This window comes from Psychrobacter sp. Choline-02u-9, from assembly GCF_002836505.1.
Taxonomy (GTDB): Bacteria; Pseudomonadota; Gammaproteobacteria; order Pseudomonadales; family Moraxellaceae; genus Psychrobacter.
Map to the genome: position 1 here is coordinate 1 of NZ_PJBF01000041.1, position 57,671 is coordinate 57,671.

Here is a 57,671-nt window from a genome sequence, read left to right on the forward strand (position 1 = left end):
GCATCTAGTAGAAAACGCTTTCGCTAAGCTAAAACAGTATAGGGCGGTTGCCACTAGATTTGATAAGCTCAAGCAGAGTTATGAAAATACGGTCGCTCTTGCTTGTGCTTATATCTGGCTCAAATTATGAATGTTCAACACGCCCTAGTCATATTAAATATGGCTAGCTTTTTTATTGTGTTAAAGAGAACTGGTCTAAGGTTCTATTTACTTCCAGAATTTTTATTTTAGGACCTTTAAACCCGCTTTATTATCGCGCTTTGGTTTAGGTGCTTTAGCAGGACTGTTGTTAGACATTGGTGCTGAGTCGTCTTCTGGCTGATAGTTGTCATACTCTTTTGGATCAAAGAACATCCCTTGCGAGTTCTCTTTAGCATAAATCCCCATCACCGCAGTAAGTGGTACCCAGATTTCTTGTGATACACCACCGAAGCGCGCACTAAAATGAATATAGTCATTTTCCATACTCATGTTACCAGTAGCACGGCTGGCGATATTCAATACAATACGACCGTCTTGCACATGTTCGGTTGGTATTTGCACATTGTCAGCGGTAGCATCAACCATCAAGTATGGTGTCAGAGCGTTGTCTTCTATCCATTGATATAGTGCACGTACCATATAAGGGCGGGTAGGTGTAATAGAGGTGGTTTCGCTCATTTAATGATTTCCTATACTAATAATTTTTAATAATGAAAAATATCTCGTTCAGCAACTTATCAAATGACAGATGCTAATTAACATCTATCTTATTTATACTTTATTTTAGGACAGCTTTCGATACTTGTCTAATCAACGCACGCTTTTTTGGAAGCTACTACGCTCAAACACTCTTGTTTGGTATTCAAACAATGGACGGCTAATGGCACGTGGCAGCTCAATACCCATCTCATCTAATCGCCATAATAGTGGCGCTAATAACACGTCACACCAACCAAACTCATCAGCCATAAAATAAGGCTTATGAGCGAACAGCGGTGACAGAGTAATCAACGAATCACTAAGCTGTTTTTTGGCAACGGCAGCCTGTGCTTTATTAAAGCTATCTGGATGCGTCAGCAGACGCTTGCCAAGTACTAACCAATCACGTTGAATGCGCCAAGCCAGTTGGCGAAACTGTGCACGCTCTTGCGGTGTCTCAGGGAGCAGTTTGTTTGTGTGATAACGCTCTTCAAGGTACTCAAAAATGACGTTAATCTCATAAAGCGCAATCTCACGCTGCTGCAATACAGGCAAGGTATGATAGGGGTTTAGCTCAGTCAAATCTTCAGGGCGCTCAGAATGTAAGCGAGACAAATAGTAAGCGAGCTTTTTTTCTTCAAGTAATAGGCGTACCACATGACTGTCGTAGCCGTCATCAGCATACAAAATTAGCTGACTACTTGGAATGTCATTCGCATCAATCATGAAAGCCTAATGTTAATAGTGAAGGTTGTCATCGTAAACAAACTCGCAACGTTTATCAAGGTAGTGTGCGTAAACATTAGCGCTGAGCGACTTATTTTCCGGCTTATCTAGTATTTATGCTCTATATCAAGGCACAAAAAAGCACTACCGAAGTAGTGCCTTTTTTAATTCGAAGAACTATCTGCTGACTATGACTTATTTAACATCTTTCCAGAACTCTTTATTTAATAAGTAAACTGGTATGAGCAGTACTAATAAGAATAGAATGACGAAGAAACCAATTACTTGACGGTCGTGACGAGCAGGTTCACCCATCCACGCCATAAAGTTAACCAAGTCACCAACTTCAGATTCAAACTCTTCTTGGCTCAACTCTTCTTGCATATTATGCAATACGTGAGGCATCGCTGCATTGGCCAGTACTAAGTTGTTTGCACCCCAAGGACGGCTTGGATCTTCATAGAACGATAGTAGGTAAGTATATACCCAGTCGTCGCCACGTAGACGTGTCTCAAGTGATAGATCAGGCGGCGCTGCGCCAAACCAAGATGCTTGAATCTCAGGATCTATCTCAGCAGTAATGTGGTCACCGATTTGATCGGTAGTAACCATCAAATACTTTTCAACCAACTCAGGCGGTATCTCTAAATCTTTAGCAATGCGCGAATGACGAACGTACTTGGCTGAGTGACACCCAGCACAGTAGTTCATAAAGATCTTCGCGCCGTTTTGTAGTGAGCCCTTATTGGTAAAATCAATAGGAGCTGTACTACAAGCCAGGTGTTCATCAACGCCATCTGCATTGGTGAATGTACCGCAGCCACTGCCTGAAGCCATTGCCGTACCAGCAGTCAAGGTTAATGCCGCGCCTAAGCCTAGACCAGCTAGGGATTTAATTAGCGTGTTCATTAGTGACCTCCGGTAACGCGTTCTGGTGGCTGTTTACACTTCTCAATCGCAGTGTAGAAAGGCATCAGTAAGAAGAACAAGAAATATAGAATCGTGAATACACGAGCCATGATGGTTGCCGTTGGTGTAGCAGGCGTCGCACCCAAGTAGCCCAATACAACAAAGCTAATAGCAAAGACGGTCAGCGCAATCTTAGATAATATACCTTTGTAACGTATAGAGCGCACAGGAGACCTATCAAGCCATGGGATCAAGAACAGTACGGCAATCGCACCACCCATCGCAATCACGCCACCAAGCTTGTCAGGAACCGCACGTAAAATAGCGTAGAACGGCGTGTAGTACCATACTGGTGCAATATGTGCTGGTGTTTTCAGTGAGTTCGCTGTCTCAAAGTTTGGTGGTTCAAGGAAGAAACCGCCGCCTTCTGGGAAGAAGAATACCACTGCAAAGAAACAGATAAAGAACACTACGATACCAACCATGTCATGCACAGTGTAGTACGGATGGAATTCGATACCGTCTAATGGCACACCATTTTTATCTTTTAGCTTCTTAATATCGATGCCATCAGGGTTGTTCGAGCCCACATGATGCAATGCTACAATATGCATGAATACTAAGCCTACCAGTACTAATGGAATAGCAACAACGTGTAGCGCAAAGAAACGGTTTAGAGTAATACCAGAGATGATATAGTCACCACGTACCCATTCAGCAAGGCCATCACCAATAACAGGTAGAGCTGCAGGTAAGTTCAAGATAACCTGAGCACCCCAGAATGACATGTTGCCCCAAGGTAGTAGGTAACCGAAGAAACCTTCTGCCATAAGTGCTAGGTAGATACCCATACCGATGAGCCAGATAAGCTCACGAGGTTTTTGGTATGAACCATATAGCAAGGCTCTAAACATATGCAGGTATACAACGACGAAAAACGCAGATGCGCCGGTTGAGTGCATATAGCGAATGAGCCAACCACCTTTTACGTCACGCATGATGTATTCAACAGACGCAAATGCCCCTTCGGCACTTGGGTTGTACATCATCGTAAGCCATATACCAGTCACCAATTGGTTGACCAGTACGATCATTGATAGCACGCCAAAGAAGTACCAAAAGTTAAAGTTCTTTGGTGCGTAGTACTTTGACATATGGTATTCATAGGTTTCGGTCGCTGGAAAACGCGCGTCCACCCAATGCATTAACTTTTTACCCATACTCATATCAAGCCTCCCCAACCGTCAAGATGGTACCATCCATACCATATTCTGGAACGGGTAAATTAAGTGGTGCAGGAACGCCGCTATATACGCGACCTGCTAAGTCATATTTTGACCCGTGACACGGACAGAAAAATCCGCCGTACCAATCATTACCACCTAAATCCACCGCGCCCACATCAGGACGGTAGTTTGGTGCACAGCCCAAATGTGTGCAAACGCCTTCGACCACCAATACGGTTGGATCTAAAGAGCGAGTAGGATTTTTGCAATATTCAGGTTGTAGAGACGCATCAGACTCAGGATCAGATAATAGAGGTTTGACTGACTCTAGTCCTGCAACCATGTCTTCGGTGCGCTTAACCACATAAATAGGTTTACCACGGTATTTGACGACGATCATTTGTCCATCTTCGATAGAACCAATATCTTGGGTCACTGCAGCCCCTGCAGCCTCAGCTTTAGCGCTTGGGTACCAAGAACGGACAAAAGGTGTCGCCACGGCAGCTACCCCAGCTGCACCAATCGCGGCAGTTGAGGCAATAAGAACTCTACGGCGTTGTACATTAACGCCTTCGGCTTGGCTCATTAATACTTCCTCCAGGTGAATGAAATGGGATTATCCCACACTGGGTTTGTGGCTTAGAAAATATACAATATCAAGCCACTTTAGCTGTGCCTAATTTTGCTAATTGTTGCTATTCTAAGCTATTTCGGTGATAAAATAAATTATTGCGTTAAAAATAAAGCAACCTCAATAGGACATATTAGAAGGTTGAATATGATAATCAAACCAAAACAGTTGGATTATCAACGCTTAACGCTAACTTTGCTTTAACAAGGATTATGATGTGATGACCTTATAAATAATAAGGATTTTCAGCAATAGCGAATGATACTTGAAATTAAGGTAATGTTCACTAACTTTCACCATCTAACTACTTTGTAAGTTGCTGTAAAACAAATATCACCACTCTATATAATAAAGTGGTGATGCCTTCACAATGATTAATAATGTTTTGTCAGACTATCAGAAACTTGTTTATCGAAATAAGCAATGCAAAATACACATGCGATATTCCAATAAACTCAGCTAGAGAGTTGCCAATACTAGCCTTCAAGCTCGCTCCAGCGTTCAAGCTTGTGCATCATCTCATCTTCAATGGTTAAGAGACGCTCACTAGCAGCTGTCGCCGCATCAAAGTCGGTATTGAACCAAGAGCCATCGGCCAGCTTTTCTTGCAGTTGAGCCTGTTCGGCTTCGAGTGCAGCGATTTCTTTTGGCAAGTTATCCAGTTCGCGTTGATCATTATAATTTAGCTTTTTGGCTGCCTTATTTGGTTTCGCTGCCGCGCCAGACTTATTTGTCGCTTTATTACTAGCCGCATTGTTGGCAGGTGCTTTGGCAGCACGTGATGCTTCTTCACGGTTCTTTTGTACGAGGTACTCTTGATAACCACCTACATACTCATTGACCACTCCTTTGCCGTCTTCATCTTCGCCAAACACCCACGTAGAGGTAACGACATTGTCCATGAATGAACGATCATGACTGATCAGCAAAATCGTACCACCAAAGCTGGCGACTGATTCTTCTAACAACTCAAGTGTTGCCATGTCCAAATCGTTGGTCGGCTCATCGAGTACCAAAATATTGGCAGGTTTCAATAACTGCTTGGCCAGTAGTACTCGGTTACGCTCACCACCAGACAGTGCTTTGACAGGTGTACGTGCGCGCTCTGGTGCAAATAAGAAATCTTGCAAGTAGCTCATGATATGTGTTTTGCGACCGCCAACTTCTACAAAGTCAGAACCTTCCGAAACGTTTTGTGCAACGCTTGCTTCAAGATCCAACTGGTCACGCAGCTGGTCGAAGAATGCGATTTTCAGGTTAGTACCTAATTCGACACTACCAGACTTGGTAACTTCGTCATCAGACATATCGAGTAAGGCTTTAATAAGCGTGGTTTTACCCGCACCGTTAGGCCCAACAATACCAATCTTATCGCCACGCATAATAGTGGTCGTAAAATCATCTACCAAGACGTTGCCGTCATATTCAAGATGTAAGTTTTTAACTTTACAGACAAGCTTACCGCTTTTCTCGCCTTGACCCATTGTGATGTTTACATTGCCCACTTGCTCACGGCGATCGCTGCGCTCTTCACGTAAGGCTTTTAGTTCACGTACACGGCCCTCATTGCGAGTGCGACGTGCTTTGATACCTTGGCGAATCCAAACTTCTTCTTGTGCCAGTTTTTTATCAAAGTTGGCATTGTTCTTTTCTTCAGCCTGTAACTGTAGCTCTTTTAGCTCTTGATAGCGCGCGTAACCACCTTCACCTTGTGTTACGTCATAACTGGTCAATTGGCCACGGTCAAGCTCAATAATGCGAGTCGATAGTTTATTGACGAATGCTCTATCATGAGTCACGAACAACAACGTCAGGCCTTGCCAATCGAGCAAAAAGCGCTCTAACCATTCGATACTTTCAACATCCAAATGGTTGGTTGGCTCATCTAGTAGTAGCACATCAGGCTTAGTGACTAGCGCACGAGCGAGTAACACGCGGCGTTTACGACCACCAGATAGGGATGATAAGTCGTCTTCTGGATTAAGGCCCATGGTCGTAATCAGACGCATGGCATCGCGTTCTAAGTCCCAGCCATGTACCGCATCGATATCATGTTGTAGGGTCGCCATGTGCTCACAGGCATCCATATCGCCATTCGCACACATATCGACTTGCTTATTATAGTTAATGAGCAAATCAGCCGTGCGACGACTACCGCCCATAACGATGTCTAATATGCGACCGCTAGTCTCAGGAACGTCTTGCTCTAGCATCGCTACACGCATACTACTGTTGGTAATAATCTCGCCACTGTCAGGCTGCAATGAGCCATTGATCAGTTTAAACAAAGTAGATTTACCTTCGCCGTTGCGGCCAATCAAGCACACACGCTCGCCTGTATTGATAGAAAAATCAATACCATCAAGAACAGGCGCGACGCCAAAGGCTAAGTGAATGTCTTTTAAATGAATCAGTGCCATAGAGTATCTTAAGCTTATATAATAGTGAGGTAGGGGTTGTTGCAAAATTGCCTGCAGTATAACATGCCACCGCATCACTGTAGTGGGAGTAAATAGTTTTATCAGTACTATTTATTGCTTTTACTAATGGATGCTATTTAACGACTATTATTATAGATTTATCTCTAATCTACAGTACTCCTTGAACCCCTTAATAATCCATTCTTTCACTTTAATACTTACTATGATCTAGAGAAAAATATGAACCAATCTAAAACTACAACCGATACTTCTACAGTGCAAGATGATCTGCAAGCCCAAGTAATCGATTTGCAAATGAGCCTCGCGCACCTTGAAGTTACCGTCGAACGACTGGATGACGTAATCACGCGACAAGACAAAGATATTCATACGCTGCAACGTCAACTACAACTGATTTATAAGCAAATAGAAAATCAAGACCCAGAGAGTGGTATTGCCCCATTTGATGTGATGGCGGATAGACCACCACACTATTAGTAAGTTAGAATTAGAAAGAAAAGCTTTCAATGACAAAAGATATATACGTATTTTTATATATAGATACTGTATGATGACTATGTGGTCATAACATAGAAATAATGTGTTTTTGTAGTTGTTTTAGTGTTAAAAAATCTTTACTATCTTCCACCTCGGATGCTGATTGCCTATTAAAACTAGGTAAAACAGTAAAACAATGCGGATGTTTGGAGATATAAAATGCGCCACACCTTTCATTTAAAAACTCTTGCAGTAGCTGTTGCTACTTTTTCTGTTGCTAGCGTCGCTAGTGCTGCTGGCCTTGATCGCTCAGGCCAAGATATCACCGCATTCCTACAAGACGGCACTTATGCAGAAGCTGTCTACACTTATATCGATGCTGACGTTACTGGTAAAGATACATCAGGTAATAAAATCGATGACATCGCAGAGTCTTATGACTTTTTCCGTTATGGCGTAAAAACAGATATCAACGATACATTCAGTGTTGGTATCTTATATGATGAGCCTTTTGGTGCAGCAGCCGATTACACTGGAAATAATAACTTTGTAGGCGCACCAACTGATGCTGTTAATAATATTATTGCATCGCGTCTAGGTGGATTAGGCGTTAATAATGTAGAAGAGTTGAAAGGTTTAGTTGAAGGTACTCAAAACCAGTTAACTGCTGCTGAAACTCGTTTAAATGCAGTTAGAGAGCAAGTAAGACAAGCCCAAGCAGCTGTTAATCAAAACCCAGCACTTGAGCCTGCACTGCGTCCACAGATTAATGCTGGTTTAGCAGGTATCGCCGCTGGCGAAACGCAGCTAGCAGAAGGTCAAGCACAGTTAAATCAACTTGAGCAATTAGAAGGCTTTGCGGATGGTCGCCTTGCGAATGATGAAGGCACAAATGTTGAAGTCCGTAGCGAAAGCATCACAGGTATCCTAGGTGCTAAGTTTGGTCAAAACAAAGAATTCCAAGTGTACGGTGGTCCTGTTGTTCAGCGTATCAAAGCTGATGTAAGTCTTCGTGGTAGTGCCTATAGTGCTGCTACAGGCTATACCGCTCATATTAGTCCTGATACCGACTATGGCTATATCGCTGGTATATCTTATAGTAAACCTGAAATTGCTCTAAAGGCGGCTTTGACCTATCGTTCTGAAATTGACCACAGCTCGAATATCGATGAGATATATCCAGTAGTAGCAGCTTTAGGTGGTGAAGCGAATCAAGGTAATACGCTAGATATTACTACCCCTAAATCAGTTAACTTCGATTTCCAAACTGGTATTAACCCTACAACCTTAGCGACTGCCAAAGTACGCTGGGTACCATGGAGTGATTTTGCAATCGTTCCACCACTTTATAATGAAGTAAGCAAGCAAGCAACTAATGATGATAAAGGTTTATCTTTAGTCAGCTATGACGATGACCAATGGCAAGTAGAGCTAGGGTTGGCCAAGCGTGTCGCGCCAGCACTTGCTGTCAGTGGTACTGTTGGTTGGGACAGTGGTGCAGGCAACCCTGTCACTTCGTTAGGTCCTATCGAAGGCTATTATAGCGCTGGTCTTGGTGCGAAATATAATGTGACCGAGAACTGGGCAGTATCTGCTGGTGGTAAATACTTATGGTTCGGTGATGCCAAAGGTCAAATCCCAACTAAGACGATCGTTAGTGATTTCGAAAGTAACGATGGTTTTGTATTAGGTGTAAAGGTATCTTACCAAGCTCAGTAAATTACAAATAAATTATGTGATGCTGTTTGTTATTAATATTAAAAGCGATCCTTTAAGGGTCGCTTTTTTATTATGTGTTTTTAAAAATTACATTTAACAGACTATAGGTAAAAATATTTATTTTATGACTATAGACCTCACTGTAAAAATCACACTAAGGATAAAAAGTAAACCACAGCATTTTATTTATATCTTATATGTACTGTTCAGTCATAATTGAGAAATAAAGCACTTTAAATGTTGTTTTAGTGTCAAAAAGCTATTAGTATTCAACTTAGGACACGACTTTGATACTTTCAATGTTAAGCGCAGCAATGCTATATATTGATTATCAAGGTAGTAATACAACAAGGACCGTTGGAGATACACAATGCGCACTACCTTTCATTTGAAAACCCTTGCAGTAGCTATTGCTACTCTCTCTGTTGCTAGCGTAACCAACGCTGCTGGTCTTGATCGTTCAGGTCAAGATGTCACTGCTTTTTTTCAAGATGGCACTTACGCTGAAGCGGTCTATACTTATATTGACGCTGATGTAAGCGGCTACGATAGTTCGAATGTCAACCCTGGCCAAAATGACTATGAGCGCGGCGACAAAACAGGTGATATTGCTGAATCTTATGACTTCTTCCGCTATGGCGTGAAGACTGATATCAACGACACGTTCAGTGTGGGTGTGCTATATGATGAGCCTTTTGGTGCTGCTGCTGAATACACGCAAAGTAATTTTGTGGCAAGCAATAATCCTCAAGCTTCAGGAGGCGAATTGGTAGGTGATGGTGTAGACCCACAGACTGCAGGTGCCATAGCACTAGCCGAAGCAAGTACTGCAGGTGAAAATACCAATGTAGAAGTTCGTAGCCAAAGCCTAACGGGTATCCTTGGTATGAAGTTCGGCGCGAATAAAAACTTCCAAATTTATGGTGGTCCAGTTGCTCAGCGTATCCAATCTGAAACCAAGCTGCGTGGCTTAGCTTATGGGCCTGCTAGTGGTTATACCTCAAACAGCAATCCTGATATGGATTACGGTTATATAGCAGGTATTGCCTATAGCAAGCCTGAAATTGCTCTAAAAGCAGCGTTGACTTATCGTTCTGAGATTGACCATGATATAGGTATCTCTGAGAATTATCCTATAGCAGGTATTTTGGCTCAAGGAGCTGCTTTGCAGCAAGGAGCGACTCCAGCACAGGCAGCAGCTATAGGGGCTGCGGCTGCTAACCGGAACAGTAATTATGAGATTACAACCCCTAAATCAGTCAACTTTGATTTCCAAACAGGTATCAATCCGACTACTTTAGCAACGGCAAAAGTCCGTTGGGTACCATGGAGCGATTTTGCCATCACACCACCATTATATAATGACGTTAGTAAACGTAATTACGGCCCTGATGGTTTGGACTTGGTTGAATACGAAGATGACCAATGGCAAGTGGAACTCGGTCTTGCCAAGCGTGTCGCGCCTGCACTTGCTATAAGTGGTACGGTTGGTTGGGATAGTGGTGCCGGTGATCCAACAACGTCGTTAGGTCCTGTCGATGGCTATTACAGCGTCGGTCTTGGTGCCAAATACAACGTGACGGAAAACTGGGCCGTGTCTGCTGGTGGTAAATACTTATGGTTCGGTGATGCAAAAGGTCGTCTACCTAGTGGAAAGATCGTTGGTGATTTCCAAGATAATGATGGTTATATTGCTGGTTTAAAGCTTTCTTATCAGGGTGAATAGCCTCTTTATATAACTGATGAATAATAAAAAAGCGACCTATGACGGGTCGCTTTTCTTATGGGCTTTCTATTAAATATTTGATTGTTAATGCTCAAATATAGATAGAATAGCAAATATAATCTTTATAGTATTAATTCATATAGCACGACTACATTTTATTTGCCTAGTTTAGCTTAGTGTCCATATACAGCAAATACCCTTGCATTTAAGAACCTATACGCACTCGTACCTTACCGAATGAGTTGTTAATAACGTAGCATACTTGAGGTACACAAGGAAAAGATCTAAATAGATAATCAAATGTGATATTAAGAAAAGAAGTATTGTTGATAAAGGCTTACTTCGTAGAAGTGAGCAGCAGTTGAACTGCCAAATGGGCTAGGACAATCTGGCTTAGTATATCCATCACAGAGCTATCCATACTACTGTCTCATTGATCATAAGTTCTCTTTGTTTAATACTGTAGTAGGTTAAATATACTAAATCGTTACTCATAAAAAAACCTCGCCAATAATGACGAGGTTTTTTTATAACAATAAGCTTAAGATATTACGTAAACTTATTTGTTTAAGTTTAACTCCATCTCTTTGTACTTAGCAGAAACTGAAGGTCTTGGGCCACCAGTCATGATACTAACGGCAAAGATAGCGATAGTACTTAAGATAAAGCCTGGAACGATAGCATATAACCAGCTATTTAGTGCCATACCATCTACTTGGAAAGGACCATAAATCCATAGGATAACAGTCAACGCACCAACAACCATACCGGCAACAGCACCATTACGGTTCATACCACGCCATGTAAGGCTGAAGATAACCAATGGACCAAACGCAGCACCAAATCCTGCCCATGCATTAGAAACTAGGTTCAATACTGAGCTATCTGGGTTAGACGCTAGCATAATGGCAACGATAGCAACGATGATCACTGAGATACGACCAACCAATACCTGGCGAGCTTCTGGTGCGTCTTTATCAAAGAATAGTTTGTATACATCTTTGGTTAGAGAGCTTGATACAACCAATAGCTGTGATGAGATAGTACTCATAATTGCTGCTAAAATAGCTGCTAATAGGAAACCTGAAACCAATGGATGGAACAAGAACTGAGTGAATACTAAGAAGATAGTCTCAGGATCATCCAGCGTCATCGCAGTTTTTTGTACGTAGGCACGACCAGCAAAACCAGTCATTAGTGAACCAACCAGACTCACAACCATCCAGCTCATACCGATATTACGTGCGGTTGGCACATCTCTCACTGAACGAATCGCCATAAAACGTACGATAATATGCGGTTGGCCAAAGTAACCTAAGCCCCATGCCATGAGTGAGATAATACCGATAACACTCATACCGCTAGTAACGTCTAAAAGGGTTGGGTCGATGTTTCTAACCGCTTCTGTAGTGGCTGAAATACCACCAAGATCAGTAAAGGCAACGACAGGTACGATTACCATGGCAAACAGCATGATGACGCCCTGTACGAAATCGGTCATAGATACCGCTAAGAAACCACCGAATAGCGTATAAGCCACAACCACACCAGCAGTAACCCATAGGCCAGTACTATACGATAGATTTAGTGAGCTTTCGAAGAGTTTACCACCACCTACAAGACTTGCAGCGGTATAGACGGTAAAGAATAGAATGATGACCACGGCTGAGATGACGCGTAGCATGTGCGACTTGTCTTCAAAGCGGTTGGCGAAATAATCGGGTAGGGTGATAGCGTTGTCAGCCACTTCGGTATAAACACGAAGGCGAGGTGCTACGATGAGATAGTTTAGTAATGCACCTAATGTCAAACCAAGCGCGATCCAAATACTGACCACACCATCGGCAAACATATAACCAGGTAAGCCAAGTAGTAACCAACCTGACATATCTGATGCACCTGCAGAAAGTGCGGTTACTGCTGGGCCTAAGTTACGACCCCCTAACATATAGCCTTCAGTATCATTGGCTTGCTTAAAATAAGCGTAAACACCAATCCCAATCATCACTAAGAAATAGGCGCCGAGTGATATCAGCACGCCACTAGAAACTCCGTTCATATAAATTGTCCTTAACCAACATGGTTGGCTGTAATTATTTTTAACTATAAAAGTTTTGTCCTACAAGGCGATGTCCAAAACAATATTTAAAGACAAAAAAAGCCATTAATTGAGACATAATGGCTTTTTTTAGTATCTTCTGTAGTTTTATATGATTGATGTTGTTCTATGGCTAGCACTCATATAGAGATAGAGAACAACGGGAACATCGCATTCCACTTATCTATCGTTATTGCTCGCATCTGCTATTTATATATGAGTATTAGCAACCTACATCATCAATCTAAACCATTAAACCTACTGTTAACCATCATATCTTACTAGAAGTATTCAATATATGACTATCAGTGTCCTTGTGGTAAATTTTTGTTATAAAAACAACGTCAAGCGTATTATAACGCATGAGAGTCACAAATGCGAATAGCTTAATGGTTAGACTGTTATAGCGAGCTCTTTTTATTCAATAGGCGCAAGTAAGTCTAGTAGGGCGGTCACGCTGCTAGATTGAGTTAATTTTGGATTGATGACCACACCTAAATAGCGTTGTAATTCAATATTGTCAGCCATATCGATACGTTCCAAATCTTGACTAACCATCGTTTGTGGTAGTACTGACCAACCAAGACCGACAGACACCAACATACGAATAGATTCAAGCGGGTTGGTGCTCATCGTGGCATAAGGTTTCAGATTATGCTTGGCAAATTCGGCCAAAGTAATCTGACTGGTAAAGGTATTGGCAGAAGGCAAAATGGCAGGATAGCGCGCTAACTGCTCCAACGTCACATTAGATTTAGTAGCCAAAGGTGATAGCGTACCCGTCATAAAATAAAGAGGGTCTGACCAGAGCGTGTGATAAGTTAAGCGCTTATCGTAGACAGGTGGAAGCGTAACAAAGGCTAAAGACAAATCACCATCTAGTACTGCTTTATGAGCTTTTTCAGAATCTACGAAGTGTACTTCTAACTGAACAGCTGGATAAGCTTGAATAAAGTGTTTAAGGACAGGTGCTAAATGATGTAGGCCAATATGATGGCTAGTACCAATGACTAATTTGCCAGAAACGATATGCTGAGAATGCTGCAAGTTGATTTTAAAATTCTCATAATCTTCCAGCCAACGCTTGGCATGAGGTAGCATTTCACTGGCAGCTTGAGTAGGTACAATTCCACGTCCTACCGTATCAAACAAGGTAATGTTAAACTCGTCTTCTAAGTTTTTGATACGTTTACTGACAGCAGGCTGCGTGATAAACAGCTTTTCTGCGGCGCCTGAGATACTGCCAGTGTGCATAACGGTAACGAATGTCGTCAAGTTTGTGGTGTTCAAACGAATGTCCTTAGCTACTTTACGAGCTATAAATAAAAGTTGGCTGACCCAATCACAACGTATTAGAAAAAAAAGTTTGCGTCTGGTTAAAAATCATCAATTATTATTATAGGATTTGCCTGCTATAATCACAAGACATCGAGGCATATTGTGACATATTTATTCTAAAAAATTGGCTATTTGCTATTTAAAACGTATTTTAAGCGTTAATTTTAGTCATATTTAGAGTCTCATAAAGAAATAATATTTAAATCTTAGATACGATAGTAATTATTAAACATTATAGATAGACATAGCATTTACGTAGAATCTTAGCTTGGCAATGTGCAAGTAAGTAAAAATTAAGTAATTAGTAACCTATAAAGGATAGCAACATGGCTGGTCAAACGTTATATGACAAACTTTGGAACGCTCACGAAGTCACCAAGCGCGACGATGGTTCGAGCCTGATTTATATCGACCGCCACCTGTTGCACGAAGTGACGAGTCCACAAGCATTTGAAGGGTTGGAGTTGGCAAACAGAGCGCCATGGCGTCTATCGGCTAACATTGCCAGTCCAGATCATAATGTACCGACCGTCACTAAAGAGCGTCTAGAAGGGGTGCCTGGGATTAAAGACAAGGTATCACGCTTGCAGGTTGTCACGTTGGACGATAACTGCACCAAGTTTGATATTGCTGAATTTACTATCAATGATGCGCGTCAAGGAATTTTGCACGTGGTCGGTCCAGAGCAAGGTTTGGTCTTGCCAGGTATGACGGTTGTTTGCGGTGACTCGCATACAGCGACCCATGGAGCACTTGGCTGTTTGGCTCATGGTATCGGAACCTCCGAAGTTGAGCATGTATTGGCAACGCAGTGTTTGATTCAAAAGAAATCAAAAAATATGCAAATCCGTGTCACTGGTCAACTTGGTGCTGGCGTCACTTCAAAAGATGTGGTGTTAGCTATTATTGCAAAGATTGGTACGGCAGGTGGTACAGGACACGCGATTGAATTTGCAGGTCAAGTGTTCGAAGACATGAGTATGGAAGGTCGTATGACCGTCTGTAACATGGCGATTGAGGCAGGTGCACGTGTCGGTATGGTTGCGGTCGATGACACGACGATTGACTATGTCAAAGGTCGTCCATATGCGCCAAGCGAAGCACAATGGGAACAAGCGGAAGCCTATTGGCGTACATTATATTCAGACGATGACGCGGTATTTGATACTGTGGTAGAAATCGACGGTAGTCAGATCGCACCGCAAGTATCTTGGGGTACATCGCCTGAGATGGTTGTAGATATCACGCAATCTGTACCGACACCAGATCAAGCCATTGATGAAGCTCAAGAAGAAGGCTGGTTACGCGCTTATACTTATATGGGGCTAGAAGCTGGTCAGAAAATTACGGATATCCAACTTGATCGTATATTTATCGGTTCATGTACCAATTCACGAATCGAAGATTTACGTGATGCGGCAGCGGTAATCAAAGGTCGCAAAGTTGCTGATAACGTAAAAGAAGCGATCGTTGTTGCAGGTTCTGGACAGGTGAAGTTGCAAGCAGAGGCTGAAGGCTTGGATACGTTATTTACCGAAGCTGGTTTTGAATGGCGTGAGCCGGGCTGCTCAATGTGTCTTGCGATGAATGCGGATAAACTTGAGCCACAAGAGCACTGCGCCTCAACGTCTAATCGTAATTTTGAAGGTCGTCAGGGTAATGGTGGCCGTACGCATTTAGTAAGCCCAGCAATGGCAGCTGCCGCCGCGTTGGCAGGTCATTTTGTAGACGTTCGTACGTTTTAAATCTGATAATAAGTACTGACATCATGCTTGTATGAACAATAAATATATGAGCATGCTGTCAAAGATGGTAAAAACTTATTTACTATTTAACATGCTTATCAAGATCATCAGCCAGCAAAAATATAATTGATAGGAAATTTTATGCAAGCTTATAACACCCAAACAGGTATCGTTTGCCCGTTAGATCGCGCAAACGTCGATACCGACCAAATTATCGCAAAACAGTTTTTAAAGTCTATTAAACGTACAGGTTTTGGCGTGAATCTATTTGACGATTGGCGCTATCTTGACGAAGGCTATCCTGGTCAAGACAACAGTACACGAGTCATCAATCCAGACTTTGTATTGAATAAACCGCGTTATCAAGGTGCTACTATCTTACTAGCACGTAGAAACTTTGGTTGTGGCTCTAGTCGTGAGCATGCGCCTTGGGCGTTATCAGAGTATGGTTTCCGTACGGTAATTGCGCCTAGTTTTGCAGATATTTTCTATAATAACTGTTTCAAAAATGGCATGTTGCCGATTGTGTTGGATGAAGCGATTGTAGATACGTTAATGAAAGCGACTTTTGATAACGAAGGCTATGAGTTGACCGCGGATCTTGAACGTCAGGTCGTTATCACACCAACTGGTGAAGAGTATGCCTTTGAAGTAGATGCCTTTCGCAAACATTGCTTGTTAAACGGACTGGATGATATTGGTCTAACCTTGCAGCAAAGTGATGCTATCAAAGATTATGAGCAACAAATGATGCAAAAAACACCGTGGATATTTAACGACGTAAGAGCGTAGAGGGTCATTCTATAATCTACTGCTAATAAAATATGAGTAGTCGCAACGCAGCGTTGAGTTATGGCGGTGAACTGTCTAAAATGAAGAATAGTTTTTCACTACATTTTATTATCTCTCTTGAATAGTAGCCGCCATTATGAATACAAAACGTTATGCTCTATGGACAAGTACAATTGTTGCTGCAAGCTTATTATTGTCAGGCTGTCAGCTATTGACGGGCTATCAAAAAATAAATGAGGCAGAGAGTGCTGAAGCATGGGTAGGTAAAATTAAACCTATTGCTGGTGAAGTAAATATTGCATGTGTGGGTACATATCATTGCGAAATTGTGCAGATAGATAAAACACTCATTATCGCGCCCAACAGTCACGAGCCAATCAATCCTCAGATTATGACAGCCTTACCACGTCAAGAAGGTATGGCAAAAACATCGATAAATATGGATATGACACCACTCGTCAATAAAAATGCCATAAAAGTTGTGCCGTTAGCGCCTTCGAGTATGCCTGGATTGACCAACTACTATGCACGGGTCATGCCTGCCAAACACGAGGTACATGTTAATTTTTATCCAGAAAATAACATGGGCTATGTTGAGCGTTTTGCGATGATTCATGATTTCACTGAAGCAGGTACTTATCAGCTGCGCGCTTATCAAAAAAAGAACAGCGAAAAATCAGGCAGTCTATTGGACACAGCATCACCTGAGCCTTTATGTATTGAGCTATTGCAAGGCACTCAAGTACAGCGCCGATTCTGCAAGCAACTAGACGCTGAGCATCAAGGCGAGTTTGTAGAGACTGGCATGACCAAAGCAGTAACATCAGCACCCAAAGCCAAAAAAATGGCAGCATAAAATATGAGTGTAAAAAGCTCAAAAATATAACCAACCAATAAAAACATTCCAAAAGGATCAGTATGGCAACGATTTTAACATTAGCGGGTGATGGTATTGGCCCTGAAATCATGACCCAAGCCGTTGACGTGCTTAAGGCTGTCAATGATAAGTTTTCACTTGATTTAACGCTTGAGTCTGGATTAATTGGCGGTGTGGCTATTGATGCAACTGGTGAGCCTTTGCCAGATGAGACATTGGCCCGTGCTCGCGCCGCAGATGCCGTATTGCTAGGTGCAGTTGGTGGTCCTAAATGGGATGCGATCGAGCGTAGTAAACGCCCTGAGCGCGGTCTATTGAAAATCCGCGGCGAGCTTGGTTTATTTGCCAATCTACGCGTAGCCAAGCTCTATCCACAGTTGGCTAATGCCTCAAGTATCAAACCTCAAATTATCTCAGGTTTAGATCTATTGATCGTTCGTGAGCTAACAGGCGGTATCTATTTTGGTGAGCCTCGTGGTATCCGCACACTAGAAAACGGTGAGCAGCAAGGCTATAACACGATGGTGTATAGCACAAGTGAGATTCAGCGCATTGGTAAAGTTGCTTTTGAGTTAGCAAAAACGCGTGCGCAAGCAGCAGGCACAGCAGCTAAGGTATGTTCAGTTGATAAGGCCAATGTATTAGAAGTCACCGAGCTGTGGAAACAGACGATGATCGAGATGCAGCAGGCTGACTATAGCGATGTGGCGTTATCACATATGTATGCTGACAACGCTTGCATGCAGTTGATTAAAGATCCTAAGCAGTTCGATGTCATGGTAACGGGAAATATGTTTGGCGATATCCTATCTGATGAAGCTGCGATGTTGACAGGCTCTATCGGTATGTTGCCATCAGCGAGCTTAGATGAGTCAGGTAAGGGCATGTATGAGCCGTGTCATGGTTCAGCGCCTGATATCGCAGGACAAGATAAAGCCAACCCATTAGCGACTATCTTATCTGTTGCTATGATGCTGCGTTATACCTTTAAGCAAGAAGATGCAGCACAAGCAATTGAGCAGGCAGTTAGCGATGTGCTTGATGACGGTCTACGTACGCTAGATATTTTAGATAGCAGTGAAGCTGGACTTAAGCAAGTAGGCTGTAAAGAAATGGGTCAAGCGGTCTTGGCCAAACTGATATAAGTTAATTTGCGTTTAAAGGCTATTCCTATATAGCATTTTCCACAGTCTCAGTTTGCGTGTTATATACCCATAAGCTACCAAGTGGCTTATGGGTTTTTTATTGTTTATCTGTTAGCAAAGCTTATTTATAAGCGCCTTATTAACAGAGACGCTGTACAACAAAGCTTCTTTTAACACAAAGCTGTTATATGCTCACAAGGTAATATGACAACATTAATAGCTTATAAAGGAGCTAAAATATTTTGCTTTTAGCAGAAATATAAGAGTAAGCACAAGATTAACAAAAGCAGATTATATAGAATTTAAAAACTGAAAATAAAAAATAGAATTTTTTAAATGAGGAGTGTTACATGTATCAATTAACAAGAATCAGTAAGGCATTGACAGTGGTTAGTCTTTCTAGCTTACTATTCATGGGGCAAAGCATCGCAGCAGAGACAACGGATAGTGTGAGCTCAAGTAATAGCGTCAAAGCTCCGGCAGAAGTCAGTCCAGTGACTAATGGCGTAAGTCAAAAGTTAACAGGAGATAGTAAAGCTGCGACTTCATTGAATAAGCTACTGCCTATTATTAAATACACAACTGAGAACCTATCTGACAATGCGAAAAAGATAAACAATGTCACTTGGACGGCAGATGCAGATATTGATCGTAATATAGGAACAAAGCTGCAGGCTCTATTAAACTGGCATCACAATGGAGTAGGGCCTGTCGATGGCTACTGGGGCAAAAATACTCGCAAAGCCATGCAAGCGTTTCAAAAAGCAAATGGTTTAGACGTAACTGATACGTTGAACGCTGAGACGTGGCAAGCACTGACCAAGAATGAGAAGCTCACGACTCAACCAGTATTAGTCAGTTATCAGCTTACTGAAGCAGATGTGAATGTTAAAACCACAACCATACCTGCTGATTCTGTTGCCAAATCCAAGCTTGAGGGGATGTACTACGAAAGTCTTACTGAGGCGTTGGCAGAGAAGTTTCATATTAGTGAAAAATATTTAAAGTCGCTTAATCCTAATGCCAGTTTTACTGCTGGTGAAATTATCACGGTATATAACCCTGGTAATCCTAATACCAAGCCAGTGCACCGCGTTGTCGCTGATAAAGCCACTGAGACACTCTACGCTTATGATGAGAACAACAATTTGATCGCTAGCTATCCGACGACAGTGGGTAGTACAGCGACACCATCACCAACAGGTACGCATACTGTTAAGGTAAAGGTACACGAGCCCAACTATACTTATACGGCCAATGACGGTAGCAAGTCTATCATTCCACCAGGTCCCAACAATCCAGTAGGCTCGGTATGGATTGGGCTTAGTAAACCAACTTATGGCATTCATGGATCACCAGATCCTGCTCGTATCAGTCGTCAAGCATCAGCAGGTTGTGTGCGTTTGACCAATTGGGATGCGCTTAGTCTGCTTGGAGTCATAAAAAACGGCGCGACTGTCGAATTTAGTTAAATGCGATAGTACTAAGCCATAAAAAATGGACAAAAAAATACCGCTAAAATCTAGCGGTATTTTTTGTGGTAAGTAGAAACAGTCAATACTAAATAACTAAAATATTGATAGGCAATAATGAGCAGATTAGCATTTTCATTATTATTATCAGTTACACTACCCAAGCGTCATATCAGCTATCAGCGATAACGTAGCTATTCGGCTATTGACTGTATCTTACCAATGCTAATACTTTCATAACCATATTGGTCAGTCAGTATTTAGTTTTTACCACGGTAGGTGATACGGCCTTTAGATAGGTCATAAGGTGTCATTTCAACTTTAACCTTATCACCTGTCAAGATACGAATATAATGCTTACGCATCTTACCAGAGATATGCGCGATGATTTCGTGCCCGTTTTCTAAACGAACTTTGAACAAAGTATTAGGAAGGGTATCAATGACTTCGCCTTCAAATTCAATAATATCGTCTTTTGCCATAATTTGTATCAATCAATTAAAAAATAAGCTCATATTATACGTAAGTTAGCGGATTAAAGCAATACGAACCTGCTTTTGACTTGACAGCATGTGAGTGATATGTATGCCAAATGATATTGATTTAATCAGGTAGATTTAACCAGACAGGCGTTAACGGTGCATTTGGCAATAAGCTCTGAAAACGTTCAGGATAATAGGCGTTGATAAAATACAATCCATCACCTGAAGCGGTTGGCGGTGCAATCGTTCGATCTTTTTTCTGCAAAATATTCAAAAAATCTGCTGGCTCTAGCTCGTGTCTACCAATGGCATACAATGTGCCCATCAAATTGCGAACCATATGATGTAAAAACCCATCTGCTTGTATATCAAACACGATAAATTGACCATGAGCAAAAAGGTTTGCATGGCTAATCGTACGCACTGGCTGATTGGATTGACAGGCCGCAGCACGGTAACTGCTAAAATCGTGTGTACCGACGATATCAGCCGCTGCTTGTTGCATGGCTTTCAAATCAAGTGGCTCATAGATATGAGTAACTTGATTATTTAGTATGGCAGGGCGCTGTGCTTGGTTGAGCGTAATATAACGATAGCGACGAGCAATGGCACCAAAACGCGCATGAAAATCAGCTGGCATGGGTTGTATCCAGCGTAGAGCAATATCATCGGGAAGTAGGCTATTTACACCGCGCAACCAGTTATGAGTAGGGCGATACGCATGAGTCGTAAAATGAGCAATCATATTGCTCGCATGGACGCTAGCATCAGTACGCCCAGCTGCGATGACTTCTACAGGCTCGTTAGCCACTTTGCCGATAGCTGTCTCTAAGGCCTCTTGTACACCCAAAACCTCTCGTTGCCGTTGCCAGCCATGATAATGAGTTCCTAAGAACTCAATAGCAATCGCTAAAGTGTAGGTTGGTTCAGTTTCGATAATTTCAGTCTCAGACATTAGGGTTTCTAAACTTATAAAATTGGAATTAATCAAAAGTCGCTTATCGCTTTTTGATGCTAGTGCCAGTTTGGTTGACATTATTCAACCAACGCTGTCTGCGTCTTGCAGGACTATCATAGCGAAGTAGCAACCATAGTAATCGGGCATAAATAGCAGGTATGGTCAAACGTCCACCAGCAATGACATGATGCTCGTACTGCCAACTGCCTGCCGCATAGCTATCGCTGACGCCACCAAATGGACATTGACTGGCTGATATCACCATATGTCCACGTTCATGAGCAAGGGGCAGTGTCTCTGCTAATGCAGCTGAATAAGGAATGTTACCGGCGCCAAATCCTAATAGAATAATGCCACATGGTGGCTGCGACAATAAAGCTTGTAGCTGGTTGTTTATCATCGAAACATCGTTAGGTAGGCAATATAGCGCATGAACACTTGCGTTTTCAGCACGTGTTTTAATACTGGACAGCAAGTCTTGTTGGTCATCGAGCCAATGTTGCCTACGCGTGTCAGGTAGATTTTTTATATAGCTATTGGCTGGATAAGCGGCGCGGGAATGACCAGTAAATGCCATCAGATCATGGCTGTGAATTTTCTGTACTGTTTGAGCAGGCCATGATTCGCCGCTAAAACTAATCTTCACGCCTGATTCACCAGCAGCGGCTAGTTTTAATGAGTCGTTGAGATTGCCCCAAGCATCGCTATGTTCATCGATGTTATAGGAATGCAATATCTCACTGTCTAATAATGGACGCATACTTGCGGTCAAAACAATACAGATATCACTACCTGCAAACGCTTCTGCTAAAAATGCGCCTAAGTAACTCAACGTATCCGTGCCAGTGATGAGTACAAAGCGTCTATCACCTTTGGCATAAGCATTCAGGAGTAGTTGATAGAAATGGGTAAAATCGACAGGGGTAAGCTGGCTGCTGTCTTTGATCAGGGCGTTTTCCAACCATGAGACGGTCGGTAAGTTATTCGTACTGTCTTGTGCAGACAAAAGATTCTGTAGAGTAGGCAAAAACACTTCTGCTGATAATGGCGCCAATGGTCTGCCATAGCTACCAAAGGTACCGCCAGCATAAATCAGTTGAATAGGATCGGATAGATTTTTGAGCATAACAGAAGATGGCATAGTATCAACACAGTAAACAATTATGGAAGAAAAGAGGCGCTGGAGGATTGAGCAACGATGGCTGAAGGGTTTAATAATAGATAGTATTAGAGTTAAATGCAAAAAAATCAGCAAGCATCCCGTGATTAGGAAGTACTTGCTGATAAGAGACTAGACGATTAACTACGCAGTACGTTCAAGTAGTAACTGTGCTTGCTGTTTCTGTTCACTATTACCTTGAGCTATCACCTCATTGAGTAGACGCTTTGCACTGTCATATTCACCCAGCTGTAAATATTGATCTGCCAAGTCTAACGTCACTTGATTACTGTCTAATGACTTTACGAAATCAAAATCTGCTGCGAAACGTGATGAAAAATCTTCTGCTGATTCAGCCTCTTGAGGCGTGATAGAAGTGTCACTCTCAACTGGCGCAGCTATAGAGACTGGGGTAGTGGCCGATGGAGCGTCAAATAGAGAATCAGCATCGTCAATATTAAAATCATCGTCTATCAGCGTATTATCATCAAACCTCAATGATGCAGTAGGTGCGGTATTCGATTCTTCAACATCGCTAAAATCATTAACCTCGATATCATCATTGAGTAATGGTTCCTCGAGATTAATATTTGCAAAGTTGTCTTCTTCAAAGGTCGTGCTCTCAGAAGTACTGTTTCCAAAATCAGTATTTTCCAGAATGAAATTGTCGAAACTACTGTCGTTTTCAGTCGTAGATAGGTCGTCATTGGAGACAGTATTGATATCATCTAATGTATCTAGACTGCCCAAAGATAAAGCAAAGTCATCTTCACCGTTTTGGATAGTATCAATAGAGTGTGGTTCTGAATTCGTAGATATGTCATTAGTGACGACGTCGTCTTTGTCTGCATCGGCTGCTAAATCATCGAAGTCTAATATAAAGTCTTCTTCTAGTACCGTTGCCTCGTTACTATGCGAAGAATTAGCTTCTGTCGAAGTATTGTCGTCAAATGAATCAAAGTCAAACTCAAAGTCACTAAGATCGTTATCTTCGTTATTACTAACATTATCGTTAGCAGAGCTCTCTAAAACGTCGTTATCTACATTGTCTAACGGTATGACAGGCGTTTCACTTGTCATATTAGGCGCAGCGAAATCGTTCTCTAAATCGCTGAGGGTCAGTTCAAAGCTATCATTCGAGGTTTCAGTAGTAGGATTAATATTGTCAATTTCGTCTGATGCTTCTAAGTTATCGATAGGCTCATTTATTGCAGTGTCGTTAGTGCTTTCAACACCTGAATGATTAGACGTTACATCGGTATCAACTTTGCTCGGCGGCAAATCAAAGTCGATACTTTCAAAGTTGGTCGTATTTTCTATAGGTAGTTCTTGAGCGACTACTGGATTCTGTTCTTCAAAATATAAGCTCTTTAGCTCATTGGCACGAACAATAGTGCTCTCATCACTATGTATTTTTATAGACTCATAAATATTATTAAAATCTTCTGGCTGATTTATCGTCGCGTATATGCTGAGTAGTTTAAGAGACAATGCACTGTTATGAGGTTTTTCACTTAAACCACGTTTAATGGTTTCGATCGCCTTGTCATAGCGCTGTTGATCCATAAAACGCTGTGCAATAGTGATATGGTCAAATTTATGGCTATTGCTGACATTAGTGTGGGTAGGAGTACCATAATCTACTTTTGGTGATGGAGTAGACGTATCTTTTCTTGCATTAATAGGCGAAGGTGCTGACGATTTTTGCGCCTTGTTTTTGCGCAAGAATAAAGCAGCCACTAACAGAATAAGCGCCAATCCGGCGATGATATATAGCATATTGTCCATAGTTATTCCTACGCCTGTGATCACAATCTAATGTATGAATCAGTTAGGCAATTATTGATTACGTAATTTTTCGAGACGAGCCTGTAGCTCAGCCAATTTTTGGTTTTGTAATTGAATTTTTTTAGTATAACTACTAAGAGTGCTACTGGTACTTGATAGACGCTGAGCCTGTGATGCTGCCTGCTGCCGCGATGCTTTGAGTGTCGCTAATATATCTGTGCTCAAACCATTCCCTGTACTTGATGCTGCTTTTGCTTGAGTGCCATCTGCATTACCATCTCGCCCGGGCGCAAGCACAGAAAACTGTGCTTTTGATAAAGTCTGTGTTTTAGTTGTCGTGGCTTTCTCAGGGCGTTTGACCGCTTGTGTACTTATAGAAGGTTTTTTAAAAGGTCTTTGAGCTGTTTTTTGCATCGCTGCTGTATTTGCTCTACGAATATATTGTCTTTGTGCATCGATAGCTGCTTCTAAGTTTTTTTGCGATGGTATGACATCGTAACTGGGCAAAATAAGCTTAGCATCTGCTTTTAATTGATCTGCGTCTTTATTGATAAAGGCATCAGGGTTTTGTGACTGAATTTGCTTCATCACAATGGAAGTATCTAGATTATTTTCTTGCGCAATCTGCTGAGCAATAATCCATAGGCTATCGTTACGTTGTACTTGGTATTGATTAGTTGTCGTACTATCTATTGCTCTATCATTTGAAGACGCATTATTGATAGCGCTATTAGCGGTTTTCGAAGTTGTATTGTCAATAGAAGCCGCCAAGACGCTAGTATCATTTTTCTCAGTATTGCTTGCTATGATGCTAGTAGTCGGAGTAGGTACGGGTGATGCATCAGCGTCTGTTTTTTTACGACTCGGCTGTATCTGCCGTGTGACTTGAATATTTAGAGTGTCGAGTGGTTTATCAATCAATACTTTATCTAAGATAGGAGTGTTCTTAATACTTGCTTTGGCGTTATCATTGGCACTAACTTTCGTAGTTTCAGTGTTGTTGTTTGCATTTAAGAAACTGCTATCTAAACGGTTCGCTGAACTAAGTCCGTTACCAGTATTCTTTGCATTACTGATAGTATTTTTTATATTAGAGTCGCTATTTAAGCGCCCATTATCAAGTCGACTAGGCGCGTAAGTAAAGTTGCTAGTCTGCGAAGTAGCTGTCACTGTCGGTGCTTGTATGTTAGACACTGATCTAGAAATAGAAGAGTCAACTGTTGCTATGTTTGCTAGAGCTGGTTTATTTGCAGCAGCGTTAGATACCGATATTAGTGGCGGCGGCGCACCTTTTCTTACGGTTAACGGTTTTGCAGCGCTTGCAGAAACACTTGGTAAATTGAGTTTCTGAGTGCCTTTTATACTGTTCTTGGAAGCATTATTAATCGGTAGACTATCGTTTAACGGCATTAATAATGTTTTTGGTACTACATTTTGCTGCCCATTATCATTGATCGATAACACCAAATCAGCAAAGGGCTTGGACACAGGCTGCGATGTGCTGATTAATACCTGACCACTGGTCGCTGAAGTTGCTTGAAAGCGCACTTGCATTGAATCGGTCGGCGTTAATCCCATCTGCTGATAGATAACTGGATTGGCCAAGCTCGCTGAAAAATCAGCCGCTCGTATGTCGGTGACCACGATACTTGCGCTCAACGGTTCATGCTGAGCTGAGCTAACCACTGTCTTACCGATAGTTGCCGCTTGTGCGCTTGGAACAATAGCGGCCAAACCTACAGAATAAAGTAATGCCATCGATACCGCGCGATGTACAGGAGTCAAGCGACGAGATAAATGACAAGACATGAGCAGTCCTTTACAAAATAAGTTATCTTTGCTGTTATAACAAAGTACGGTTTAGTTTACCAGTTTATTTCACAACTGTTGCGTCCAATGCATAAATGTTTATTTAATGTTCATCTTATTTTCTTGTCAAGTAACATAGCATCGCCATAGCTAAAGAATCGATATTCTTTTTCAATAGCATGTTGATAGGCCTGTTCAATCGATGCTTTGCCAGAAAAAGCTGATACCAACATTAGCAACGTCGATTTGGGTAAATGAAAGTTTGTTAACAGTCGATCAATGACACCGAATTTAAACCCTGGATAAATAAAAATGTCTGTGTCCCCTGACCAACTAGAGAGTGCTTGCCCATTGATAGCTGTTTTTTGATACGCCGTTTCAAGGACGCGAGTCACCGTGGTACCAATAGCAATAACCTTATTACCATTTGCATGCGTTTGATTAATTAGCTCAGCAGTTGCTTGTGGCAGATGTGCATACTCACTGTGCATAGTATGATTGAGTAGGTTGTCTGTTTTAACTGGCGCAAAGGTACCAGCGCCAACATGCAATGTCACAAAAGCAGTATTGATGCCTTTTTCTGCCAACTTATTGAGCACCAATTCATCGAAATGCAAACTTGCTGTCGGTGCAGCGACACTTGCAAGCTTAGCGGGATCATGAAACACCGTTTGATAACGAGTATTATCAGTGTCATCGGCCTGACGTTCAAAGTAAGGCGGGATAGGTAGCTCGCCATAAAGTTCTAAATCAGGCAAAATTGGCGCATCAAAGGCTAAAATAAACAAGTTGTCCTGACGACCAATCATCGCGCCACTCATATGACTATCGGCAAGTTGAAAGCGTTGTCCGAGTTTCAATGCTTTGCTAGCTTTTACATGGCAAAGGGCAATATGTTCTTGGTTGACTGACTCATTATCTGAATCTTCTAAATGCAGTGTTGCTATATCTAAGTCTGAGACAGTAACCAATCGCTCAATCAAGACCTCGAGTTTACCGCCAGTTTCTTTTTGACCGAATAGGCGTGCCTTCATCACCTTTGTATCATTAAATACAATCAGGTCTCCAGCGTCTAATAATTCAGGCAACTCAGAAAACAAACAGTCTTCTACAGGCGTAGCATTTGTGTCAGTGTGAGCAGGCAAGTACAAAAGTTTTGAAGCAGAACGCTGTGCCAATGGATATCGCGCAATCAAACGATCTGGTAGGTCATAGTCATAGTCTTCCACGCTTAGATAATCTAAGACGTCACTATTGTTATTGGTATCAAGCGGAGTATTAGAATCGGAAGATGCAGTGTGAGCATTGGTCATAATCAGTCTTTAAATGGATAGAAATTTTGGCATAATTGTAGCAGAAATACTGCTATAAAAGGTTGCTTTACTAAGTAGTCACCGTGCACAAAACATATTTGAATCACTTAAATAGCCTAAGCGATAAGCTTTTAACTGTCCTAATATTTATTATGTTAGTCTTTGCTTATTTTACTCAAATAAATTTAATTGAGGCAATAGTTGAGCTGCAGGTGTCAATGACGAAAAAGTGACCCCGACTAATCGGATAGGGAGCTGGCGCGGAATATCTAAGAATAATTTGTCTAACCAGTAATGAGCAGATTCAGCACTACTAAAAGCGGTAGTCAGCGTGTGCGTACGGGTAATCTGAGTAAAGTCGGCATACTTAACCTTGAGCGTTATAGTATGAGCGATGAGATTTTTTTTGTGCAGTTGCGAGAAGGCATCCGCATTTTGTTCATAGATTTGTATACGTAACGCCGTGTCATCGTTTAGGTTTTCTCTAAAAGTAGTCTCCGAACCAACAGACTTATGCAGGCGCTCAGACTTGACAGCGCGTTCATCGCGACCATGAGCGATATCATGATAAAACTGTCCTCGCTTACCAAACTCATTAATCAATACTTCGGCTGACATACGGCGTAGATCAGCACCGTTAGTCACGCCCATCGCATGTAATCGTCTTGCCGTTGCTTTACCTATCCCGTGAAATCGTTCAATAGGCAGTGTACTAATAAAAGCATCAGCGTCTTCTGGTGTGATAATAGCGGTGCCGTTAGGCTTATTGATATCAGAGGCAGTCTTGGCCAACATCTTGTTGAAGGACACGCCAGCAGAAGCAGTCAATCCTGTATGTTGCAATATTTGTGCTCTTAACCAATTTGCCATTAATGTCGCTGAGCCTTTATGTACAGTAAGACCAGTGACATCGAGATAAGCCTCATCTAGCGATAACGGCTCAATATGAGGCGTTAAGCTGTACATAATATTGCGAATATCGCTGCTAACAGCTCGATATACTTCAAAACGTGGTCTGACAAATATGACTTCTGGACAACGTTTGCGAGCCTCATAACAAGACATAGCTGAGCGCACTCCAAACTGACGAACCTCATAGCTAGCCGCTGCTACAACACCGCGTCCATTTGGGTCTCCACCAACCACTAGTGGTTTGCCCCGTAATTCTGGGAAGTCACGTTGTTCTACACTGGCATAAAACGCATCCATATCTATATGAATGATTTTACGTGGACTGGATGCTGTAGGAGTTTTCATGATTAATATTTTACATCACTCAATACTTCTGTTTCAGTATCGATTATTAAACTATAAAGAGATTTTTCGAATATAGAACCATAAAAATATGGCAATATGCGAATAATTTATATATCAATAATTAAATATAGTGTAAGGTTAATAGTCAGAGATATATGGCGTTAAAATACTAATATAGTTAACATATATTCACTAATAGATGTTCAGTATGGTGTATACCTTAAGTTTTTCAGATTTTCTATACCGCCTATCTGAATATTATCGCCCTTTATCATGAATATTATAGTTATATGTTACAGTTCTAATGCTATCGCTTTACAATATATTAACCACGATAATCAATAGTTATGAAAGTAATAAATGGTCTTTTATAGGAATTGTATTTACCTGATAAGACATTGTTTATAGCTCATACCAAACTTATGAATTGAATACTGGTAAATTAACTTTCTAAAAATATTAATGAGAAAGTTCAAGATAATTAAGGAGCTGATGATGAGTCATGAATTAAAAGGGAGCGATTTGACAAGAGCAATGTTAGCGCGCGGTGATGAAAATATATGGTGTGCGGTTTGTGATGAAAGCGATGAACAAGCGATGATGGATCAGTGTGGTAATGATTTTACCGCTTATATCGTATCGTTTAATGATGGATATTTTTATTGTAGCGCTGGCATGCCATGGAGTTATGCAGTACCGATTAAGATAAGCGCTGTTATGCCATTTGAAGTATCGATATAAATAAATTAAGAGTTTGATAGGGCGAATATAATAAGCACAAAAAAACCTCCGATAAAGGAGGCTAGTTTGTACTAAATATTGGTACCAGTGGTCGGACTCGAACCGACACGCTTTTAAAGGCAACGGATTTTGAATCCGTCATGTCTACCAATTCCATCACACTGGCATGTTAGGTGATAATAGTTATTGACTAAATATTATCTAATTGGGCTACAGTGTTGACTGTATAGGCTGCGTATTATAGCAGCCTATTTACATGCGTCAAGTATTATTTTATACAATTTTTCATTTATTCTACTAATGCTAAATAGCATCATTCTAGCCGACAAAGGCACGCTCAACTGCGTAATCTGCTTGCACACCCATACGTGGTGAAACAGTCAAGCCAAAGTCATCTAAAATAGCAGAAACCTCAGCATTAAACGGCATACTGCCACAAAGCATGACACGGTCGTCGTCTTTATTCATTGGTGGTAAACCAATATCTTCGAACAATTTGCCTGACTTCATCAAATCAGTGACACGTCCTTGATTTCTGAATTCTTCACGCGTAACCGTTGGATAATAGATGAATTTTTCGCGATACCATTCACCAAAGATTTCATCATTAGGTAGCTCGTTTTCGAACATCTCGCGATAAGCCAAATCATGAACATGACGTACGCCATGTACTAAGATAATTTTGTCAAAACGCTCATACACTTCAGGGTCACGTGCTAGTGACAAGAAGGGAGCAAGACCAGTACCAGTAGAGAGCATATAAAGGTTCTTACCTGGTAGCAGATCGTCCAATACTAGTGTACCCGTTGGTTTTTTACTGACTAACAGCTCGTCGCCTACTTTGATATGTTGCAAGCGCGAAGTTAATGGACCATCTTGAACTTTAATAGAGAAAAATTCTAAATGATCTTCATAGTTAGGGCTGGCGATTGAATAAGCGCGTAATAGTGGCTTGCCATCAACAACAAGTCCAATCATCGCAAATTCGCCATTACGAAAGCGCAAGCCATCGTCACGAGTGGTTTTGATACTAAATAGAGAGTCATTCCAGTGATGAACCTCTGTGACCGTTTCGGTGCGAAGTTTTGACATAAAGTCCTCGTTAATAAGTTGTTATTTGTGTGTTAAGTTTGAATAAGTATTAAATCAGAATTTTCAATGTTAAATTGAACATTATAAAAACGTATCAGTCTTTTAAGCGTTGTCGAAACTGCTATTTTTATGAACGAGTAAATGATGAGTAAGCGTAATAGAATTGGTTTATCAGCTTATATATAGCCAGCTATTACGTCATTAGACATAGTAAATTTGCGTCAACGATGACAGCATTACTGGTCATATCATCCAAATGTAAATGACTCTCATCAAATTTCTTGCTCATAATACCAAACTTTAAAATAAAAATCCGTCTAGCAGTGATTGTCTAGCATGATAAAATGGAATATCGTTAGTGAGTAATTTTGTATCATTTGGCAAAACTGCTTTATCAAGGTAGTTTTGTATTACTGGAGTTGGTCTATGCTTGATGAGAATCCCCTGTTAGATAACTACCATCAAGCTCCTGTTATTGGCTATCATCGTGCCCCGCTGTCACAAAAATTCGGTGCGCCGCGCCAGCCAAACTTGGTTGCTATGACTAGTGTCATTGAAATGTTAGCGCCATATGATACGCCAGCTGCATTTGATGGTTTGGATAAGTTTAGCCATATATGGGTGAGTTGGCAGTTTCATCATAATTATCGATATAAAAATAACAATGAAACCAGTACTAGCTTTCGTGCTCAAGTACGCCCACCAAGATTGGGCGGTAATCAAAAAATAGGGGTATTTGCCAGTCGAAGCATGTATCGTCCTTCGGGGTTAGGCCTATCTGTCGTCAAGCTCGAGCAAGTCAAAATAGTTCAAGGTCGTGTATTATTGATTATCAAAGGTGCTGATATGATAGATGGCACGCCAATCATCGATATAAAGCCGTATGTGGCGTATAGCGATGCGCTTGTAGAGGCAGAGAGTGGCTTTGCACCTACGGCTCCTACGCTATTAGAAGTGACGATGACCGATGCTGCTAATGAACAGTTTATGATATTAGTAAGCGCAGGCGAGCCTAGTGATGCTCATAATGATACAAGCAACAATAATACAAGTATTAAAGACGCAAACACTGGATCGAATAGTGCGACAGTTGCATCTACGATTCATCGTATACAAAATCAATTAGTAGCCTCAGATATGAGCATTATTAAAGAGCTAATTGCCCAAGACCCGCGTCCAGCTTATCGACGGACAGAGATCGCTACGCCATTTGTTATGCGTTATAAATCGGTTGATGTGAGTTTTCAGTTGATAGAATCAGGACAGCTACAGATAATCGCTGTGGTTACGGTGTAGCTGGCTTGCATCGATAGCGTTTTTGACAACACATTTTAAAATAATAGAAGAAGAGAGATATGTCTGCTCAACAGTACTCGATAGTGATTGATTTGCGTTGGTGTCTAGATGAGCTATTGGCAGATAAAGTGATTGACCAACGCGGCTATAATCTAGTCATTACTAGCCGTCGCGACAAAGCGCAGCATCCTTTACTAACGATTAGTGAATTTGGCTTGCCGAATGGCCATGCGACGGACAATAGCGCTGAAAATAAATTAACTTTGGCTTGGCTCAACCAATGGTTGGCGGCTAAAGCAGACATGTCTCTCGTTCGTATTGATCCTCTAAAAGTTGATGTCCCTGCAGTCACACAATTGATGTCATTTGAATATGCACGTTCACAGCATATTTTACCGATTGAGGTCGCTGTAGACGAAGTGGTTATCGGAACAGATCAGCCTTTTTATACTGACTGGCACTCAAGTATTGAAAAATTGATCAAATCAAAAAGCTATCGTACGGTCTATATCAATCCTGAGCAGATCAAACGCTACCGGCAGGAGTTCTATCAAGTCACCCAAGCGATTGCAGGCGCAAATAGTGTCCATAAGCGTGCAGCTGCCGATGTGACCAATGTCGAAGCATTATTGCAATTAGGTGACAATACTAATCCCGATGCCAATGACCAGCATATTGTCAGAGTTGTTGATTGGCTGTTGCAATATGCCTTTGAGCAACGAGCTAGTGATATCCATTTAGAGCCACGTCGTGAGACAGGTAAGGTTCGCTTCCGAATTGATGGTGTACTCCATACGGTGTATGAGATGCCATTGGCAATCATCGTCGCGGTGACCGCACGTATCAAAATTCTAGGGCGACTAAACGTTGCAGAAAAGCGTAAGCCGCAGGATGGCCGTTTAAAGACGCGAACGCCGAAGGGACTAGAGACAGAGCTTCGTTTATCGACTATGCCAACCGCATTTGGTGAAAAGTTGGTCATGCGGGTGTTCGATCCTGAAGTACTGGTGCGCTCCTTCGCTCAGCTTGGTCTATCCGGCAAGCAGCTTGAAACGTGGCATGAATTGACTGCTCATCCAAATGGGATTATTTTGGTCACTGGGCCTACAGGGTCAGGTAAAACCACGACCTTGTATAGTACTCTCAAGCAGCTAGCGACTGAACAAGTCAATGTCTGTACCATTGAAGATCCTATTGAAATGATTGAACCTGCATTTAACCAAATGCAAGTAAATCCAGGTGTCGATCTAAACTTTGCCGACGGCATTCGCTCTTTGATGCGTCAAGATCCTGATATTATTATGGTGGGGGAGATTCGTGATGCCGAAACAGCCAATATGGCAGTACAAGCCTCATTGACAGGGCATTTGGTGCTCTCGACACTACATACTAACGATGCGCCAAGTTCAATCACTCGCTTGCATGATTTGGGTATTCAGCCATTTTTGACATCAGCGACTATCTTAGGCGTAATGGCACAGCGTTTGTTACGTACGCTATGCCCGCATTGCAAAAAAGCGGTAGACGTTGTGCCAGACAGCGAGGTTGCCATTCAATGGCAGGAGTTGGTACAACCTTGGCGTGCGCCTGCCCCAGCACAAATTTATATGGCTCAAGGCTGCGAGCATTGTCGACACACTGGTTATCAGGGACGAATCGGCCTATACGAGATTATGCCGTTGTCTAACGAATTAAAAAAACTGGTCGCAGCCGATACAAACTTAGATGTGCTCAAACAACAAGCCTATCGTGAAGGTCTACAGCCATTACGTCTATCAGGTGCAAAACGTATTAGTGAAGGTGTGACAACCATAGAAGAGGTGATGCGAGTCGTGCCTCTTAATTAACTATTGTATTTGAAGTCGTGTTTAGCGTTCCCAACGTACGTTTTGGCGAATGATTTTTGCTGGTGTGCCTGCTACCATACAGTTTGGTATAGTGACTGGTTTATTGACGAAGGCACCTGCTGCGATGATACATCCATCAGCGATAGAGACGTTTTTTGAAATAGTCACATTAGCCGCAATCCAAATATGATCTCCTAGAATGACATCAGAATGTGCTTTGTTCACTCGTACGTTAGTATCTATATCGTAGACCTTATGCACATCGGTAGCGCGAATTTCAATACCACGCGATATCATGCAAGACTTACCAATAGTCACACTCTTATCACGTGCCAAGATATAGCAGTCAATGGCAGTGGTATACTCACCAATATGAATGCGTAAATGATTACCAACGACTAATAATTGACCAGAGAATTTAACATGTTCTGCGATAGTGACTTGATTGTGATTACCATTAATGTCGATTTTTAGTTTATTAAGTTTCCCATGACTACCAATGGTAATTCGATTGTTATCACCTTTACGAATAGTAATTGTGGAGTTGCCAATGATACGTACGTCGTTAGCTATTTCAATGTAATTACTATGGCCTTTATCTTGTAATAAAAACCGTTGTTTATACAGTTGCTTGGGCAACAATGTTTTGAAGATATGGGGTAAAGTGATAGTTTTTTTATGGTTCATAGTATGGCACTTATGAGAGGTAATAAAGGTTTTGAAGCTTCGGCTTTTAAAAGATTGTTATGATGTATCGACTAAATTCGTATCATCCATTTATTTAGAATAAATTCTATTTAGAGTATTTTTGATAGCCATTTAAGGTAGTGTACCGTTAAACAATACTTGAAAACAGCTTCCTTCACAGCAATCAATGCAAACAAGATTCAAATTTTTAATTCCCATACTTTTAATTAATAAGTTTTAACAACGAGATTATTTATGTTTACAGATACTCATTGTCACCTCAACCGTTTAGATTTGACGAAATATGATGGTAAATTATCTGGCGCGATTGACGCCATGAAAACGGCTAATGTTACCCGTGCGATGGCGATCATGTGTGACTTTGCAGAATATGATGAGATTGCCAATATTGTGAGCACCTATGGTGACGAGACACTAAATCTAGGGATGAGTGTAGGGATTCATCCTTGTGAGGATATTGATGTACTGAAATCAGCGACGGTTGAGCGTCTAATAGAGACTGCTGATAAAGATCATGTATGGGCAATAGGCGAGACAGGGCTAGATTACTACTGGTCAACCGAAAATAAAAAAGAGCAGCAAGCAAGTCTTGCACGTCATATCCATGCCAGTCAGCAACTAAAAAAACCGCTTGTCATACATATGCGCGATGCAAAAGAAGATACGATCGATATCTTAAAAAGTGAAGGTGCTGAGCATGGTATTATTCATTGCTTCACTGAAGATTGGGAAACCGCAAAACGTGCTTTAGATTTAGGATTTTATATCTCCTTCTCAGGTATTGTTAGCTTTAAAAGTGCCCAAAGCATCCAAGATGCTGCACGACATATGCCTAGAGACAGAATCTTGATTGAGACCGACAGTCCATATTTGGCGCCTGTGCCTAAGCGTGGTCGTCCCAATGAGCCTGCCTACGTACCCTACGTCGCCAGCTTTATCGCAGATATGTATGGTTGTGATAGTAACGAGGTTGGAGCATTAACCGCAAAAAACTTTGAAAATTTACTGGCACAGTATCGCTAAAATGGTTATGCTATGACCAGTCAGTCATTTATGTGATAGTCGTATAGTTCAATCCCCTTTAGTATTTGATTTACTAAATGTAACTATATGATTATCAATGACTATTTGTAAATATAAGCATATCCCTTTTATGGTATTTCAGCAGTTCTTGTATAGTTTTATACGCTCATTGCCAAATGTACGCACATAATTGATGGTCATATGCTTAATCTTGTCATGTTTTAGGAGAGATTATGAGTCGTCAGCACCAGTTCAAGGCACGAGAAGAGAACATCTTAGCGATGGCAGAACAATTGCTACTTGAGTCAGGCGATGGTGATATCACTTTAGACAGTTTGGCAGATCAGCTCGATTTGGCTAAAGGCACCCTGTACAAGCATTTCTCCAGTAAAGATGAGCTTTATCTGCGTATTATTATTCGTTACGAAGAGCAATTGTTTGAGATTAACCGTATTGATGACTGCCCGTCGGCAGGTGTTGCCCGTATGATTTTTCAGCAGTTATTCAATCCGCAAAAAGCCATGCTATTGAATCAAATTGAAGAGCGTCTGGCAGCATCAGTGACTGGGCTCAATCGTTTGTTTGGTGAGTTATATGATATCCGTCGCCAGCGCATGAAGCGTTTGATTGATATTATTAGCGCATACCTAAAAGATGAGCACAGTAATTTGAGTACTCGTGATTATCTATCGTCTATTTGGGCGATTGGTCAGGGCGGTGCAGGGCTCTTAAACTCAAGCTTTTACCAACGCTATTTAGGTCGCCGTGATACGCTGCGTTATGCTTTTGTTCAGCAAGTGCTAGAGTTGCCAAGCCATTATCCTGCTGATGATGAAGAGGTCATGGATGAGGATATGCAAGAGCTGGTAGAGCAAATCGATACTGAATCAGAAGAGCACCGCAATACCAACTACTAAAGTAGTTATTGATAAAGTAGCTCTTAGTAAAGGAACTATTAATAAACTAGCAAGTAATTTTTGGGTTGTGAACCTTTTTCGGCTTTAATAAATCGTGTTGTAATGCTTACTATTGCAGCACGAATTCATATATCTTTTAATATTCTTCAAAAACTTTTTCTCATTCTGCGACAATTAAAATTGGGCTTATAGGTGCAATATGCCGGTCACTGTCAAGACTCAGTCCAGTTCAGCGGCTACTTGCTCTTTCACTTTAATTAGTCAAACGTCTCAGTCAAACTGCTTAGATATAAGACCTACAGACCGTTGTCGAAGCTGCTTCTCCATATCAACTGATATCCATCACTTATCATCACTCTCATCAATAAACAGTCGGACACAGGCTGGTTTTACATTGGTAGAAATCGTGGTGGTAGTGGTTATCTTGTCTATATTTGCTGGCATAATGAGTTTATCTGTCGGTAGCAGTGAATCCCGCAAAAACCGCGCTTTTTATGAGCATTTGACTGATTCGTTGAGCTACGTTCGCCTATTGTCGGCTGAACGTATGCAGCCGATGGGTTTGCGTATGCAGGCAGATAAGCAAGGTCAAGTAGAGCCAGTCATTGTTACCCTATCAAATCCATATGTCGCATACCAGACAACGGAGATGATGTCAGATAGCACCGACAGTCAGCCTAAAAATGCTATGGAGCTGTCGGCAAAGGTGGCTGGTCTATCAGGCTCTACTGATGAGCAAAAACCAATGCCAAGTTGGAAAGTCGAGTCAGGTGTTAGCTTACCTGAACTGCCTACAGGCGTGAGTATTAGAGTTCAAAATTTGGATTCTAACGGTTTACAGAGTACGGGACGAACACAAACGTTACAGCCTTGGTTTAGCGATCAAAACGTACCGCAGGTATTGTGGTTTGGTACAGGACAAGCAACGCCCGTCACCATTGAAGTACTTCACGATTCGCGTTTAGTGGGCGAGGTGATTACGATAATGCCAGATGGCAGCATGCGAATCGGACAGGGAATATAGTGACTAAATTATATAAACCTCCTATGACAAGCCAGCCTATGTCACCAAAATCTATATCACTCAAGCCTAGGCGCGAGAGCGGCTTTACCCTTATCGAAGTGATGGTTGCTTTGGCTATTTTGGCAGTGGTAGCCGTCGCGGCGAGCCGTGCTAGTAGTGCGTATCTGAGTTCGGTTGATATATTGCGTACTCGTACGCTTGCTCACTTCGTCGCCCAAAATGCCGCCGCTGATTTACGTATTCAAGGGACGTGGCTGACAGCCAACCGCACCCAAACTGTTAATGCTCAAGGGCGTGATTGGCAAATATCAATGACAGTTGGTGACGCCATTACACCTGCTCTAAAAGAAGTAAATATCGCAGTTTCGCCTATTATAGATGGACAGACGCGCACATCGGTCACTGATATCACTGTGATGCTAAGTAATACTGAGCAAGATACGGGCAGTTTGGATTTAAGTGGTCTAAGCACAACAGGCAATAGCGAGCAGGCCGGGGGCGGTCTGTGAGACATCAGCGTGGTTTCACATTACTTGAGCTAATGGTTGCCATGGCAATATTTGCGATGCTAGCCGTTGCAGGCTGGCAGGTATTTGATGGGGTCAACCGTGCTCGTGAGCGCGCACAATTCCATGCTGACAATCTGGCTGTCTTGCAGTACGCTTATTTACAGTTACAGCAAGACATGGGTCAAATTATCCCTTATCAAGCGGCTACTACTCAAAGTGTCAGTGCGACGAATAACAGTCCAAGCGATAGTACTAACGCGAACACTAGCTCCCAATCAAGCGAGCAAATGAACGAAATAGCGCCTGAGCCCTTTATGAGCTTAGATGGCGAGCATGTCAGCTTTGTACGCTTTGCCGATCCTGATCCACGATATCAGAATAGCAATAGCCTCCAACGTATCGAATATATTTTTGCAGATGAGCGTTTGATACGTCGCCAGTATACCAGTATGGAAGGCGGGCGTGACAGCGTCAGCTTAGACAGCGTATTGCTCGAAGGTGTCACAGCAGGACGCTGGCAAGCCTATCTACCAGAGCTAAGTACCAGATTTCCGAGCGATGACATTAACAGTGGCAGTAGTGCAAGCGTAGCAGTAGTACAATCAGCGAATACAGCGAATTCCAAGCCCACAGCTGTTCTATTGCCGAAAGGAGTCGCGGTTAGCTTTACATACCAAGATATGCCAATCACTTGGCAATGGGCACTCGCCCCGCAACCGATATCGCATAGCAATAGTCAAAGCACAGTCAATAATACAGATGGTAGTAACAATGATAATGCTAATAATGACAACAGCGGTAGTGATGGTAGTGACAATAATAGCAGTGCGGATGATAGCAATGTAGGAACGAATAATTGAGAAGGTAGTAGTTAAAATGCATCAATTGCTCAACAACAAAGGCTATGTATGTCGATGACTGCGAAATCTCAACGCGGTGTTGCACTGCTGACTATCTTATTATTGGTAGTAAGTATTACTGTGGTTGCAGGGTCGATGCTTGCTAGCCAAAAAATTGCAATTAGGCGTAGTGGTCTGTTGTTCGATCAAAATCAGTTGCTGCAAGATATCGATGCAGGTCAACAGTTGGCAGTGACGATGATTCGCGCTGATAGCAACCTCAATGATACGGATAGCATACAAGATATCTGGGCGCAGCCCATACCACCTTATACATTGGCTAGTCACAGTGTCAGCATTGAGCTACGCGATGAGTCTGGTCGTTTTAACATTAATAACTTGTATCAAGATGGGTCAGCCAATACCACTGCTTTAGCAGTACTCCAACGACTACTCACGCAACTAAATCTAGAGCCTGATATTGCTATTGCTATACTTGATTGGCAAGATGCAGACGGCGAGGTATATCAAGATGGCGGTGATGAAAGTACGGTATATGCGCAGCAGTCAAACGCTGTAGCAACAGATGCTCTGCCAAATCAGCCTTTTGTCAGTATCGATCAGCTACTAGAAGTGACAGGGGTGAGCGCTGAAACTCTAGCAGTACTACGGCCTTATCTTACCGCGGTGCCTTATTATGTGCCTATTAATATCAATACTGCCAGTCCTGTATTGTTAGCCGCACTAATGGATGGTGCTAACAGTCAACAGATGCAATCACTGGTAGATATGCGCGCACAGCAGGCGCTGACGTCTATTGATGCAGTATGGCAATTACCGATATTTGGCAGTGTAAATGATGAGCAGCGAAAGGCTTTAACACCCATGCTCGCCGTTGATAGCCAAGCATTTATGGCACTTATCACAGCGACTGATAATGCAACTGTCGGTCAGGCTAGAGAGCGTTTTGCCACTGTTTTGATTAGTAAAACCGTCGTTGATAATAATCAGGCAGTTAATAGTAGTCAGACAGCTAATAATAATCAGGCGAGTAATAGTAGTGGGGTAGACGGTAAAATGCCCAAGGAAGTCAAAGTAGTAACACAGCGACTATGGGCATTTCGTCCGAGCTTTTAGCGGATGGTATTGAGAGCAATATTTAGTCTTTTAGGCGTGTTTCTTCGCTAGACTTCCAATTATAAGCCCCGTAAAAAAGCATCTGTGCTTGACGAGTACAGTTATGTAGCATTAGCTGCTTGTTTTCTTCGATTTCGTTTAGATCAATCTCATCATCATGATCTTCTGTATAGGTCAGCTCTAGCCAATCAATAATCCAAGAGAAGAACATATTTACGCCAGCCTCAGCTAATAGGCGACGGTCATAAGCATTGATATGGGTAAACGCTGGCTGCAACGCTAAGTCGTCGGCCAACCCTTGAGCATGTATCTTAATCAACTCATTGATGGCTTTTCGTACTGCTTCTGACCCACCATAACGCTCACTGACCAAGAACTGCCAGTAATAAGGCTGATCGCTGACCATATACAAGAATAGCTGAATACTTTTTGCGATTTGACGATCAAAGCTACGTTTGCGCCCAATCTGCAGGCTATCACTTAACGTGGCTAACGTACCGCCCAATTCCTCAATGACCAAAGCGCGCCCGAGTGACTCCATATCATCAAAATGGCGATAAAACGCAGTCGGCACAACGCCAACCTCGCGTGTTACTTGTCTGAGACTGATAGAGCTAAAAGATTGCCCTGTCATACATAAATCGAGCACAGCATTAAAAAAGGCGTGCCGAGTTTGAAGTTTTTTTTGTTCGCGACTGCTCATAATATTTCAAAATTGTCCGGTAGGTGTTTATCATACTCATTTCAACGCATAAATACGACTGAAATACGTCATTCGTGTTAATTTACTAAACCTGTACTGGTCTTTTAAACCACTGTGCCCCAATGACCCTGCAATTCTTGCGCCAGTCGATAAGCTTCATGGTCATTCATACCTGTAATAAAATCCAAAATATTTAAGACATTATGATAGATATCGTCAGACAAGATGCGGCGATGTTCGTCAAGATGGGGCTGTAGTAATCTTAACAGACGTTGCTGCTCAAAAGACATCGGCGGCTGCATAGTAGCAGATTGCGACCCTGTCCAAGCGAGTGGCATAAAGGCATTCAATAGGCTATGCAAGCAATGATTGGCCATCAGCTCCATTCTTACTTTGCTCGGATGATTAAATATTTTTTCGCGTGCCAGTTGCTTAGCTTGATTAATACCATTTTGTACGCTGGTATCGCAATGGGCAAATAGGCTGCCTTGCAACGTGCCAGCTAGCAATGCATCACTGTTGGCTACAAAGGCATCGGTGACGGTATTGACCAAACGCATCATGGCTCGTGCCCGCAGGGAGGCGAGACTTTGTCTGACAGACATATGCGCTGGCAAGTTTACGCTACTCGGACGTTCACCAATCAGCTCATAAAATATCGTAGCCACTTCGCTATAGGTTAGCATATTCAGATTGATGCCATCTTCTAAATCGATTAGCGCATAACAGATATCATCTGCCGCTTCTAGCAGATAAGCCAATGGATGGCGCGCAAAGCCATCATGTTGCTCTGAGCGTGGTAAGTGCAAGCACGCCGCTAACTCTTCTAATTGAGACGCTTCGCTATAAAAGCAGCCAAATTTTTGCACATTATAATGGTTGTCATTGACATCGTTACTGTGAGTTGCCAACCACGGATACTTCATAAAGGCGCCTAGCGTGGCACAGGTGAGCCGCATACCACCCTTGTCAGGATGATGCTCATTACGTGCCAATAGGCGAAAGCCTTGAGCATTACCCTCGTATGCCAGTAAGTCTAGTCGCTCATTGCTGCTTAAATTTTGCAAAATTGCTTGCGGTTCAGGCTGCCTAAACCAATCACGAATCGCATATTCTCCAGCGTGGCCAAAAGGCGGATTGCCAATGTCATGAGCGAGACAAGCTGCTTGTACGATCACACCGACGTCTGCAGGTGAAACTCCTGCTGGTAGGCCGCTACCTAGTGCGTCATGGATTTTTTCGGCAGCCATCATTCCCAAAGAGCGACCAATAGAAGAGACTTCTAGCGAGTGAGTCAGGCGTGTATGAATACCGAGCTGATTGGTCAATGGATGGACTTGGGTTTTCTGATTTAACTGGCGAAAAGAGTGAGAAAATACCAGTCTGTCATAGTCTTTGTGAAACTGAGAACGAGTACTGGTATTGGCGTTAAATTTTTTGGAAGCACCAAGACGCTGTGAATTAAGAAGATGTGACCATTGTGTGGTAGGGGACGACAAAGAAGTTGGTTTATTTAGCATATTAAACATCCGGAACCAAGGGAGCCTCTAGCATAGCAAAATAGCGCCCTTGGTTCAGCTATATAGTCAGAGAACTACTAAACGACTACGGCGTTCCCCTCCTTAAAGGTGCTATTTGTACAATCTGTAGTCGGCGGCCTTGTACTCATTTTAGACTTCTTTGACTAGAGTTAATGCCCTATAAATTGTATACGGTGCCAGTTTTACTTAGCCTACTACTGGTAGTAACTTCACTCGCCTTGCTTGTATCCAAATTATATTGAAACGACTATATTAAGACTTTTGACAGTTAAAAAGTACGTCTTCTTTGTCGATAGCTACATCGCTGTCCAGTGTCTTCTTGAGCAATGTTGCTTTGTCACCATTTACTTGCCATATGATGCCATGAGTTTCATCTAGGCCAATATCGCTTGTATAGATGTTAGCATCAGCAGTAGCAGTCAAATCGTATTTGATACCGTCGATAAGTAGATGCGCTGTCTGCGGTGTATTGTCGCTATGATAAGAGACGCCAATAATAGCAGTAGGCTCACAAGAAAAAGGTGTACTATTGCTAGCATGGTCGTGACCCTCATGTCCTTCATGCTCGTCATGGCCATGTTCTTCGTGTTCCTCATCATGACCATGTTCTTCGTGGGCATGTTCGGTATGCTCAGCATGTTCTTCAGTTGCTTCTTCAGAATCAACAGCAGAGGTGTTTTGCTGACAGCCTACTAATGATCCTGTCATAATAGTGCCTACAAGTGCGATACCGGCAAATCTAGAAAAAGAAAAATAGTTAGTCACAGTATGAACCCTCAAATAAGCAAAATAAAGATATGTTATAATATAACATTTAATATATAAAATAAAGCCGACGATGGAGAATATCCAGCATCGGCTAATTAACTTTAAACAAGCTATACTATTTAAAGTTACACGTTAAATCTAAAGTGCATCACATCGCCATCTTGTACGATGTAAGTTTTACCTTCTAAACGCGATTTACCAGCAGCAGCAGCGCCTTTTTCACCGTTGTATTCGATAAAGTCATCATACGCAATGACTTCAGCACGAATAAAACCACGCTCAAAATCAGTATGAATTACGCCAGCTGCTTGCGGCGCTGTCGCACCAATAGCGACAGTCCATGCGCGAACTTCTTTCACGCCAGCGGTAAAGTAAGTCTGCATATCTAGTAAGTCATAGCCACCGCGGATTACTTGATCAAGACCGGCTTCTTCCATGTCCATTTCAGCTAGGAAGTCTTTTTTATCATCTTCATCGAGCTGTGCGATTTCAGATTCGATTTGGTTGCATAGGGCGATGACGATAGAGTCTTCACCAGTGGCATAGTCACGAACAGCGTCAAGGTATGGGTTATTTTCAAAACCATCTTCAGCGACGTTAGCGATATACATGGTTGGCTTTAGCGTGATTAAACCATAGCTTCTGATCAGTTTTTTCTCATCAGCGTCTAGGTTAGCAGCACGAGCCGCTTTACCTTCTGCTAATAATGGTTCAACTTTTTTGAACACATCAAGCAATGCTTGCGCATCCTTATCACCACCTTTAGCCTTTTTAGTTTGGTTGTGGATTGCGCGCTCAACAGCTTCTAAATCTGCAAGTGCCAGTTCAGTGTTGATGGTTTCGATATCATCAATCGGGCTAACGCGGCCATCAACGTGTACCACATTGTCATCATCAAAACAGCGTACCACATGAGCAATCGCATCGGTCTCACGGATGTTGGCTAGGAACTGGTTACCCATGCCTTCACCTTTTGACGCGCCTGCGACCAAACCTGCGATATCAACAAACTCCATGGTCGTTGGTAATACGCGTTCAGGATTGACGATATCAGCCAGTTGTTTTAGGCGTGGGTCTGGTACTGGTACGATACCCGTGTTGGGATCTTTGGTACAAAATGGAAAGTTTTCAGCGGCGATACCCGCTTTGGTCAACGCATTAAACAAGGTGGATTTACCCACGTTTGGTAGGCCGACGATGCCGCAATTAAAACCCATAACATTCTCTCAATGTATTAATAAAATCAGTTGGTATAAAGTTTGGTTAAATGATAAATCAAAATTGGGCACATTGTAGCAAATTTACCTGAATAGGGGTGAGGTTGTTACGGTATATGCTCAGGTTTTAATCGATGACGATACGCAGCTTTATGATAAAAGCAGGTCATATTAGGAGCTTAAAAATGAATAAAGCGAATCAATACGAGTGACATATAGTTTATGTGGGTTGGTAAACCCTATTTTTTAATATGCTAAACTGTCACGCATAGATAAGGGCTTAAAGTTCACATAAATTCAGCATATATATTCTGCCAATTTTAGCAAATCATAATTATTGTAAAGCTATAGATAGTCAGACATACGCTGATAATATCGCCAAAATAAAATGTAAGGCAATTTTAGACAATGACAACCTCGATTTTTGATACACGCCACTATAAATACCCGCAAAACTTCCTTGAGATGAAGCCTAAACTGTCTCGACTTGAGCAGGCTATTAAAAAACTAGAGGCAAATTTAATTGATACGGCTGAGCCGACAAACCTTAAGTTATTAAAGCAGAGACTAGATAGCGGGTTGGGGTTAAAGGTCGATTATGCCAGTGAGCTAAATCCCGATCAGCTAATGGCAGCGACTACGATCGATGGCAAAGTATTGGTCATTGCTGGTGCAGGTTCGGGCAAGACCAAAACTTTGACCTATCGCACCAGTTATCTATTAGAAAACGGAGTGTCGCCTAAAGAGATTTTGCTACTGACCTTTACGCGTAAAGCGGCAAATGAAATAAAAGATCGAGCTAAATCCTTGCTAGCTAGCAGTCTTTCAAATCAAGAACTATCAGATGAAGAGTTGGCTGAGGATAAGCTGCCAACTGATAAAGCATTAAATAGCATCACTAGTGGTACTTTCCACTCGTTTTGTAATATGTTGCTACGTCAATATTCAGGGCTACTCGGTATCAATCCGCGATTTACGATTTTGGATACTGGTGATAGTGAAGATGCTATCGACTTAGTGCATAAAGAAAAAAAGTATCCTAATCAGACCAAATCACAAGCCTTTCCACGTAAAAAAACGCTGCAAAATATCATCTCGACGTCTAGAAACAGACGTATACATATTCGCGACTTAATCGAAAGTAACTACCCAGATATTGCCGTACATATTCCTATTATCGAGCAGCTGGCAGTTGATTTCCATGAGTATAAGCGCGCCAATCACTTATATGATTTTGATGACATCATCAGCCAAGTCGTACGCCACTTAAAAACCAATGATACTTTTCGACAGCTGCTGCAAAGCCAATATCGTTACATTATGGTTGATGAATACCAAGACACCAATATTCCGCAAAAGCAGCTAATCGACTTAATATGTGAGCCTGACTCGGTATCGCTGATGGTAGTTGGTGACGACAATCAAAGTATTTACGCGTTTCGCGGTGCCAATTATGAAAACATTTTGCTATTCGGTGAGACCTATCCTCAAGCCAGACTTATTAAGCTTGAGCAAAATTATCGCAGCTCGCCGTCCGTTTTAAACTATATCAATGCGTTGTCCGCGCAAATCACGCTAGGCTATCAAAAGCAGCTGTATTCTGATGCGCCAATAGAAGGACACAAGCCAGTATTTCGACGACTCAGTGATGAGCCAAAAGAAGCGGGCTATATCACTGATAAGATTGTCGCGCTAAAGCCAGAGTATGACTACAACGACTTTGCAGTATTATGCCGTACGTCATTTCAGTCCAATTACGTACAGCTAGAGTTTATGGCGCGCAACATTCCCTTTATCGTTGTGGGCGGTATCAAGTTCATTGAAAGACGTCATATCAAAGATGTATTGGCCTTTGTCAAAATACTCTATAACCCAAATGACACGATTGCTTGGCATCGTATTTTAACCTTGTTTAAAGGGGTGGGTGCAGTGACGGCGACGCGCTTAACCCAAGCCATTACTGCTGACAATAATGCGTTTGAATCTTTACTGGCAGCGCCATTTTCGAAAAAAAGTGATCAGCTAGAACCTCTATATCATGCGCTTACCAAGGCACAGCAAGCTGAATCGGTTGATACAGCTATTGAACATATTCTTGAGTTTTATATTCCAGTATTAAAGCTGATTGAAGAAAATTGGCGTGAGCGTACCGAAGATTTTCGGGTATTAAAGAATTTAGCGACAGAGCACACAAGCCTTGATAGCTTTTTAGAAAGTCTCGCTTTAGACCCACCTAATGACTCGGTGGCTGTCATGGGCAATTCGGATAATGGACAAGACAGTAGCAATGACAAAGTTACTATCTCGACCATTCATAGTGCTAAGGGGCTTGAGTGGCCAGTCGTGTTTGTTAACTCATTGGTAGATGGCATCACGCCGCATCATCGTTCTTTGGATGACTTTGAAGCATTAGAAGAAGAGCGTAAGCTGTTTTATGTGGCCTGTAGTCGTGCAAAGACACAGTTGTATCTGACAGCACCGAACTACTTTTCTAGTTATTCTGGATATTTTGACAAGCCGTCACGTTTTATCGCTGAGCTATCTGCGGACGAGGTAACGGTTGAGACGACAAAGAGAACCATGATAGAAGACGATGATCCCATTTGGTGGTAATACGCTATGTTTAGTTGATTATCCAATCAATTAAACATAAGCTAATAAAACCGTTTAGTAATATAGATAAGTGAGCTTTCGAATACTTGAACGTTTTATAACTAAAAACATTGGATAATTTGACGCTATTTTCATCAAATTTGTTGCTAGATTATTGCTCGAAGCCAATATTATTCCTATCAAAAATACCTTCTCAAAAACCCCATAACCAAAAGTATATGACGCGAAAATATTTCTCAGATAAGGGTTTCAAATTTATCCTAATGCGTTACTATTACCACCTAATTTGGTTAGACCCTTATATTTGATACTCTGTATTAACACCCTAAGAAAAGGATAGGTTATGCGCTACGAAGTTATCGTTATCGGTGCAGGTATGGTTGGCACGTCAATCGCGTGGCATCTACAAAAAAATAACTCAAATGTATTATTATTAGACAAAAAATTGCCAGGGTCAGAGACCTCATACGGCAATGCAGGATTGATTCAGCGCGAAGCCATTCATACACATCCTTTTCCTCGTCAGCTGACAGAAATGATCAGAGTGTTGCCAAACCAAGGTACCGATATTCGCTATCGTATCCCGGCCATTTTGCGTTATCACCAAGCGCTGCTTCAGTACTGGAAATACTCTACACCGGCTTCAGTCAAAAAAATCGAATCAGAGTGGCAGACGCTGATTGAGCATTGTACTAGTGAGCACCAAACCATGATTAGCGCTTCTGGTGCTGATGAGCTCATTACTCGTGATGGTTGGTTGCAATTGCATCGCTCAGAAGAGACGTTCAAAGAAGCGCAAGTATCAGCTATCGACGCACGTAACCAAGGTGTTGAGCATAACGTACTAAACCTTGAAGAGCTCAAAGCAATGGAGCCTAGCGCCAATTTTGAAGGTTTTGTTGGCGCGATTCATTGGAAAAACTCTTGGCAAGTATCGAACCCAAGCTCGCTCGTGAAAGCTTATGCAAAAAACTTCCAAGATATGCAGGGTACGATCAAAGAAAGCGATGTGAAAGAAATCGTTCAAGATGGCGAAGGCTGGAAAATTATCACTGATAACGATACCTACTATAGTGATAAATTGGTTATCGCAGCAGGCCCATGGTCTAATGATTTGATCAGACCACTTGGCTATAATCTGCCGTTGTTCCCAATGCGCGGTTATCATCAGCATTTCAAAGTGACAGAAAAGAACACCATTAATCACAGTATGTTTGATATGGACAAAGGCTTTGTGATGGGGCCAATGCAGCAGGGTATCCGTATCACCACTGGTGCTGAGATGACCACGATGAATGCGCCAAAGAACTTTGGTCAGTTAAAAACTGTATTGAAGCTTGCTAAAAAAATCTTGCCATTAGAAGATGCGGTTGAGAGTGAAGCATGGGCAGGCTCTCGTCCTTGTATGCCTGATATGAAGCCAGTAATCGGTCCTGCTGACAAGCATGACAAACTATGGTTCGCATTTGGTCACAGCCATCAAGGCTTTACCTTAGGGCCAATGACAGGGCGTCTGGTTGAAGAAATGATTCACGATAAGCCTACATTGGTCGATCTTGCACCATTTAGTGCCCAGCGTTTTTCTAACTAAGCGCGTATCTGATATATAGTTGATCCAATTTAAGAGCGGTACAAGGCAACCGAGTGCAGATGTATATGTCATACTTCAAGCGAGGTTAACGCTGTAACGCTTGTATAGTGGATTGACTATAGTTAGCACAGAATTAAATTAATAAATAAAAGGTATAGACATGATTAAGAAGCTACATAGCAATCAACGTATGAGCAAAACCGTAATCCATAACCAAACTATCTATTTGTGTGGTCAGGTAGGTAATGCAGAAGACGATATCAAAGCGCAAACATTGACTTGTCTAGAAAAAATTCAAACGTTGCTAGAAGAAGTTGGCAGTGATAAATCAAAGCTACTATCAGTCACGGTTTGGATTAAAGACATGGCTGACTTTGCTGCTATGAATGAAGTCTATGACCAGTGGTTTGAAGGTATTCAGCCACCAGCTCGCGCTTGTGGTGAGTCAGCATTGGCACGTCCTGAGCTATTGGTTGAGATGATCGCCATCGCTGCTGAGTAATAAACGGCTCATAGTACCTATAACACCTGTATTAAATAGAAATAAAAAAGGCCTTGATAATGATATCGTGGCCTTTTTTATGCTTGGCAATAAGCAAATTTAATTACTGAAAAAGGGCGTGCTAGCTTTCTAGATAAAGCCTACGCTATATGACGTCAGCTAAGCAATACAGTGATTATTATAGGAATTAGCCCCCTTTCCATACCGCTTGGCGCTTCTCAATAAATGCATCAATACCTTCGCTCACATCGTCTGCCATCATATTGCCCGTCATTACTTCACTGGCATAATCATAAGCATCTTCGATATTCATACCCAACTGCTTATAAAACATATCTTTGCCAGTTCTTATTGCTACCGGAGACTTGGTAGTGATTGCTGTTATCAGTGATTGTAGTGTTTGATCGAGTTGCTCTGCTGACGCGACGCGATTGATCAATCCATATTGCAAAGCAGTGTGCGCATCGATAAATTCACCTGTAATCAGCATCTCAAATGCCTGCTTGCGGGGCAAATTACGACTGACGGCTACAGCAGGCGTGGAGCAAAAAAGTCCCACATTTATCCCAGAAGTAGCAAATTTTGCATTATTAGCGGCAACGGCTAAGTCACAAGCTGCGACTAGTTGACATCCTGCAGCTGTGGCAATACCTTGTACTTTTGCGATAACAACTTGCGGCATACGATTGATAGTAAGCATCATTTTGCTACATTGCTGGAATAGGGTGCGGTGAAATGCTTCATCTGAGTGTGCGCGCATTTGTTTTAGATTATGACCAGCACAGAACGCCTTGCCCGTCGCTTGAATCACGACTACTCTGATCGTATCGTCTTGAGCGATATTGTCCAGTTCTGCTTGCATGGCAGATAGTACTTCAACGGACAGGGCATTGAATTGTTTGGGTTGGTTTAAGGTGAGCGTGACGACGCCACTTTCTTTATTGTCTTCTCTAATAACCAGAAGGTCGTCTAGGTCTAGAGTAATGTCAGATTGATTCATTTATCATCCTTGATAATGGGTTGGTTTATAGTTTTATATATAGCTGACTAAATAGTAGCATGGCTCACATTCTATACAATAGATGGAGCACATAGAAAGCGCACGAAAAAATAGCGCACTCAGATAATGAGTACGCTATTGGTTTTTCAATCAGATATAATCTAAATCTATACTAACTTAAATTTATACTAAGCTGTATTTATACTGAACCTAGTATGCGCCTTCGCTATAGATAAGCTCGTAGCTGTGGCTATAGATTTCAACGATGTTACCGAACGGGTCTTCCATATAGATCATGCGGTAAGGTTTTTCGCCAGGGTAGTAGTAGCGTGGTTTTTCCATACGCTTTTTACCGCCTGCTGCAACCATACGCTCAGCCAACTCTTCAACATTTGGATCTTGAACGCAGAAGTGAAAGATACCTGTTTTCCAGTATTCAAAGTTGTTTTCAGGGTTTTCTTGGTTTTTGAATTCAAAAATCTCAACACCGATACGGTCACCAGTAGATAGATGAGCGATACGGAAGCTGCCCCAACCTGCACCGAATACTTCAGTACACATCTCACCAATCGGGCTGTCATCTTCGACAATCTCAGTTGGTTCCATGATGGTGTACCAACCCATCACTTCAGTATAAAATTTTACGGCGGCATCTAAGTCAGGGACTGACAGACCGATGTGCGAAAAGCTTCTTGGATAAACATTGTTCATAATTTGTGCTCCTGTTTGCTGTACTCTTGTTTAACGTGAGGCCAGTATACAAACGCATATTCATTATGTAAAATTATCAAATATTATATAAATAAGTATAAAACGTAATGATAAATATCACATGGTTACGAACTTTCTGTACGCTTGCTGAAGTTGGGCACTTTACTCGTACGGCTGAACGTCTATATATGACGCAGTCCGGTGTGAGCCAACACATAAGTAAGTTAGAGGAGCAACTAGATACAGACTTGTTGATTCGACAAGGAAAGCAGTTCTCATTGACCAATGCAGGTGAGCAGCTCTATAAAGAAGCAGGCGAGATATTGCAGCGATTATCAAATTTAGAACAGCGTATCGGTGAAGATCCACCTTATGAAGGATTGGTGCGATTGATGTCACCGGGTAGTGTGGGACTAAAGCTATATCCGCAGCTTTTGACATTACAGCAGCAGTATCCAAAACTAGTGATTGATTACCGTTTTGCACCCAATTCTGATATTGAGCGGGCGCTGGCAAATCACGAGATTGATATTGGTTTTATGACGGATATCTCAGATGATGAAACGATTAGCTGCAAGCCTATGGTGCAAGAAGCATTGATACTAGTGACACCTGCGACTACAGTAGAGCCGAGCTGGGAGCAGCTTATGGCACTTGGATTTATCGATCATCCGGATGGTGCCCATCATGCAGGCATGCTACTGACTGCCAATTACGAGCAATTCCAGCATATCAATGATTTTGAGAAAAAAGGCTTTTCGAATCAGATAGGGTTAATTTTAGAGCCCGTCAGCAGGGGAATAGGCTTTACGGTCTTGCCAGCACATGCAGTTGCTGCTTATCCGAAGCCTGTGCTGATTAACAGTCATCATTTACCAGTTGCTGTTAGCGAGACGCTATATCTGGCAGTCAGACAACAGCAGGCACTTTCTAATAGAATGCATACGGTCATTAATGAAGTAAAAAAATGGCTATAGATATGTTGAGAGTGATAAATGTACAGCTAACAAAGGATTAATAAAGGGTTTAATAACTGTGCATTTAGTGAAGAAGGTTTATCGATAGATTGCGACTATTTTAAAGTCTGCCCAAGTTTGATACTTGCAGCGATATTAGCAGCAGTCGTTTCAATGTTGTTATAAGCAGAACCCAACACATTATCGATCGTGTCTACTTTTTGGATACTCGGCATAACCACATCGAACTGACTGGTCTGAGCAGGTTTTAGTCCATCGACACTGCCGCAGATAGCGATGACTGGGGTACGGCTGGCCTTAGCGATTTGGCTGATACCACCAGCGACCTTACCCATGGCGGTTTGTGCATCGAGCTTGCCTTCACCTGTGATGACAAGATCAGCCTCTGCGATATGCTGTGACAGGTGAGCCACTTCGGCAACCGTATCAAAGCCTGACTTTAGCTGAGCTTTAAAGAACGTCATCATCGCATAGCCAAGACCGCCTGCCGCGCCAGCGCCTGCAACGTGTTGACAGTCTTCATAGCCATGCTGTCCACATATGGTCGCGAAGTGACTGAGTGCCTCGTCCAAGATATTGACTTGCTCCGGACAAGCACCTTTTTGCGGGCCAAACACGGCGCTGGCCCCAAGCAGACCACAGAGCGGATTGGTCACATCACAAGCAACTTCAAATATCGTGTCTGATATTTTTGCATGCAGGCTAGTATTATCGAGCTTATGTAAGCTGGCAAGTGCGCCACCACCATGAGTGAGCAGGCTATCATTGATGTCATGAAATGTTATGCCCAACGCCATTAGCATGCCAAGACCTGCATCATTGGTTGCGCTACCGCCCAGACCGATGATGATGCGTTTAGCCCCTTCCTCCAAAGCATCAGCGATCAGCTCCCCAACACCATAACTACTCGCAATAACGGGATTACGCTCATCAGCCGTCAGTAGGTGTAATCCGCACGCTTGAGCCACTTCAATAACAGCAGTCGCGTCAGGCAATAATAGATACTTTGCCGTAATCGGTCTCATCAATGGGTCATGTACTCTAACTTCTTTCCAGCGCCCGCCCAATACATAAGACAATACCGCTGAGGTGCCTTCACCGCCATCGGCCATTGGCAACAGCTTGTAGTCAGCATCTGGAAACACTTGGCTAAAACCAGATTGAATGGCATGGCACACGTCCAGTGCTTCTAAACTTTCTTTAAACGAGTCAGGGGCGATCAAAATTTTCATACGGCTCTCTTTGAATATCTTAATGACACGATCATTGCGATAGTGTCATGTTTTAAAACGTTTATTTAACGATCATCAAATAAACGTATATAGAAATACCCAATTTCATGAACTAGATAAACACTAGAGTCAACAACCAGATAAATACGATGCTAGTCACACCTTGGATACCAGTGGCCATTGAATGAGCCTTGTACGCTTGTGCCACGCTCATACGACTAAACTGGCTAACAATCCAAAAGAAGCTGTCATTGGCATGTGAGATGGTCATGGCACCAGCACCAATTGCCATCACGCAGAACACGCGTCCAAGTTCGCTGTCTAGGCCAATCTGGCTCAATAGTGGGGCAACCATAGCAGAAGTCGTAACCAATGCGACTGTGGTTGAGCCTTGTGCCGTTTTTAGCGCAGCAGAGACGATAAATGGCATGAAGATGCCTAAACCCAAGGCCGATAGAGTCGAACCTAGGTAGTCACCGATTGGCGTCACTTTTAGCATGGCACCAAACGCGCCACCAGCACCAGTGATCAATAGGATAGGGGCTGCCACTACCAAGCCTTGCGAGATACTGTCGCTGATTTCTTGCGTTTTTTGGCTTGATTTAATTAAGAAAAACGATAAGAACAAACCGATAAGTAGTGCAGTAAGCGGATTACCAATGAATATCAAAATCTCCGCTACCATGCTACTGCCAAATGGTGCGCTTGGAAAGTTAGCAACAGAAGATAAGCAGATTAGTATGATAGGCACGATAATCGGCAAGAAAGCCAGTGTTGCTGAAGGCAAGTGGCTGTAATCGTCACGAGTCTTCATTCCTTCAGGCATTGCTGCTGGAGCATCTGCCGCATTGATATTGTCAGGAGTGGCGTTAAGGAAGCGATTAGACCACCACCAGCCAGCCAATACCGCAACGGCTGTCACAACCACACCGACCATGATGACCAAACCTAAGTTTGACTCTAGACCTAAGTTACCTGCCGCTGCGATTGGGCCTGGCGTCGGTGGTACAAAGGTGTGGGTAGCGTATAGACCAGTGGCCAAGGCAATACTCATCGCGACACTTGATACATGTAGGCGCTCAGCCAAAGACTCTTTTAGAGAGTTTAAGATAATATAGCCAGAGTCACAAAATACAGGTATCGAAACGACCGCACCGACGATTGACATGGTCAAAGTAGGGAAGCGTGGCCCTAATACTTTGATGACTGACTCTGCCATTACGATAGCAGCCCCCGTTTTTTCAAGAATTAAGCCAATAATCGTACCAAATACAATTACAAGTCCGATATAGCCTAAGATACCACCGAAACCATCAGAGATCGTTTTTGCGACCGTGTTAAGTGGTACTTGATAAAATAGCGCGACCAAGAAAGCAGAGAGAATCAATACTAAAAAGGGATGCCACTTTAATTTTGCGGTAGCGAAAATAATAAAAAGAATGGTCAGCACAAGCCAAAATACAATCATCACTGTCTCAATATGGTTTATATCTTAATTGATTACCAATGCAATACAGCCAATTATATCGAGATTAAATACGGTATATAGCTTGCTAATTCTACTTTGCGTAGTGCTTGCAAGTGCTTTTACCATATCTACATTTAAACGATATTGGACCAACTATCTGCATCACTAACGATACGAAATTTTAAAGGGGCATATTTTATAGCAAATAGACGCCGCTAGGAAATAGATTCGTTAAATAGTTGGCGCTGTTGACAAAAAATCGAGAGATACTTAATTTTGAAATGAGAGAAGTTAGTAATAAAACGTCGAAGAGGTGTGTGGAAATACTTTTATAACTAGCAATTGCTAATACTTCAAACCAAAAAAAACTGGCCATCTATAATGACCAGTTTTTGTCTAAACAATATTTACCTACCTGAGTAATGATTATTTTTAGAATAGGTATTCTAAGAAGTACCGTTATTTATAGTTAGGCAATCTTATCAAAAAAAGCTTTGTTATTGGTAGCAGTTGCAGTATCAAAGCTGACGTAAATGCCTTGATCATCCAACGTGGCATACCAATGATCATCATTGCCACTGGTCAGCAGCTGAAAGTATTTGTCATTGACTATTCTGCCAACTGTATACACCTCACCTTCGGAGTAGTATGCATTACCTTGAGTACAGATAAGCTTGTCATTGGTATGAATGTTATGATTTTCTTTCATGTTCTTGCGCCCTATTAGTACATTAGATAGCAGTAGATTATCAATTCTGCTAATAGTAATAAAGATGATTATATAGGCAGTATCTTGTTGTTTGGTATAGCGTTTTTAAGGCAATTGTTGCATTTAGTTACTACAATATTGCATAGATAACACTGTTATCATAGCAATAGATTTTTTGAAAATCCTAAGCTGTTTAGGAATATATAAAATCCTAATTTATCGAGATAAAGGAGTGCAAGTTAGCGTTATAAATTGTCTAAATATATAAACTCTAATGTCAAAAAGGACGCACTTAAAAAAGCCAGCAACCTAAGTTGCTGGCTTTTTGCAGACTGAGTCTAACTATATAGAAGATTACTCTTCAGAATAGTCTTCTTCAGCAGCTTCTTCGTCAGCTGAATCTTCGTTGTTACCATCTTCAGAAAGAATAGTAACTAAGATGCTAGCAGTAACGTCATGGTGTAGCTGAATATCAACATTGTATTCGCCAACTTGACGTAGAGTGCCTTCAGGTAGCTTGATTTCAGCACGGTCTACTTCTAGACCTGAGTTAGTCAATGCTTCAGCGATATCGCGAGTACCGATAGAGCCGAATAGCTTGCCTTCGTCACCTGATTTAGCACGCATGATAACATTAACGTCAGTCAATGCATCAGCACGCTCTTGAGCAACAGCGATCTCTTTTGCTTCTTCAGCTTCAAGTTCAGCACGACGTGCTTCGAACTTTTCAATGTTAGCTTTAGTAGCAGGTAGCGCTTTGCCCTGAGGGATAAGAAAGTTACGTCCGTAACCTGGTTTTACATCGACAGTTTCACCGAGTTTACCAAGGTTGACGATACGCTGTAACAAAATAATTTGCATGAGTCATTCCTAGTTAGCGGTTAACCTTGATGGTTATCAGTGTATGGAAGTAGCGATAAGTAACGAGCTTGCTTGATAGCAGTCGCTAATTGACGCTGATATTTAGTAGATGTACCAGTAATACGGCTTGGTACGATTTTACCATTATCACTAATGTACTGTTTTAGCAATTCAACATCTTTATAGTCGATGTGAGTGATGCCTTCAGCAGTGAAACGGCAGAATTTGCGACGGCGATAGAAACGTGCCATGAGTATTCTCCTTTAATTAGTCTTCACTGTTGTCGTTGTCGTCATTATCGTTTTCACGATTGTCTGGACGACGAGTAGTTGCTTTGCGTGCGCGTTTTTCATCGGCATTCTTGGCTAACTGCGACTCTTCAGTGACAGCTTCGTCACGGCGCATAACTAGACTACGAATGATCGCGTCGTTATAACGGAATAATTCTTCAAGTTCAGCTAAAGTTTCACCGTCAGTTTCAATGTTGAAAAGAACGTAATGAGCTTTGTGAATCTTGTTGATTGGATAAGCCAGTTGACGACGGCCCCAATCTTCTAGACGATGGATAACACCGTTGTTGTCTTGAACTAACTTGATGTAGCGCTCAACCATGCCGACCACTTGGTCGCTTTGGTCTGGGTGTACAAGTAACACCAGTTCGTAATGTCGCATTATGACTCCTTACGGATTAGTAGCTATTAACCCTATGTTAATAGCAAGGAGATTTATAAGGTAAGCCCAATTCTAGTCATATTTTATAAAAAACAATCAAGAATAAGCTTAGTTTATAAAGCGCCGTATTATAACAGTACTCGGCAACTAACACAAAGGTTAATCACCAAGCTACTGTCAATAAAATATAAAAAGAGGCTAAATAAGCTTTGATAAATAAAAAAGCCGCGATAGTACGCAGCTTTTTTAAGTATAACGAGCTATAAAACCAATATCCAAATCAAATACTATTATTCAGGTTTTGATTTTTTTACCAATTGGCTACTGTCTGCTTTGACCACTAAGGTTTTGGCAAGTTTGTCATGCCAACCAATATTTTCAGGGCTTTTAGATGCCATATAGTAATGAATGGCTAAAGGTATCAGTACTATAAATGAAGTAGAAAGGGGGATATAAAGTAGTGCTAGAAAAAGAGTACGTATCACAACCAATCTAAGAAAAGAAGGTAAATGATGGGTGGTTTGATCTACAACACGAATTCCCGTAATCAATTTACCTAACGACTGGCCCCGCAAGATAATAAAAAGTAATTGCAAAGCGATAAGGCCGAAAACCATCACATTGGATATTAATTGTGTCGCTTGCGGAATACTTTCAGAAAGACTCAAAGAATATTTAATTACTGCTTCCATATTCTGTAAGTCTGTGGGCATGTCTCCCAACTTTCTCATAGCTAGCATTAATGGAAGAAACGCCATTATTAGTAGCAGCCAATCAAGCGCGGTTGCCAATACGCGTGACATAATTGGCGCAAGTACCACGTTGCCGACGACTTTATCATTGTCTGCAACAGCTTTTTTGAGAGTAGACTTATTCAGTGAGACATTGTTATGCGGCGTTTGATGACGATTGGTCGTCATGTCGGCTTTCACGTTTTTAGGACGTTCAGGCTTGCCATATAGTCTGTCTAATGATACTGACTTATCATCTTTCGCTTTATTGGTATCTTCAGGGAAGACGGTCACGTTATTGATGATAGAGTCGTTTACTTCAGGCGTGTTAGCACTGGTCGGGCGATACACCGTTTGGTTATTGGTAAGATCACCTATGCGCTGCCACTGAGCTAAGCCTTCATGCCACATCAAATCATCAAGCAATACTTCACCAGATGCCAGCATGATATTCAGCTGATCCAACTGATATG

52 protein-coding genes and 1 tRNA gene (1 of these 53 running past the window's edge) are annotated in these 57,671 nt (G+C 42.0%); 22 read left to right on the forward strand and 31 right to left on the reverse strand.

Features of this window, described 5'->3' with window-relative positions; translation table 11 throughout:
• On the forward strand, positions 1 to 130 hold a 130-nt coding region (locus CXF69_RS02630), incomplete at its 5' end, for a transposase (protein WP_145990085.1).
• A 92-nt stretch (positions 131 to 222) separates the two neighbouring features.
• On the opposite strand, the gene CXF69_RS02635 is transcribed toward CXF69_RS02630, so the two are convergent.
• The 6 genes from CXF69_RS02635 to CXF69_RS02660 form a co-directional block, all read right to left on the reverse strand.
• Entirely contained in the window at positions 223 to 660 is a 438-nt protein-coding gene (locus tag CXF69_RS02635; RefSeq protein ID WP_102078541.1) for a ClpXP protease specificity-enhancing factor, read from the reverse strand.
• Positions 661 to 792: 132 nt separating this feature from the next.
• Positions 793 to 1,407: a glutathione S-transferase N-terminal domain-containing protein gene (locus CXF69_RS02640; RefSeq protein WP_058024136.1), complete on the reverse strand. Its 615-nt coding sequence runs from the start codon at positions 1,405 to 1,407 to the stop codon at positions 793 to 795.
• Between the two features lie 195 nt (positions 1,408 to 1,602).
• Positions 1,603 to 2,316 carry a cytochrome c1 gene (locus CXF69_RS02645; RefSeq protein ID WP_101205476.1) on the reverse strand — a complete coding sequence of 238 codons (714 nt, stop codon included), beginning with the start codon at positions 2,314 to 2,316 and terminating at the stop codon, positions 1,603 to 1,605.
• On the reverse strand, positions 2,316 to 3,536 hold the full coding sequence (locus CXF69_RS02650; protein ID WP_370587744.1) for a cytochrome b: 1,221 nt from the start codon (positions 3,534 to 3,536) through the stop codon (positions 2,316 to 2,318). The genes CXF69_RS02645 and CXF69_RS02650 overlap by 1 nt, the downstream gene beginning before the upstream one ends.
• Before the next feature lie 7 nt (positions 3,537 to 3,543).
• Positions 3,544 to 4,128 carry a ubiquinol-cytochrome c reductase iron-sulfur subunit gene (petA, locus tag CXF69_RS02655; protein WP_057759305.1) on the reverse strand — a complete coding sequence of 195 codons (585 nt, stop codon included), beginning with the start codon at positions 4,126 to 4,128 and terminating at the stop codon, positions 3,544 to 3,546.
• Between the two features lie 521 nt (positions 4,129 to 4,649).
• Complete coding sequence (locus tag CXF69_RS02660) at positions 4,650 to 6,593, reverse strand: ATP-binding cassette domain-containing protein (RefSeq protein WP_102078540.1); 1,944 nt, start codon at positions 6,591 to 6,593, stop codon at positions 4,650 to 4,652.
• Positions 6,594 to 6,833: 240 nt separating this feature from the next.
• Here CXF69_RS02660 and CXF69_RS02665 point away from each other — a divergent pair, with 240 nt between their 5' ends.
• The 3 genes from CXF69_RS02665 to CXF69_RS02675 all read left to right on the forward strand — a co-directional run bounded on the left by CXF69_RS02665 (position 6,834) and on the right by CXF69_RS02675 (position 10,536).
• Complete coding sequence (locus CXF69_RS02665) at positions 6,834 to 7,091, forward strand: SlyX family protein (RefSeq protein ID WP_101205473.1); 258 nt, start codon at positions 6,834 to 6,836, stop codon at positions 7,089 to 7,091.
• A 219-nt stretch (positions 7,092 to 7,310) separates the two neighbouring features.
• Entirely contained in the window at positions 7,311 to 8,810 is a 1,500-nt protein-coding gene (locus tag CXF69_RS02670; protein ID WP_101205472.1) for an outer membrane protein transport protein, read from the forward strand.
• A gap of 370 nt (positions 8,811 to 9,180) precedes the next feature.
• The gene (locus CXF69_RS02675; protein ID WP_101205471.1) at positions 9,181 to 10,536 is read left to right on the forward strand and encodes an outer membrane protein transport protein; all 1,356 of its coding nucleotides are present in this window, start codon (positions 9,181 to 9,183) and stop codon (positions 10,534 to 10,536) included.
• 559 nt (positions 10,537 to 11,095) lie between these two features.
• Here CXF69_RS02675 and putP read toward each other — a convergent pair.
• Positions 11,096 to 12,595 (reverse strand): sodium/proline symporter PutP, encoded by a 1,500-nt coding sequence (gene putP, locus CXF69_RS02680; RefSeq protein ID WP_101205470.1) that lies wholly within the window; start codon positions 12,593 to 12,595, stop codon positions 11,096 to 11,098.
• A gap of 456 nt (positions 12,596 to 13,051) precedes the next feature.
• Positions 13,052 to 13,924, reverse strand: coding sequence for a LysR family transcriptional regulator (locus CXF69_RS02685; RefSeq protein WP_101205469.1), 873 nt, complete (start codon positions 13,922 to 13,924; stop codon positions 13,052 to 13,054).
• A gap of 374 nt (positions 13,925 to 14,298) precedes the next feature.
• Between CXF69_RS02685 and leuC the strand changes: the two genes are divergently transcribed.
• The 5 genes from leuC (at position 14,299) to CXF69_RS02710 (ending at position 20,003) form a co-directional block, all read left to right on the forward strand.
• On the forward strand, positions 14,299 to 15,717 hold the full coding sequence (gene leuC / locus CXF69_RS02690; RefSeq protein WP_057759320.1) for a 3-isopropylmalate dehydratase large subunit: 1,419 nt from the start codon (positions 14,299 to 14,301) through the stop codon (positions 15,715 to 15,717).
• 141 nt (positions 15,718 to 15,858) lie between these two features.
• Positions 15,859 to 16,509: a 3-isopropylmalate dehydratase small subunit gene (gene leuD / locus CXF69_RS02695; RefSeq protein WP_057759322.1), complete on the forward strand. Its 651-nt coding sequence runs from the start codon at positions 15,859 to 15,861 to the stop codon at positions 16,507 to 16,509.
• A gap of 136 nt (positions 16,510 to 16,645) precedes the next feature.
• The gene (locus CXF69_RS02700; protein ID WP_101205468.1) at positions 16,646 to 17,365 is read left to right on the forward strand and encodes a hypothetical protein; all 720 of its coding nucleotides are present in this window, start codon (positions 16,646 to 16,648) and stop codon (positions 17,363 to 17,365) included.
• A gap of 62 nt (positions 17,366 to 17,427) precedes the next feature.
• Complete coding sequence (leuB, locus tag CXF69_RS02705) at positions 17,428 to 18,531, forward strand: 3-isopropylmalate dehydrogenase (protein WP_101205467.1); 1,104 nt, start codon at positions 17,428 to 17,430, stop codon at positions 18,529 to 18,531.
• A 350-nt stretch (positions 18,532 to 18,881) separates the two neighbouring features.
• Entirely contained in the window at positions 18,882 to 20,003 is a 1,122-nt protein-coding gene (locus tag CXF69_RS02710) for a L,D-transpeptidase family protein (protein WP_101205466.1), read from the forward strand.
• Positions 20,004 to 20,263: 260 nt separating this feature from the next.
• Here the strand turns inward: CXF69_RS02710 and infA are convergent, their stop codons facing one another.
• The 7 genes from infA to dinB form a co-directional block, all read right to left on the reverse strand.
• Positions 20,264 to 20,485 (reverse strand): translation initiation factor IF-1, encoded by a 222-nt coding sequence (infA, locus tag CXF69_RS02715; protein ID WP_021814850.1) that lies wholly within the window; start codon positions 20,483 to 20,485, stop codon positions 20,264 to 20,266.
• A 121-nt stretch (positions 20,486 to 20,606) separates the two neighbouring features.
• Positions 20,607 to 21,440, reverse strand: coding sequence for a tRNA pseudouridine(38-40) synthase TruA (gene truA / locus CXF69_RS02720; protein WP_101205483.1), 834 nt, complete (start codon positions 21,438 to 21,440; stop codon positions 20,607 to 20,609).
• A 43-nt stretch (positions 21,441 to 21,483) separates the two neighbouring features.
• Positions 21,484 to 22,584, reverse strand: coding sequence for an asparaginase (locus CXF69_RS02725; protein WP_180952649.1), 1,101 nt, complete (start codon positions 22,582 to 22,584; stop codon positions 21,484 to 21,486).
• Positions 22,585 to 22,746: 162 nt separating this feature from the next.
• Complete coding sequence (locus CXF69_RS02730) at positions 22,747 to 24,390, reverse strand: FimV/HubP family polar landmark protein (protein WP_102078539.1); 1,644 nt, start codon at positions 24,388 to 24,390, stop codon at positions 22,747 to 22,749.
• A 51-nt stretch (positions 24,391 to 24,441) separates the two neighbouring features.
• A complete protein-coding gene (locus CXF69_RS02735; protein ID WP_102078538.1) occupies positions 24,442 to 26,199 on the reverse strand; it encodes a type IV pilus assembly protein FimV in 1,758 nt (585 codons plus the stop codon).
• A gap of 110 nt (positions 26,200 to 26,309) precedes the next feature.
• Entirely contained in the window at positions 26,310 to 27,512 is a 1,203-nt protein-coding gene (queA, locus tag CXF69_RS02740) for a tRNA preQ1(34) S-adenosylmethionine ribosyltransferase-isomerase QueA (protein ID WP_102078537.1), read from the reverse strand.
• Positions 27,513 to 27,683: 171 nt separating this feature from the next.
• Positions 27,684 to 28,769, reverse strand: coding sequence for a DNA polymerase IV (dinB, locus tag CXF69_RS02745; RefSeq protein WP_102078536.1), 1,086 nt, complete (start codon positions 28,767 to 28,769; stop codon positions 27,684 to 27,686).
• A gap of 495 nt (positions 28,770 to 29,264) precedes the next feature.
• Between dinB and CXF69_RS02750 the strand changes: the two genes are divergently transcribed.
• Positions 29,265 to 29,510, forward strand: coding sequence for a hypothetical protein (locus tag CXF69_RS02750; protein WP_057759343.1), 246 nt, complete (start codon positions 29,265 to 29,267; stop codon positions 29,508 to 29,510).
• A 79-nt stretch (positions 29,511 to 29,589) separates the two neighbouring features.
• Here the strand turns inward: CXF69_RS02750 and CXF69_RS02755 are convergent.
• Together CXF69_RS02755 and CXF69_RS02760 are read right to left on the reverse strand one after the other, a co-directional pair.
• Positions 29,590 to 29,676: transfer RNA gene (locus tag CXF69_RS02755), tRNA-Leu, on the reverse strand.
• Between the two features lie 152 nt (positions 29,677 to 29,828).
• Positions 29,829 to 30,602 carry a ferredoxin--NADP reductase gene (locus CXF69_RS02760; protein WP_101205461.1) on the reverse strand — a complete coding sequence of 258 codons (774 nt, stop codon included), beginning with the start codon at positions 30,600 to 30,602 and terminating at the stop codon, positions 29,829 to 29,831.
• Positions 30,603 to 31,028: 426 nt separating this feature from the next.
• Between CXF69_RS02760 and tsaA the strand changes: the two genes are divergently transcribed.
• The gene (tsaA, locus tag CXF69_RS02765) at positions 31,029 to 31,898 is read left to right on the forward strand and encodes a tRNA (N6-threonylcarbamoyladenosine(37)-N6)-methyltransferase TrmO (protein WP_101205460.1); all 870 of its coding nucleotides are present in this window, start codon (positions 31,029 to 31,031) and stop codon (positions 31,896 to 31,898) included.
• 59 nt (positions 31,899 to 31,957) lie between these two features.
• A complete protein-coding gene (locus CXF69_RS02770) occupies positions 31,958 to 33,745 on the forward strand; it encodes a type IV pilus assembly ATPase TfpB (protein WP_101205459.1) in 1,788 nt (595 codons plus the stop codon).
• 21 nt (positions 33,746 to 33,766) lie between these two features.
• Here CXF69_RS02770 and CXF69_RS02775 read toward each other — a convergent pair whose 3' ends face one another.
• Positions 33,767 to 34,432 (reverse strand): acyltransferase, encoded by a 666-nt coding sequence (locus tag CXF69_RS02775; protein ID WP_101205458.1) that lies wholly within the window; start codon positions 34,430 to 34,432, stop codon positions 33,767 to 33,769.
• Positions 34,433 to 34,687: 255 nt separating this feature from the next.
• Between CXF69_RS02775 and CXF69_RS02780 the strand changes: the two genes are divergently transcribed.
• The 6 genes from CXF69_RS02780 to gspK all read left to right on the forward strand — a co-directional run bounded on the left by CXF69_RS02780 (position 34,688) and on the right by gspK (position 39,902).
• On the forward strand, positions 34,688 to 35,476 hold the full coding sequence (locus tag CXF69_RS02780; RefSeq protein ID WP_101205457.1) for a TatD family hydrolase: 789 nt from the start codon (positions 34,688 to 34,690) through the stop codon (positions 35,474 to 35,476).
• A gap of 233 nt (positions 35,477 to 35,709) precedes the next feature.
• Positions 35,710 to 36,393 (forward strand): TetR/AcrR family transcriptional regulator, encoded by a 684-nt coding sequence (locus CXF69_RS02785; protein ID WP_057759351.1) that lies wholly within the window; start codon positions 35,710 to 35,712, stop codon positions 36,391 to 36,393.
• A 394-nt stretch (positions 36,394 to 36,787) separates the two neighbouring features.
• Positions 36,788 to 37,417, forward strand: coding sequence for a prepilin-type cleavage/methylation domain-containing protein (locus CXF69_RS02790; RefSeq protein WP_404944631.1), 630 nt, complete (start codon positions 36,788 to 36,790; stop codon positions 37,415 to 37,417).
• 38 nt (positions 37,418 to 37,455) lie between these two features.
• Positions 37,456 to 37,926, forward strand: a complete 471-nt coding sequence (gene gspI, locus CXF69_RS02795) for a type II secretion system minor pseudopilin GspI (RefSeq protein ID WP_227522932.1) — start codon at positions 37,456 to 37,458, stop codon at positions 37,924 to 37,926.
• Entirely contained in the window at positions 37,923 to 38,786 is an 864-nt protein-coding gene (gspJ, locus tag CXF69_RS02800; protein ID WP_101205455.1) for a type II secretion system minor pseudopilin GspJ, read from the forward strand. Before gspI ends, gspJ begins: the two co-directional genes overlap by 4 nt.
• A 54-nt stretch (positions 38,787 to 38,840) precedes the next feature.
• Entirely contained in the window at positions 38,841 to 39,902 is a 1,062-nt protein-coding gene (gspK, locus tag CXF69_RS02805; protein WP_101205481.1) for a type II secretion system minor pseudopilin GspK, read from the forward strand.
• A gap of 22 nt (positions 39,903 to 39,924) precedes the next feature.
• On the opposite strand, the gene CXF69_RS02810 is transcribed toward gspK, so the two are convergent.
• From CXF69_RS02810 to ychF, 4 genes are all read right to left on the reverse strand, one after another.
• A complete protein-coding gene (locus CXF69_RS02810) occupies positions 39,925 to 40,605 on the reverse strand; it encodes a TetR family transcriptional regulator (protein ID WP_057759356.1) in 681 nt (226 codons plus the stop codon).
• Positions 40,606 to 40,709: 104 nt separating this feature from the next.
• A complete protein-coding gene (locus CXF69_RS02815) occupies positions 40,710 to 42,125 on the reverse strand; it encodes a deoxyguanosinetriphosphate triphosphohydrolase (protein WP_404944630.1) in 1,416 nt (471 codons plus the stop codon).
• Positions 42,126 to 42,398: 273 nt separating this feature from the next.
• Positions 42,399 to 42,854, reverse strand: coding sequence for a hypothetical protein (locus CXF69_RS02820; protein ID WP_101205453.1), 456 nt, complete (start codon positions 42,852 to 42,854; stop codon positions 42,399 to 42,401).
• 185 nt (positions 42,855 to 43,039) lie between these two features.
• Positions 43,040 to 44,131, reverse strand: coding sequence for a redox-regulated ATPase YchF (gene ychF / locus CXF69_RS02825; protein WP_101205452.1), 1,092 nt, complete (start codon positions 44,129 to 44,131; stop codon positions 43,040 to 43,042).
• A gap of 408 nt (positions 44,132 to 44,539) precedes the next feature.
• On the opposite strand from ychF, the gene CXF69_RS02830 reads away from it, so the two are divergent.
• From CXF69_RS02830 to CXF69_RS02840, 3 genes are all read left to right on the forward strand, one after another.
• Positions 44,540 to 46,744, forward strand: coding sequence for an ATP-dependent helicase (locus CXF69_RS02830; protein WP_101205451.1), 2,205 nt, complete (start codon positions 44,540 to 44,542; stop codon positions 46,742 to 46,744).
• A 343-nt stretch (positions 46,745 to 47,087) separates the two neighbouring features.
• Positions 47,088 to 48,335, forward strand: coding sequence for an NAD(P)/FAD-dependent oxidoreductase (locus tag CXF69_RS02835; RefSeq protein WP_101205450.1), 1,248 nt, complete (start codon positions 47,088 to 47,090; stop codon positions 48,333 to 48,335).
• Positions 48,336 to 48,498: 163 nt separating this feature from the next.
• Complete coding sequence (locus CXF69_RS02840; protein WP_055124581.1) at positions 48,499 to 48,837, forward strand: RidA family protein; 339 nt, start codon at positions 48,499 to 48,501, stop codon at positions 48,835 to 48,837.
• Between the two features lie 187 nt (positions 48,838 to 49,024).
• Here CXF69_RS02840 and CXF69_RS02845 read toward each other — a convergent pair whose 3' ends face one another.
• The gene (locus CXF69_RS02845; RefSeq protein WP_101205449.1) at positions 49,025 to 49,837 is read right to left on the reverse strand and encodes an enoyl-CoA hydratase; all 813 of its coding nucleotides are present in this window, start codon (positions 49,835 to 49,837) and stop codon (positions 49,025 to 49,027) included.
• Positions 49,838 to 50,047: 210 nt separating this feature from the next.
• Positions 50,048 to 50,548 carry a lactoylglutathione lyase family protein gene (locus tag CXF69_RS02850; protein WP_101205448.1) on the reverse strand — a complete coding sequence of 167 codons (501 nt, stop codon included), beginning with the start codon at positions 50,546 to 50,548 and terminating at the stop codon, positions 50,048 to 50,050.
• A 107-nt stretch (positions 50,549 to 50,655) separates the two neighbouring features.
• On the opposite strand from CXF69_RS02850, the gene CXF69_RS02855 reads away from it, so the two are divergent.
• The gene (locus CXF69_RS02855) at positions 50,656 to 51,525 is read left to right on the forward strand and encodes a LysR family transcriptional regulator (RefSeq protein WP_101205447.1); all 870 of its coding nucleotides are present in this window, start codon (positions 50,656 to 50,658) and stop codon (positions 51,523 to 51,525) included.
• A gap of 95 nt (positions 51,526 to 51,620) precedes the next feature.
• Here the strand turns inward: CXF69_RS02855 and CXF69_RS02860 are convergent, their stop codons facing one another.
• The 7 genes from CXF69_RS02860 to CXF69_RS02890 all read right to left on the reverse strand — a co-directional run.
• Entirely contained in the window at positions 51,621 to 52,757 is a 1,137-nt protein-coding gene (locus CXF69_RS02860; RefSeq protein ID WP_101205446.1) for a glycerate kinase, read from the reverse strand.
• Between the two features lie 112 nt (positions 52,758 to 52,869).
• Positions 52,870 to 54,225 (reverse strand): GntP family permease, encoded by a 1,356-nt coding sequence (locus CXF69_RS02865; protein ID WP_101205445.1) that lies wholly within the window; start codon positions 54,223 to 54,225, stop codon positions 52,870 to 52,872.
• 469 nt (positions 54,226 to 54,694) lie between these two features.
• Positions 54,695 to 54,934 carry a hypothetical protein gene (locus CXF69_RS02870; RefSeq protein ID WP_101205444.1) on the reverse strand — a complete coding sequence of 80 codons (240 nt, stop codon included), beginning with the start codon at positions 54,932 to 54,934 and terminating at the stop codon, positions 54,695 to 54,697.
• 354 nt (positions 54,935 to 55,288) lie between these two features.
• Complete coding sequence (gene rplI, locus CXF69_RS02875; RefSeq protein WP_057759378.1) at positions 55,289 to 55,795, reverse strand: 50S ribosomal protein L9; 507 nt, start codon at positions 55,793 to 55,795, stop codon at positions 55,289 to 55,291.
• A 20-nt stretch (positions 55,796 to 55,815) separates the two neighbouring features.
• The gene (gene rpsR / locus CXF69_RS02880) at positions 55,816 to 56,046 is read right to left on the reverse strand and encodes a 30S ribosomal protein S18 (protein WP_010198808.1); all 231 of its coding nucleotides are present in this window, start codon (positions 56,044 to 56,046) and stop codon (positions 55,816 to 55,818) included.
• Positions 56,047 to 56,062: 16 nt separating this feature from the next.
• Complete coding sequence (gene rpsF / locus CXF69_RS02885; protein WP_101205443.1) at positions 56,063 to 56,467, reverse strand: 30S ribosomal protein S6; 405 nt, start codon at positions 56,465 to 56,467, stop codon at positions 56,063 to 56,065.
• Positions 56,468 to 56,757: 290 nt separating this feature from the next.
• Positions 56,758 to 57,671, reverse strand: the 3' portion of a protein-coding gene (locus CXF69_RS02890; RefSeq protein WP_101205442.1) for an RDD family protein. The gene runs 52 nt beyond the window's last position; 914 of the gene's 966 nt are visible here — the last part of the coding sequence; its start codon lies off the right edge, out of view; it ends in the stop codon at positions 56,758 to 56,760.

Coding starts and splice junctions, on each gene's coding strand:
- CXF69_RS02735 (WP_102078538.1), bottom strand. CDS start 26,199: ATGTCTTGTCATTTATCTCGTCGCTTGACTCCTGTACATCGCGCGGTA.
- CXF69_RS02725 (WP_180952649.1), bottom strand. CDS start 22,584: ATGCCATCTTCTGTTATGCTCAAAAATCTATCCGATCCTATTCAACTG.
- CXF69_RS02640 (WP_058024136.1), bottom strand. CDS start 1,407: ATGATTGATGCGAATGACATTCCAAGTAGTCAGCTAATTTTGTATGCT.
- ychF (WP_101205452.1), bottom strand. CDS start 44,131: ATGGGTTTTAATTGCGGCATCGTCGGCCTACCAAACGTGGGTAAATCC.
- CXF69_RS02835 (WP_101205450.1), top strand. CDS start 47,088: ATGCGCTACGAAGTTATCGTTATCGGTGCAGGTATGGTTGGCACGTCA.
- leuB (WP_101205467.1), top strand. CDS start 17,428: ATGGCAACGATTTTAACATTAGCGGGTGATGGTATTGGCCCTGAAATC.
- CXF69_RS02855 (WP_101205447.1), top strand. CDS start 50,656: ATGATAAATATCACATGGTTACGAACTTTCTGTACGCTTGCTGAAGTT.
- CXF69_RS02870 (WP_101205444.1), bottom strand. CDS start 54,934: ATGAAAGAAAATCATAACATTCATACCAATGACAAGCTTATCTGTACT.
- CXF69_RS02845 (WP_101205449.1), bottom strand. CDS start 49,837: ATGAATCAATCTGACATTACTCTAGACCTAGACGACCTTCTGGTTATT.
- CXF69_RS02660 (WP_102078540.1), bottom strand. CDS start 6,593: ATGGCACTGATTCATTTAAAAGACATTCACTTAGCCTTTGGCGTCGCG.
- CXF69_RS02650 (WP_370587744.1), bottom strand. CDS start 3,536: ATGGGTAAAAAGTTAATGCATTGGGTGGACGCGCGTTTTCCAGCGACC.
- CXF69_RS02700 (WP_101205468.1), top strand. CDS start 16,646: ATGAATACAAAACGTTATGCTCTATGGACAAGTACAATTGTTGCTGCA.
- CXF69_RS02780 (WP_101205457.1), top strand. CDS start 34,688: ATGTTTACAGATACTCATTGTCACCTCAACCGTTTAGATTTGACGAAA.
- putP (WP_101205470.1), bottom strand. CDS start 12,595: ATGAACGGAGTTTCTAGTGGCGTGCTGATATCACTCGGCGCCTATTTC.
- CXF69_RS02670 (WP_101205472.1), top strand. CDS start 7,311: ATGCGCCACACCTTTCATTTAAAAACTCTTGCAGTAGCTGTTGCTACT.
- CXF69_RS02810 (WP_057759356.1), bottom strand. CDS start 40,605: ATGAGCAGTCGCGAACAAAAAAAACTTCAAACTCGGCACGCCTTTTTT.
- infA (WP_021814850.1), bottom strand. CDS start 20,485: ATGGCAAAAGACGATATTATTGAATTTGAAGGCGAAGTCATTGATACC.
- CXF69_RS02860 (WP_101205446.1), bottom strand. CDS start 52,757: ATGAAAATTTTGATCGCCCCTGACTCGTTTAAAGAAAGTTTAGAAGCA.
- CXF69_RS02785 (WP_057759351.1), top strand. CDS start 35,710: ATGAGTCGTCAGCACCAGTTCAAGGCACGAGAAGAGAACATCTTAGCG.
- CXF69_RS02675 (WP_101205471.1), top strand. CDS start 9,181: ATGCGCACTACCTTTCATTTGAAAACCCTTGCAGTAGCTATTGCTACT.
- CXF69_RS02760 (WP_101205461.1), bottom strand. CDS start 30,602: ATGTCAAAACTTCGCACCGAAACGGTCACAGAGGTTCATCACTGGAAT.
- queA (WP_102078537.1), bottom strand. CDS start 27,512: ATGACCAATGCTCACACTGCATCTTCCGATTCTAATACTCCGCTTGAT.
- petA (WP_057759305.1), bottom strand. CDS start 4,128: ATGAGCCAAGCCGAAGGCGTTAATGTACAACGCCGTAGAGTTCTTATT.
- CXF69_RS02775 (WP_101205458.1), bottom strand. CDS start 34,432: ATGAACCATAAAAAAACTATCACTTTACCCCATATCTTCAAAACATTG.
- CXF69_RS02820 (WP_101205453.1), bottom strand. CDS start 42,854: ATGACAGGATCATTAGTAGGCTGTCAGCAAAACACCTCTGCTGTTGAT.
- truA (WP_101205483.1), bottom strand. CDS start 21,440: ATGTCTGAGACTGAAATTATCGAAACTGAACCAACCTACACTTTAGCG.
- CXF69_RS02830 (WP_101205451.1), top strand. CDS start 44,540: ATGACAACCTCGATTTTTGATACACGCCACTATAAATACCCGCAAAAC.
- dinB (WP_102078536.1), bottom strand. CDS start 28,769: ATGAAAACTCCTACAGCATCCAGTCCACGTAAAATCATTCATATAGAT.
- CXF69_RS02730 (WP_102078539.1), bottom strand. CDS start 24,390: ATGGACAATATGCTATATATCATCGCCGGATTGGCGCTTATTCTGTTA.
- CXF69_RS02645 (WP_101205476.1), bottom strand. CDS start 2,316: ATGAACACGCTAATTAAATCCCTAGCTGGTCTAGGCTTAGGCGCGGCA.
- CXF69_RS02815 (WP_404944630.1), bottom strand. CDS start 42,125: ATGCTAAATAAACCAACTTCTTTGTCGTCCCCTACCACACAATGGTCA.
- gspK (WP_101205481.1), top strand. CDS start 38,841: ATGACTGCGAAATCTCAACGCGGTGTTGCACTGCTGACTATCTTATTA.
- CXF69_RS02850 (WP_101205448.1), bottom strand. CDS start 50,548: ATGAACAATGTTTATCCAAGAAGCTTTTCGCACATCGGTCTGTCAGTC.
- CXF69_RS02770 (WP_101205459.1), top strand. CDS start 31,958: ATGTCTGCTCAACAGTACTCGATAGTGATTGATTTGCGTTGGTGTCTA.
- CXF69_RS02710 (WP_101205466.1), top strand. CDS start 18,882: ATGTATCAATTAACAAGAATCAGTAAGGCATTGACAGTGGTTAGTCTT.
- CXF69_RS02635 (WP_102078541.1), bottom strand. CDS start 660: ATGAGCGAAACCACCTCTATTACACCTACCCGCCCTTATATGGTACGT.
- leuC (WP_057759320.1), top strand. CDS start 14,299: ATGGCTGGTCAAACGTTATATGACAAACTTTGGAACGCTCACGAAGTC.
- CXF69_RS02750 (WP_057759343.1), top strand. CDS start 29,265: ATGAGTCATGAATTAAAAGGGAGCGATTTGACAAGAGCAATGTTAGCG.
- tsaA (WP_101205460.1), top strand. CDS start 31,029: ATGCTTGATGAGAATCCCCTGTTAGATAACTACCATCAAGCTCCTGTT.
- CXF69_RS02665 (WP_101205473.1), top strand. CDS start 6,834: ATGAACCAATCTAAAACTACAACCGATACTTCTACAGTGCAAGATGAT.
- leuD (WP_057759322.1), top strand. CDS start 15,859: ATGCAAGCTTATAACACCCAAACAGGTATCGTTTGCCCGTTAGATCGC.
- rplI (WP_057759378.1), bottom strand. CDS start 55,795: ATGCAAATTATTTTGTTACAGCGTATCGTCAACCTTGGTAAACTCGGT.
- rpsF (WP_101205443.1), bottom strand. CDS start 56,467: ATGCGACATTACGAACTGGTGTTACTTGTACACCCAGACCAAAGCGAC.
- gspI (WP_227522932.1), top strand. CDS start 37,456: ATGTCACCAAAATCTATATCACTCAAGCCTAGGCGCGAGAGCGGCTTT.
- CXF69_RS02865 (WP_101205445.1), bottom strand. CDS start 54,225: ATGATTGTATTTTGGCTTGTGCTGACCATTCTTTTTATTATTTTCGCT.
- rpsR (WP_010198808.1), bottom strand. CDS start 56,046: ATGGCACGTTTCTATCGCCGTCGCAAATTCTGCCGTTTCACTGCTGAA.